Source organism: Methylobacterium frigidaeris, assembly GCF_022179185.1.
In the GTDB taxonomy this organism is placed as follows: domain Bacteria; phylum Pseudomonadota; class Alphaproteobacteria; order Rhizobiales; family Beijerinckiaceae; genus Methylobacterium; species Methylobacterium frigidaeris.
On the sequence record NZ_BPQJ01000025.1, the window covers coordinates 1 to 55,757 of the forward strand.

The window sequence follows — 55,757 nt, forward strand, 5'->3', positions numbered from 1 at the left end:
GCCCGGCGAGCACAGAAAACGACTTCTTCTACTTCCGCCGGCCGCATCTCGGCGCAACGGCCTGGGGCGTTCTCGCCGCTACGGGCTGGAACCCCTTCACCGGGCGCAAGCCGGAGTAACCCCCACGATGTTTGAAGCACCCCAGGACGTCTCGGCGATCCTCGTCACCGATCTCGGCATCCTTATCGGCCTCCTCGTCATGGCGGGGCTGCTCGACCGGGCGAGCGCGGCCGCCCGCACCCTGTTCGGCGGGACCCTCGCGGTCTTCATCCTCTGCTACACGGCCTGGCGCTGGCACGACACGCTGCCGCGTTTCGAGCTCAGCCCGGAGCGGATCTGGCCCTACGTCTTCTTCCTCTTCGAGACGATCGCCATCGTCTACACGCTGATGTCCACGGTCATCCTGCTCCGGTTCAAAGACCGGTCGCAGGAGGCCGACCGGGAGGAGGCACGCCACAGCGCGAACGGCGACTGGCCGGCCGTAGACATCTTCATTTGCACCTACAACGAACCCCAGGAGGTGGTTGAGAAATCGATCATCCCGGCCCTGGCGGTAGACTACCCCAACGCGACCGTCTGGGTCTGCGACGATACCCGCCGAGACTGGCTGCGGGCCTACTGCGACGAAGTCGGCGCCCGCTACATCACGCGGCCCGACAACAAGGGTGCCAAGGCCGGCAACCTCAACAACGCGCTGGCCCTGACGGCACGGCACACGAACGCGCCGATCATCCTCGTCCTCGACGCGGATTTCGCCGTGGCGCCCAACATCCTGCGGCGCACCGTCGGCCTGTTCCACGACGAGCGGGCGGCCGTGGTGCAGACACCCCAATTCTTCTTCAACGCCGACCCGATTCAGCACAACCTCATGGCGGCAGAATCTTGGGTCGACGACCAGCGCATCTTCTTCGACGTGTTCCAGCCGGCCAAGGATGCCTGGGGCTGCGCGTTCTGCGTCGGCACATCGTTCCTCGTCCGGCGTGACCGGGTCACCGAGATGGGCGGCTTCCCGCACGACGCCATCTGCGAGGACATCAACCTCACCTACTCGCTCATGCGCCACGGCTACCAGACGCACTGGCTCAACGAGCGCCTCAGCGCCGGCCTCTCGGCCGAGGGACTGCCGGAATACATCACCCAACGCACCCGCTGGTGCCTCGGCACGATGCAGGTGGCGCTGCTCAAGGATGGGCCGTTCCGCTCCCCGCACTACACCCTGATGCAGCGCATGCACTACCTGCACGGGGTCATGAACTGGCTGTGCAAGCCCTTCATCGTGCTGATGCTGATCGCACCGTCGATCTATTGGTTCTTCGGCATGCCGGCCTTCCACGCCGATTACCTATCGTTCCTGCGCTACGGCGTGCCGGCGCTCCTGGCGCTGTGGATTTACAGCGGCTGGGTGTCGGGCAAGCGGACCTTGCCGCTGTTCATGGAGGTGACACACATTATGACAGCGCTGCCGATCACCCTCACGCTGGCCTCGGCAGCCGTCCGGCCCTTCGGTCGACCCTTCAAGGTCACGGACAAGGGCGGCGACCGCTCGATCTCCACCGTGCGCTGGCGGATGGCGGCCGGCTTCGGCGGCATCGCCCTCCTGTCGGCTGCAGCGATCCTGTGGTCGTTCGTGTCGCCCGAAGCCGCGACAGAGATTTCGCCGCTCGACTACTTCAACCTAGTCTGGGCCGGGATCGCGATGCTGCTCACCTTCGTGGCCTTCCTGGTGTGTTTCGAGCGTCCCCGCGGCGCCGAGATGTTCCACGTCGAGGAGCCCACCCGCGTGCGCTCCGCCGGTATCGCTTACAACGCCATGCTGGCGCGCCTCGGCATGCAGACCGCTCTACTACGAGTCGATGCGGATCAAACCGGCTCGGTCGGAGATTCGATCGACGTTCTGATCGAGGGTATCGGCTGGGTCGCGGCTCGACTCACCGGCGTCAGTGAGGGCGCACAATCGCTCGAGCTCGCGCCGGACCGGCTGCAGCGGCACTCCTTGATCCTTCGCTTGTTCACTCAGGCGGCGGACCCGATCGCCCGCACTGCCAACCTCCAGGTGGCGCTGCGCGGCCTCGCGGCACGATGTTTTCGGGCGGCTTGACGCTCTATTGCATGCGATCGTGCCCGAACGAGACGCGCCAGACTTTGAGCGCACCCTGCGACACGTCCTTCCAGCTTCGGGTCAAAACCGCTCTCATGACGCGACAGGTTAGATCTCGAACACGAACTCGGGTCAGGAATGAGCGAAGTCCTAGGAAATCTGACCCTCCTCGTGAGGGATGTCATCTGTGCTCATGACAACCCAGGCCCGGTCCTTGGCGGTGCCGTCCTTGGCGTGTCTGAAGCGCTCGGGATCGCGAGCCTTCCTCGTCGTTCGTTGACCTGGAAGCTCAGGTCACGGTGCTCTGGATGAAACCGCAATTCTGACCTGCCGTTTCGCTTGCAAGTGCGGCCAGGGCTCCATTTCCGATCCGAATTGATCAGCGCTCACATGCCATCCTTCGTTGTCCAGAAGCCTACAGCCCACTCAGAGATGCAAAATCGGGAGCGACTTCATGCTGCCGTGCTGACTCAAGTCGAGCTGATGCTCGATAACTTCCTCTGCGGTAAGTTCTCGCATCACGGTCGCGCTTGCACCCGGGCCAGCGGCCTCAGAGGCGAGGAGCTCGGCGTCCATCTCATCATGGGCGACCACTAGCACGGGCGCGATCTTAGGTTCCGATACGTGGTCTTGCGCGACAGTGACTTGCACTCCGAATGCCTTGTTCATGTGGCTACGCCTTTAACCCAATCGGAGGCGACGCCCCCGCGGACTGCCGTGATCCGTGTCCGGCTCATGCCCTATGCGCACCGGAAGTTCCCCACCCTCCCCTAGGCGCAACGGAATCGCGTCCGATGCGCGAGGGACATTCCAGCCTCTCGCGACGCACAACGGTGATTGTGCACCGCGGAACCTGCTGCGCGACCCGAGCTTGCCCCTTGGCTGCCATGGAGGTCCGATGCCCGCCGTGAACACGCTGATGACCGATGCGCTCCGTTGGCTCTCATGGGTGCCGTGGTGGGCGCAGAGCCTGATCCTTATCGCCGCCTGCTGCGCTGTCGTGCTGCCGCTGCACCGCTTCGCCTCCCAGGTCCTAAAGCGCGCCGTGGCGAACCGGAGCCTGTTCTGGCGCTCCCTGGTCGCGCGCACCCACGGCCCGACCCGCCTCGCGCTGCTCATCGTCGCCCTCTCAACCGCCTCGGCCACGGCCCCGGTGTCCTGGGAGGTGCGGATCGCCGTCAACCAGATCCTCCTCGTCGCCTTCGTGGCGCTGATCGGCTGGGCCTGCGCCGTCGCGCTCCACATCGCGACCGTAATCTACCTGCGCCGGTTCAAGCTCGACGCCGAGGACAACCTTCTCGCCCGCAAGCACTTCACGCAGATGCGTCTGCTCGAGCGCGCCGGCATCACCCTCGTGGCGCTGGTCACCGTCTCGATCGCCCTGATGACCTTCGAGCCGGTTCGGCAATATGGTGTGAGCTTGCTAGCCTCCGCCGGCGCGGCAGGCCTGATTCTCGGCTTGGCGATGCAGCCGGTCCTCTCGAACCTGGTGGCGGGCATCCAGATCGCGATCACGCAGCCGATCCGGATCGAGGATGCCGTCATCGTCGAGAACGAGTGGGGATGGGTCGAGGAGATCAACTCGACCTACGTCGTGGTGCGGCTGTGGGATTGGCGACGCCTGATCCTGCCGCTCACCTACTTCATCCAGAAGCCGTTCCAGAACTGGACCCGTGACGGTGCGTCCCTGATCGGCAGCGTGTTCCTCTTCGTCGACCACACGGCGCCGATCGACGCGATGCGCCAGAAGCTCAGCGAGATCGCTGCGCAGTCGCCCCTGTGGGACCGCAACGTCGTCAACCTGCAGGTCTCCGACGCGAAGGAGAATGTGATCGAGATCCGCATGCTGGTCAGCGCCCGGAACGCTCCGCAAGCCTGGGATCTGCGCTGCGAGGTGCGCGAGAAGATAATCACCTTCCTGCAGACCGAGCATCCGGGCGCCTTGCCGCGGCACCGCACGGAGTGGGTCCAGCCAGGCGCAGTGCAGCCGGCGACGGATAGGCTCGGTCGTCGGCAGGCCGCCTGATCGGCGAAGAGGCGATCAGCGCCTGTGACCGCTCGTGCAAAATACGATTGTCGACTTCGTCGAACTCCGGCTTAACGTCCTACACCCATGACATGGGCTCAATCGGCTTGGGACAACGGTAGGACAAGCACGAAGTCGATGTCCCCTCTACGTCCGCTCGGCGGCAATACGAACTATCTCCGCTCGCGCCCGATGTCCCCTCGATGTCCCATGAATGTCACCTGCTTGTCCCGCTTCGACCTAGTAAAACGCCAATGCGAACTGATTTTGGGTTTTTGTCCTCTTATATAGCAGGGAGCCTAACTTCTCGCGCTGAGTGCAGAACACGTTGAGATAGCTGGACGAGAGAGATAAAAACTACCTTAGGAGCCCGGCTTACATTGCTCTCACGCACCCGGCATCCGCGTCCTTGTCGAACCAGATGTGGGTGCATCGGAACTTGGGCCGTGATGAGCTGCCAACGCATCTTCTTCGATCTGCACCCCGGTTGATCCGGTGAGGTTTAGAATTAGCTGTCCGATGCAACGACAGCCAACCGCCCCAGCGTTGGCTGCTAGGGGCTGCAGCCTGACTGCCGAAGATTTCAGGTGAGGGGGTGCATCTCTAGCACTGAAACGTGATGCGGCAAGGCAACGATCTCGTGCTCATTGCGGCCCTCTAAATATGTGCACACGTCGGCTTTGTTGACTTGTGCACGGACTAGAATCGGTCCGTCAGGCCCGCTCCAGCGGCGTGCGAACCATTCAGCCTTCTTGCGGCTTAGAGTCCAGCTCATACCCCGCACTGCGTCGAAATTAGATACTCCACGCCACACCTTAATTGCATTAGGCAAGCGCCGCAGAGTGCTCCGCTCCACAGGAGTCATAGCAGTCCATTTCTGCGAACAAGCATGTGACCAAATCTGATGCCAAGTATCAGCTTGCCCATAGACGTTCTCGGAATCTGCCCAGACTTCACGCACAAGCTCCCATAGCGCTGCCAAATCATATTCGTTAAACCTGATGCATTCTATCAAAGCCTCGGTTCGATAGAATCTCTCGTGAAGAAACACATATGTAAACCAACCTCGCTCATTTATGGCACTTTGTTTTTGCTCTTTTTTCTGTCTTAGAGCCGCATTAACCAACTGAATCATATTGGCAAACTCAAAGTCGGGTGGCAATTTTGCATTCAGAGAGGGCATACAGACAAGTGGGTGCCGTAGCGAAGGGCCGATGACCGGGTTAGTGTAGAGGAATGGCCGGAGTTCTGGATCAAGTTCCGAAAAATCTTCCTGATCGATCACGTGTTGTCCCTTGCACTTGTTAGACTCCCTCAAGATAGCCTAAACCTAGGAGAGTCACACGGTATCTTCGGCAGATTGTTTTTTGGTGTTTTTTAACGTGCTATATCCTACCGGTCGGCTCGTGCGTAACCCGCCTCACGCAGCTTTTAAGGCGAAAGTGGGAGGCAGGCACAGACCGGCACGCAAATTTCATTCAATAGTATCCTCGCCAGCCCCATCAAAATAAGTAACTTGATAGATTTTCATCACATAAATCCAGATTGTGTTTAGATCTTCGCGCATTCTTGATACGCACTTAGCCCCAACCTGAAACTGCCAACGCGAGCCTCAGCTGCCAGCCGGCGCAGATCTATACGGATGTTGCGGCAAAGTCAAAAAATTTTATAAGAATTTTTTAGTAAGTCAGTGCTGACTTATCAAGGAAGTAAATGGCTTTTTATTCTTAAGCTACATCGTTATTACAAGTTATATTTAGGTAAATACTTGAGAAAATGCCATGAATATATCTTTTGTATCAAAAAATCGATATTGAACAAGGTGCACATGTCCCTGGCGCATTGTCTTATGCATCTGCTGACGCGTTTTGTTGGTCAGCCTGTGCGGAGGGTTCCGCCCAAGCGCGCCGGAGCTCAAGAGAGTTGATGAGCTGGCCACAAGGATAACCACAACGAGCCTAGAACCCCTTGCAGGCCCTTCGTTGGCATCCTTCGATGCGGTGCTCACGCACGAGGGACATCAGGAATACTATGGCGACGATCAGAAAGCTTCGGGGGCGATGGCAAGCCTCCGTCAGGCGCAAGGGCATGCAGCCACGCTCGAAGAGCTTCGACTCGAAATCAGAGGCAGAGCGCTGGGCGCGCACCCTCGAAGCCGAGCTCGACCGATCCGGTGCCCTCCCTGATACACGCCCGGCCGAGAGAACGACCCTCGCTCAGATCCTCGAGCGCTATCGCGACGAGATCTCGCCTACGAAGCGCAGCCACGTCACCGAGGTCGCGCGCATCAACGGGATCCTTCGGCGACCGATCTGCCACCGGACCTTGACCTTACTCTCAACCGCTGACGTCGCCGCGTATCGCGATGAGCGCCTTAAGATCGTGGCGCCCGCGACCGTCATCCGGGAGATGAACACGATCTCGCACGCGATCGACACGGCGCGTCGCGAGTGGAACATCCACCTCGCCCAGAACCCCTGCAAGCTCGTCCGGCGTCCTGTCCCTCCTCGGGGCCGCACACGGCGTCTGGAGGGCAATGAGGAGCAGATCCTGCTCGCGGCAGCTGATGCCGGTCGCACGCCCTACCTGCGTCCGCTGATCGTGCTCGCCATCGAGACCGGGATGCGACGCGGCGAGATCCTGTCGCTGCGCTGGGAGCACATCGACCTCGAGCAGCGGGTCGCGCACTTGCCGATGACGAAGAACGGCAACAGCCGCGACGTGCCGTTGTCGACCCGTGCCGTGGAGACGCTCAGAGCGCTCAGGACGGGCGAGAGCGAGACCGTGTTCTCCCTGGCCCCGAATACGGTGCGGCTTGCCTGGGACCGCCTGACGCGCCGTGTGGGGCTCAAGGATCTGCACCTGCACGACCTACGGCACGAGGCGGTGTCGCGGCTGTTCGAGAAGGGCTTCAACGTCGCCGAGGTCGCAACGATCTCCGGGCACCGGGAGCTTCGCATGCTCCAGCGCTACACCCACCTGCGGGCCGCGGATCTCGCGAGCCGGCTGGGATAAGAAGACGACGCGGAAGGTCGACAAGTCAGGGACTGCTGCCTTCGGGTGTCGGCTCTTCCAGGGCGCCCCCCAGAGCCGGAACATTTCAGCGTCGAGCACGAAGCATCGACACCCGGTGCATCCCGAGCCGGAGCCTCTCGACCTCCGCACCGTCATTCACTCCCGGGGTAGCCAAGTTCGACACCATCGTCCCGAACCGGAGATCTACATCCCACGTCCCGCAACGATGTAACGCTCTCCATAAATATAAATACCCTTTGAAGATCTACATGCTTATGGAGCGCGTTACATCCCGCTCTCAGGCACCCTCCGGAGTTCCCGAACGGGTGCCTCAAGTGCCAACACATGGGGAGGACCCGAAACCAGGCGCGGCCTTACGCTGCCACTTCGGTGTCGTCACGCTCCTCTAAGCCTCCGGCTCATGCAAGACGCCTCCTCTCGCGCAGCCGCCGCACGCGTTCCCTACCCAGCTCCCGAACGTGTGCACGACGAGGGTCAACTGAGCCATGCCGCGCTACGACATCGGCGAGCGTGCGCTCAGACGCCTTCTGGCACTGCGAGGCAAGTGGGCACCGGCAGCATGGCTCCGCGTTCGTGTCCAAGGGCGCCGGGAGACCGAAACACGCCGGAACGAGCTGGGCATCGGGCACGAGGTCGACGCGAGCGGTCGTCACGAAACTCGCCCGCTCACGTGCCATGGTGACGTGCTCCTCGCCGAAGATCTCCTCGGCGATATGGACAGGCAGCACGCGAAGCGCGTCGATGGCGCCGCCGAGGGCGAGGATTGCATTCGACCTCTTCCGGACCGTCTGAGCAACGTGCTGCTGGTGTGCGATCTGGTCTGGCAGCGCGCAGAAATTCTCCAGGCGATAGTGCGGGAGCTCGGACAACCAAACACGCCCGGTCATCTCCTCATCGTGCCTCTTCTGCACTGCCCGAATACAGTCCTCCGAGCGCATGTGGCCCGGACGCAAAAGACGCTTCTGCTTCGCCCGCCGCAGCGCCGTCTCCATGCTGACCATGCAGTAGATGAAGTAGTCGACGCCGAGCCAGTCGGCATGTGCCCGTGCGTTCCAGAATTCGGTAAACTCCTTGCGGTCATGCCAGAGACCGCCAGACGCGATAGCGCGCTTCTTGTCTGCGGTCTCGGCGTCGAAGCTCTGCCTCCAATGCACACGATAGGCGCGCTGATAATCCTCAACGAACTTGAGGGTGGCCTCGATCGGAGAGAGGAAGCGGTAGTCGAACCACTTGGTCTTTGCCAGCTTGCGCTCGTCCTGCCAGCGCTCTGGGTTCAGATACGCTGCCGCCTTGACGACGAGCTGAGCGCGCTCTTCTAAAACGATCGGATCGAGGATGCCGATAACGCGCGCGGGGTTGCATTCAGATGAGGAGGTCATCTGTGGGGTCCTTCCAGGTCTGAGTTCGGGTTCGCAGCGCTGTCGTGATCGTTATAGCGGTCGGCAGTCGGCGCTTCTCACGAGAGGCGCAGATTCTCGATCCCAAAACGCCAAGCTGTTAGGAGGCCCGCTGGCAGGGGCTCTTCGCGACCCCTACTCACCCAGCCCTCAATGAGACCAAGCCGCTCAGCGACGCTCCTGAGCGATCCTGGTGCCGTGCGATGTGGAAGTCCTAGGTCGGATCGAGACGCGCGTGGGCTGTGCCTTATGTGCTCACCGCCCTCCCGGCTGCATCCTTGGCGACATGGTGTCCTTAGCGATCCAGATACCCCGGGGACGCACTCGCGCCTCTCCCACTGGGAGACTCACCGGCGGGCACCGTTCGCGGCAGCTAGGTGTGTAGCACCCGATCCCCCGGAACCGCTCAGCGACGCTCCTAGCGCATCCTGGGCATGCTCCAGATCTTGACCGAGCAGGGCTGGCGTTCGGGGCCGTGATCGGCGATGCCATGGACGATCAGGAGCACACCCATGCCGCTGACGATCTCCGTGTTCTCCGACGTGATCTGCCCGTGGTGCTACGTCGGCAAGCGCCGGCTCGAGCGCGCCCTCGACCAGCTCGGGCAGCGCCAGACCACCACGATCGAGTGGCTGCCCTTCGAGCTCAACCCCGGCATGCCGGCCGACGGCATGGCGCGCGCCGACTACCGCGCTCGCAAGTTCGGGCCCGAGCGCGCCGCAGAGCTCGACGCGCAGATGGCCGCGCTCGGGCGGCAGGAGGGCATCGGCTTTAATTTCGAGCGGATGACCCGCACGCCGAGCACGCGGCGCGCCCACATGCTGATCGCAGCCGCGTCGCAGCACGGACGGGCCGATCCGGTCGTGGACGCCTTATTCCGCGCCTATTTCGAGGATGGCCGGGATGTCGGCGATCCCGACGTCCTGCGCGAGATCGGCGTCGCGTCGGGGCTCGATCGAGCCGTCGTCGACGACGCGCTCGGCAGCGAGCAGCTGAGGGCGCTCGTCGAGTCCACGGAGCGGCAGGCCGGCGAGATGCAAGTCTCGGGCGTGCCGTTCTTCATCGTCGACCGCAAGTGGGCGGTCTCGGGCGCGCAGCCGACGGAGCAGTGGGTCGCGGCGCTGAGCGCGGCCTGAGATCCTGCAACGGGTTCCCGCGCGGCGACTGCCTGGACGCGCTGGCCGCGATCAGCGGTCGCACAAACCCGGGGACGATCGATCGCAGGTCGGGTGTCGCCGGACAGCCGGTTTCGTGGTTGGATCGCGCCGGCATCGGCGAGGGCAGCGCTCGCATCGGCTCGGGGCCGGCTCATGATGCGGCGTGATCTGATCACGGGTCTCGCTCCCGCGTCGCTCCTCGTCCTCTTCCGCGGGGACGCCCGGGGGCAGCCCCGCGACCGCCCGGCGACGATCGGCTGCCTGGTCACCGGCTCGGTCGCGTCGCACGGGTCGTATATCCGCACGTTCCGGAAGGGCCTCAGGGACCTCGGTTACGCCGAGGGGCGGGACCACGTGCTGCATCTGCGCTGGAGCGAGGGCCGGCTGGAGCGCCTTCCGGCGCTCGCTGCCGAACTCGCCGGGCTCGGGCTCGACGTCGCCATGACCGCGACGGTGGCCGCCGCCCTGGCCTGCAGCCAGGCCATGCCGCAGGTGCCGATCGTCTTGGCGACGATCGTCGACCCGATCGGGTCGGGCCTCGCCCAGAGCCTGGCGCGGCCGGGCGGCAACGTCACCGGCATGTCCCTCGTCAGCTTCAGCACGCTCTTGGGCAAGCAGGTCGCGCTCGCGCGCGAGCTGCTTGCGGGCGCGGACTCGTTCGGCATCCTGATCAACACCATCTAGACACGCCAAGTAGAAAGTGCATTTTTGGCAAGGGAGATTTGTCTTGACTCAATTTCGCCAGTTCTCCAGTCAGCTTGCAAGTGAACATCGTTGTTGATTTTCAGCCGTGACAATGCTATTTTCGGGCGCTTGACATTCCATCCCTTGTTGCCAATCTTTCCATTTGTTCCTTTTTGGAGTAAGGTCATATTTCCTATTCTATATGGATAAGATGATAAATCGTCATTTGTGAATGCTGGCCAGTCTGACTTTTTTGCATTCTTTGGGAGAATATGCTCAAAATTTACTTGCTCGACATCGTCACTTGGAACAAACTCTGGCTCTGGCTCTGGCTCTGGCTCTGGCTCTGGCTCTGGCTCTGGCTCTGGCTCTGGATCGGATTGCAGCGTTTTTTCGAGACAGAGTAATATATATCTTGCGAATCTGTTGTTCCCAGTTGAGAAAGATCCGAACGCGCGTTCAAATGCTGAATCTGTTGGGACAATAGGGCGCAACTTTGCTATGAGAGACGCACAATCAATTACTTCCTTTTTTCTGATTGCCACGGCAGCTTCACAAAGGTAGCGTTCAGCTTGACCACCACCTATTCCCCCAGTGATTAACCCACGCACAGATATCGCTACAAAGGCTCGAAGAGATTTCTCAATTTCCTCTTTCGAGAATAGCTGTAGCATTGCTAACAATGTTGGGCGACTCTGCTGAAGGTTAAATTGGTTGAGAGAGGCAAGATATGTTTTACTTTGTTTTGAATAATTAGACCAAAACTCATTTTCAGTGGATAGAATGGCGCCGTATGTTTTGGCTCCATCCTCAAGTTGCTTGGCAAATCGTGTTGCATCTTGCTTATTGGTGATGTCATTTTTTATTGATCTATATAGATCCCGTTCGCGAGTGGCCCCGTGCGTCGAACTCCATAGGTGTCTAAGGAAGATGAGAAACTCTTTCTCTTCTTGATATTCATTTAAAATCGACTGAGAAGCCTGCCAGCGATCTTGAACGATATCAAGATCTGACGACGCGCGACTAAAGAGAAAATTCTTTAGCAAATCAGCAATTGTTAAATCAGCGCCCCTATCATTAAGTGTCTCAAATATTGTAAATGCGTCTGCCTCAGTAGGGGCGCGAACTGTAATTACTCGAGCTTGTTTATTCAAAAACTTGTATATGGAAGCAAATGCTTTTGGCCAATCGGCGGGCTTCTCACTGATTATGCTTTCTAGTTTATTAATAAAGTATTCAAAAGCTTCCTCGATTTTGATGTGAGAGTCTACTTCTGATGTTTTCTTTTTACCGCATATTATCAAATCACTGTAAAAAGGATGGTCTTTGGCATTTAAGCGTATGCGTGGCTTTTCTTCGTAATCTTCAAGATCTCTGGGAGCAATCACATCATTGTAAGCACTGCTTGAACGAATATCGCCCTGCTTATGGTATTGATCTCTTAATGCCGCCAATAAAATTGTGGTTGTGGCTAGACGTTGCTGTCCATCTATGACTGAGATTGGCTGATTACTGTTTTCTGATGAGAACACAAGAGTCCCTAAAAAATAATGATCGCCTGCCTCGATTGCTTTTGAAATATCGTTCCAAAAATCTTCGATTTGATTTATATACCAGGAATATGACCTTTGATATATAGGAACTTTGTAAAAATTTGACTGGAGAACAGAAAGTAGAGACGTTGGATTAAACTGAAATTCACTCAAGATCATTACTCCGGTAGATATATTGCATTTTTTATTGTAACGTTCTGCTTCTACTCTAGCCCAAAAACTGGCGCCATCCAGGGCGAGCGCGAAGAGCTTGCATCTAGCCGATAGCAGCATCCAGGCGGCCCTGAAGCTCTGCTTGAAGCCCGGTCGCCTCTATGGCCTGGACCGTAGCGGTCAGTAGCTGCGCTGTCAGATCGGCGACGCGATCGCGCTCTCGATTGACTACCCGGTCGTGCTTCACCAAGACGCACCGCAGGACGGTAACCTCGCCTTCGAGGGCAGCGCGAGCGACATCGACTGTCGACACATGGACGTTCATTCTCGCGCCTGAACAGCCGGGTCGACGCCCGCTGGGCCCGCTGCGGCATCGGGTGTCGCGGCGGCGATCGCGCCCGCCGTGTCGAAGAACTCCTCGTAGCCAATCGCCTTTCCGTCGCGAAACCGCCAGACGTCGACCTTCCGGGTTTCGGCGATCTTCCCGGTCGCCCGGTTGCGCCACGCAACGTCTCCGAGCACGACGACCCGGTCGCCTTGCGCGAGGTATTCGCCCATGTGTGCGTGGACCATCTCCCAGTCTCTCAGCAGGTCGTCCAAGTATGCCTTGATCTCGCCCTTCGACGTTCGCCGTGCTGTAAACGATAACTCCGGTGCGCCGTCGGTCAACGATCTTAGTTTAGCATCGTCAGCCATCAGCTCCATCCAGCATTGAGGATTCGCCGCCTTGCTGCTGGACCACTCGGCATAGGCGCTTCTCAATAGAGAGACATTCACGTCTTCCTCGTTCATCGACGTTCCTCCGCATGCTCGGCGTCCTGCGCCGTTAGCCAGCTTCTCTGGCGTGTTCGGCATTCTGACGATGGTAGCACGTTGGAACAGAGCGGCCTCTTGTCCGACCGGCTCTCACGGTAGGCGCGGGACTACAGCCACTATCCTGTCACCCGTTCCGTCAAGGCGAGGGTCGCAACGCGACGAGGCGGCGAAGAGCGCATCTACGCAACGGCTTCCGAACCTGGCGCGGGCGAACGCGCATACCCCCTCTCGACCCGTCAAGGCGACTGCCATCGGCGCGCCCTGAAGGTGGTCTCGTCGCCGTTCCAGAAGGCAATCTCGCCGTGGATCGTGTCGACGCCCTTGCATTCGGCCCAGCCCTCGCCGGAGACCTCATCACCCTCGTCCGAGCCCTGGAACCGGAAGCCGACATCGGTCTGACTGTAGGCGCAGTCGAGAGCCGCGACGACCGCTCCGAAGCGGAACTCGCCGGCTCCGTTCGGCTCGAAAGCGATGAAGGCCGGCTCGACGAGGTCGAGAAAGTCGTTGTCCCAGGTGCCAGTCTCGGTGATGCGCCAGCGGCCTTGAAGCCGCTCCCGGATGCTGCTCATGCGACCTACTTCCTGTCGGGTGGAGGGATGATCATGACCGGCGAGAATTCGATGTCACGAGACGCGATCCTCTCCCAGTATCGACCGATCCGGCGCGCGATCCAGACCGTCCTCGCACAGGCCTTGGATGCCTGCAAGAAGCCTGACCTTGACCGAGCCGCCAAGCATCTCGGCCTCGTGGACGACGCGCTGCTCGAGGACGATACGGTCTTCGAGATGCTCTGCGACGTGGCGCTGTTCGAGCCCAACCAGCGCGGCCGGCGCGTCTTCGACAGCTTCCTCCACGATCGCCTCGCCGCCCTCGACTCGACCGAGCATGACGTCGCCCGCCGGATGGGTGATGCATTCGCGTCGATTTTCCGGGTGGCCGAGCGGCACGCGCAGGCCGGCCTCTGGCTCGAGGACCTGATGGCGGCCGGACGCCGTCTCTGGCTCGTCGACGAGGGCCTCGAAGCCTCCGCATCCGAGGGGCTGGTGATCGGCATGCGGCTGTTCGAGGCCGGGCCGTTCCATGCCGGCTTCGGCATCATCGTCGAGCCGCGGGACGATTTGGTCGCGTTCTGCACGGGGGCCGCCGCTCGCGGCGACCGCCTGCCGATTCGCCACTCGCTGGCGGCCGCGCTCTACGCCGACGACATCCAGGCGCGAAGCCTGACCGTCGTCGAGGTGATGGACATACCTGAGGCTGTTGTCGAAGCTCTGATGCGAGAGGCCGGCGTTCCCCAAGGCGCGCCCGTGGCACGGCCTCGCCGTGGCCGCAGACGGCCGAAGTGAGGCACGACCGGCGCACCAGCGGCACGCGGCGTCAGCCGTGCCGCACGCCGTCCGCATTCGCGGCGCGATCCCCAGCCCGTCGGACGCGGCCTCCCCTCCCCCGGCGCACCCGACACGATTCGACCGCGTGACCTTTGCCGTCGGAGCCTTCGCCCGGATCCCCTTGAGCGGACGCGCGATCCCTTTCCCTGTTGCGCTCCGGGCTGAGCCGGGCTACAGAGGCTTCGCGGTCAGCACCCGTAGCTCAGCTGGATAGAGCGTTGCCCTCCGAAGGCAAAGGTCACACGTTCGAATCGTGTCGGGTGCGCCAACAATCTCAACAACTTAGCTGATCTGCGGCCCTGGCTCTAAACCGGTCGCGGAAGCGCTGCGGAAGCAGCGAGCACCACACCGCGCCTTGGTGTGGTTGAAAGACGCATGCTGCCTCGCCTCCGAGAATGGGCGCCCCGTCTCAGCGGCCGGGCAGACCTTCGAGAGGACGACCCGCACGATGCCGATTAAGGCGCTCAACGACCGCAAGAAGCTTTCGTCCGACTTCAACGAGGCCAACGACGCCTTCATCGACGCGGTGCTCGGCGCGCTCCAGGCCGGCGAGATTCCGCTCGATCTCGCCCGCGCCTACCTCGCCCATCCCGTCGCCATGATGCACGCGAGCGGCGCGCAGGCGGTGGCCGACTATTTCGAGCGGATCCTGGCGCAAAAGCCCAAGATCGACTGGACTCCGTGTGCCTGAGGAGGTGCGGCATTAGGAGCCTCCGCCTGGTCTGCTGCTCGGGTAGGTCTCCGCGCTCGGTAAGGCGGAGGTTTCGTGCTGCGTGGGGCAGGACCAACGCGGCGTACTGGCCATCTCCGATATTTGTCTGGCCACGACCATAATAGGAGTGCAGGACTTCAAAATGCGCACCTAGATAGCGTTTGGCACATTGATGCTAGCAAAAGATGCGCTAATATTATTTCTAGACTCGATTGCGAGACGTCATAACATGCTCAACAAGAAAACAGTTATCGTAATTGGTGCGGGGTCCGGATATGATATTGGCATGCCAATGGGGACCAAATTAGCAGAGAGTATTGCTTCAACCACTGAAATACCTATTCACCAAAATAAGCGGAGCCCTAACAATCCAATATATTCAGAGATGCTGCGGAAGCATGCGCGCACTGTGGGTTCTGTACACCTAAATCACGAAATCGTAGAGTACGATAGAGCCTCCAACACAATAAGCACCGGCATCAATCTGTCCAATTCGATTGATGATTTTGTGAATATTCACCAATCCGACGACCGCATCATCAAGGCTGCGAAGATAGCAATTTCATTTAATATACTAAAAGCAGAGCGTGGCTGCGCTTTATACAATGAAAGACAAGGTAGAAGATATGTGGATTTTAAAAAAACTATGACCTCGTGGTATAGGCGAATGTTCATACAGTTAACTCATGGTGTTCAAAAGGACGATATAGAACGATCCTTTCAAAATATGACTTTTATTAATTTCAACTATGACAGATGCCTTGAATTCTATCTCATACATGCGCTTATGGCCGTTTTTGCGTGCGACGAGGCCACAGCGAATAAAGTAGTCAGCAAAGCCAATATTTATCATCCGTATGGTCAGGTTGGCTATCTTCCCGGAATGGACGCTTTCGGGACCGTCGTACAGTTTGGAGGCGGCGACAATGATGACTACGATGCCCTTAGAGTTTCTGATGAACTAATAACTTATACTGAAACGATATCAGATACCAGTTTGCAACAAGTCATGAAGATGGCTGTAGAAGACGCGGAGCAAATAATATTTCTTGGATTTGGTTTTCATGCACAGAACATGCAGATACTCACGCCAGACCAGGGGAAAATAACACGCTTCAAGAATGTCTTCGTCACCGGAATAGGCCTTTCCGAGAGCAATTCTGGATTTGTAAAAAACGGTCTCATAAGCATGTCATCACCTCGCGATGCAGTTATTAATACTGCTAATCATGTAAAAATGGAAAGAGATCTAGATTGCGCGCGCCTATTGGGCGACTACGATCTTGCAATACGGTTCTAGATGAGAGGTGAAAATCTAGCGCCGCACGGACGGTACATGGAATTTCGGCGGGAGGTTGGATTACCGTATTATGTGAGATCGCGCAGGTTACGACATGCGCCACGTCCTCCCCGCGCACGGGCCCAGACGCGTAGGAAATCCGAAAGCAATTCGCCCAGGAGTGTGATCGGCTCTCCGAGCGGGTCAGGCAGCGGTGGACAATGCGGCTCACGAAAGGCCGCATCCGGCAAGATGGCGAGGTTTTCTGCTGTCCGCATGCCGGCTGGCACACTTCGCCGCAGGGCCGTACCTACACGAACCGCTTGCGCCGCCCCCGTTCGCGTCACTACGTTTACCCATGCGCATCGAATACGGCGAGCCGAAGCGGCAACGGAACCTGCAGAAGCACGGGTTCGACTTCGCCGACTTCGAGCGCTGCTTCGACCGCGACAGCGCCGTGCGGATCGCCACGAGCCCGAGCAGCACGGGCCGGGCGCGATACCTGCTCATCGGCCGCTGGAACGACGAGTTGGTGGTGCTTGCCGTCATCTCGCCGCTCGGGAGCGAGGCGCTATCGCTCGTGAGCCTGCGCCGGGCGAGCCGGCTGGAAAGGGACACCTATGACCGCTACCGCGAAGGCTGGTCGCCCGTCGATTACGACTTCTGACGAGGATTGGGACCTGGACGGTGATATCCCCGAGTTGACCGCCGAGGAGCTTGCCACGATGCGGCCGGCGAGCGAGGCGCTGCCGCCGGAGGTGTTCGAGGCCCTGCCGAGTCGCGGCGGACGCCCGAAGGCAGAGAAGCGCAAGCAGCTGGTCACCCTCCGCCTGGACCCGGAGGTGGTCGAGGCGTTCAAGGCGACCGGGCCGGGCTGGCAGACCAGGATGAACACCATCCTGGCGCTCGCCGTCCGGCCGCTGTCGCGGAACCTCGATGAGGCGGAGGCAGCGGAGCGGCGACAGAAGCGTTCGATCATGAACCTGCGCCCGCGGCGTCGGGACCAGCTCTGAAGCTATCACGTCTCCCCGCCACTGTGGCCGATCCGCACTCGCCAGCGCCGTGTGACACGGGCACTCCCGGTTGTATCATCGGGAGGAAGTCATGGGCGTCCTGTTCGCAGTGCTGGGTTTGGTGACCTTCGTGGCAGGTCTTGCCTTCACCAGCACAATTCGCAGCGATATTCAAATACAAATCGTGGTCACGCTGCTCGTCGGCGGTATCATCATGAGCGGCATCGGTATAGCTCTATCACGGCTTAAGAAGATCGCCCGAGCCGTGATCCCGGAGGCGCCGCCCGCCCCAAAGCGTGACCCCTACGCCTGAGCGGGCTCGCTGTCCCCCAACTCGGCGGTGATCCGGGTGTAGATCCCCTCCGGAGTGACCACGGTCACCTGGCAGAAGCCACCCACCCCGCTCCCGGGCAGAGCCTGCTGCGCGGCGATGATCCTGTTGCCGTCAACGAGGGCTTCGAAGGGCTCGCGGCGATCGAACAGGCGCATCGCGGCGAGTTTGCCCTTCAGCGTGCCGTCGTCGGGCATCAGCAGCCCGTCGAGCGAGGCTGCCTTGAACGGCGCCAAGCCGTAGCGCTCATGATCGGTCACCAGCCAGCACTCCGGGCCGGGGCGCGTTTCCGGCCAGCCGGTCAGAACCACGTCATGTCCCGAGAGGAGCGGCAGGGCCTTCGACACACCGGCCGCGGCGTCGGCCAGATCCTGCCCCAGGTTCGCGGCTGCATCCTCGAACGAGGTCCGCCGGCCGGTGATGATGCCGTACATCGTGGTCAGCATCAGCCAGTCGCCGCGCACCGCCAGCGCCGCGTTGAGGTGCGGGAGCGGCAGCACCTTCGGCGCCGAATGCACCACCTGCCCGCCGTAGCGGCGCTCGCCGTCCGTGACGACGAAAGCGGCGGTGGGGCGCAGGATGACGTTGACGGCAGTCATGGGGAGCGTCCGGAGCGAGGGCGATAGCGGCGGAGAGAGTGCAGGACGAGGCGATGCCGTAACCGACGACGCTGCCGACCGTCAGGCCGGGGATGATGACAGTACTGGTGATCTCCGCACCTAGGACCGCGGTCGCGACGGCCGTTCCGATTTCGACAGGCATCAGGCAAGACTCCAACTTATAATGGCGGGGAAGCGGACAACAGCCACGCCTTGAAGCGATTTTATTGCCCAGCCGTATTCGGTGAGAACCGCGCAGGTGGGCCCGATGCACGGATGCGCGATGATCCCGACATCCCCCGGCACCGGCTCGCAGGTGGTGGCAAAACCCGCCGCCGCCATCTGCCGGCGGGCGACGGCCTCCATGCCGCCCAGGCGTCGGGCGAGGCGTAGAGCGCCGCGCTCTGTGGCGTAGCGCCCGCGCAGAGCTGCGGCCGGGTCGATGCCAGTCCGGGCCCGCACCCAGCCCGCCATGAACAGCGAGCAATCGAGCGAGCCCCAGGCGAAGGGCTGACCGGCCGCCTCGCGCAGGTAGCGCACGAGGGTGGGGCTCATTTCCTGATCGGGGTTCGACATGCCACCTCTCTCGCGAGGAGCACGCCCGGCGGCCGGTGTGCTTGTTTCTGCCGGGGATATTTTGCCGGCCGCGCCCTCCTCAGGACACAAGGGCCGCCGGCTCTCGCTGTTGTTCCGGACACCTGCGAGTGGTCCGCGGGGCCGACCATCAGCGCCGACCCACACCCCGCCCGAACAGGGCGCCGACGATCTCCCGCGCGGCCTGCAATTCCTCGGGGTCGTCGATGATCGCCTGGACCCGGCGGTACTGAAGTTCGTCCTCAACGGCCCGCCGGAAGCCGGCGGCATCGGCCGCGATAACAGCCTCGTCGTCGCCGAAGGTGCGCACCTCGGCGGCATGGTGAGCGGCGGCCTCCCGGACGATGCGGTCACTCTCGACCGGCGCGAGGGGGAAGGCGGCATCCGCCACGGTGCGGACCGCGCCGCGCCGGGCGGCGCCGGGGAACAGGTGGATCTCTCGCATGGCCTCACCTCATCCTGAGCCGCTGAGCGTGGCGGCGCCGGCGCATCTCCATGCTCGTCGCATCCATCCCGCCGGCCGGTGCGGGCGCCGCGACGGGACCACCGCCACCGCCGAAGCGGCGCAGGGTCTCCTGCATCGTGGCGACACGGTCGACCATGCCGAGCCGGGCCGCCTCTCGAGCGCCCATCGTGCGTCCCTTGCCGTACTCCGCCCGGACCCGGGCCGGGGTGACACCGCGCCCGCGGGCCACCGCGCGCACGAAGTCCCCATAGACCTCGTTGACCCGCTTCTGCATGTAGGCGCGGGCCTCCTCGCCCAGAGGCTCCAGCGGGTTGCCCTCGACCTTGAACTCGCCGGCCGAGACAAGGGTCTTCCGGATGCCGGCCTTCTCCATCATGGCGGACATGTCGCTGTGCGAGCCGTAGACGCCGATCGACCCGACCTCGCCGCCGGGGGTGGCAACGATCTCGCTGGCCGAGCTGATGATCCAGTACGCGGCGGAGGCGGCGAGGCTGTTGACCTGCGCCACGATGGGTTTCCGGCCCCGGGCAGCGAAGATCTCGTCGGCCAATTCTTGAGTGCCGAAGCATCCACCGCCCGGGCTGTCGACGTCGAAGACGATCGCCTTCACGTTGGGGTCCGCCATGGCGCGGCGGAACGCGGCGCCGACCCGATCCGTGGATGTGCCGCCCGGGCCGCTGATGTCGGCCAGCATGTTCATGCGCTGCGAGATGATGCCAACGATCGGGATCACCGCGACCACGCCCGAGGACGCGGCCGGCTCGCCGGTGCGGCCCGGACCGATGCGGGCCTGGATCTCCTCCCGGGAGAACCGTGCACCGTCGGCGCGCAGCGCCAGGAAAGCTTGGATCTCCGCCAGCTTCTCCGGCATCAGCGCCCAGGGCTGCGAGGCCGCGGCGGCGAGGATGTGGTCGATTCCCGTGCTCATGCCTCGCCCACCTTCACCAGCGTGCGATTGTCGGGCAGCGCCTCGACCAGGGCGACCAGTCGCTCACGAACCTTGGACTGATCTGGCTCGGCCTTCATCGCCTCGGCCTCGTTGCGGGCCGCGAGGATCGCGATGCGTCGAGCGAGGGCACGTTCGAGAAGATCTCGTACACCGGCGCGTAGCCCCGGCCCTGTACGTAGCCGGCCAACCGGCGATCTTCCTGGATGGGCGTCGCCAGGTTCTCGCGAAACAGCTCCATCAGGTCGGACACGAACTCTGCAATGATCGGCTCGGCGGCAGTCTCGATGCGCCGGACCTGGCGTTGCAGGCCGTAGGCGAAGTCATGCGCCCGGCGGGTGTGCTCGCCCTGCGCCGCTGCATAGGCGCGCATCGCGTCTTGGTAGCCCGGGGTCAGGCGCTCGAGGTGGCGCCGGGCCCGCTCCTCCGCGGCGGCCAGCGCCGGAAGCTCGGCGTCACGCTCCGCCTCGATGCGGGCGATCTCGGCACCGGCCTCGCTGCGCTGCTTGGCGCGGCGCTCGGCGGCGGCCTCGGGCGTCTCTTCGACCTCACGCGCACCGCCCAGACCGAGCAGGCGCGAGATGAGGCCGCGGGCGGCAGGATGGGGGCTGGCGGTGTCGCTGTGGTGCTGCATGTCGACATGCTGCCGGGCAGCCGTGCGCATCTCCACCCGGGGTGTGCGCTCAGCAACGGCCGGAGCGTGAGCCGACGAGGATGCGCTGGATGTGGCTGGTGCTCGGCACCTCGTCGCAGGCTCGCAGGGCGTCGAACAGCATCTCGCGTGCGGTCCCGATGTACCGTGCCGGGGGCGAGGTCTCTACCCGGTCGAGGCGCCATGCCGACGCCGCGTAGGTGAGGAGCGCGGAGCGGATCGCGGCGGCCTGACGGGCTGGTGGCTCCCCAGCGTGGAAGGCGGCGGCGAGGGCTCTCAGCGCCGCGTCCCGGGCGTCCAGGGCCTCGGCACGCCACCAGGAACCGTGACCCGGGACACGGGCGACGCCGAAGGTGCCGTCCAGGGTCGCACCGGCAGGGGCGCCCTCGAGGTACGCCCGCAGCCGGCTCGCCAGCACCGCCCTGTCGGCCTCGCTCTCGCGGCCGGCAGCGATGCGGCGGAGCAGGGCGAGGTCAGCCCGCGGGTTCATAGCTCGCGACCTCCGCCCGCATCGCCTCGTGGTAACTGGTCTCCGCGTCTCGCCGCCATGCAGCGGCTTCCTCCCGCGACATGCCGGCTGCCATCCGCCCCATGGCCGCGGCGCTGATGGCGCGGTGAGCCCGGGTTACGATCCGTGCGAGGCGCGCCTCCTTCGCCTCTACCGTGTCGAGCTTCAGCGCAGTTGCCTTGATCTCGGCAATGGCATGGCCGGCGATGTCACGGCCGAAGTGGTAGGCGTCACCCGCGGTATCCATCAGCGCCGCGCCGCCTTCGCGCGCTCGACCTCCGCGGCACTGGCCGGGTCGCGCCGCGGCAACTCTCGGCCTCCGGGCTCCAGCGAGTGCTGCAGGACGGTCCCGTAGTGCCGCGGGTCGATCCAGTGCAGGCTGCCGAGGCCTGCGGCCATGGCGCGGACCTCGACGATGTTGACCGCCGGCCGTAGCTCTCGGCTCTCCGCCGCCAGCTGCCACAGCGCCTCGATGCGGGCCTTCGCGAACAGGCGCGCCTCCGGCGGGTGCGTCGGGTCACCCAGGTACCGGGCGAGCGCAGCCGGGTCGGACAAGCCGAAGACGCGATCGATCGCAGGCTTCACCATCGCCTCGATTCGGTCGCGCGGCTGGAAGGCGTGGATGCCGACGCCGCGGTACGTCTCCACGATCGGGATGCGGTCGTCCGTCAATTCGGCCTCCCGTGCGCCATCAGCGCCAGGGCACGGCGGGTGAGCTCGTCGCCCGGGCCGTCCTCGGCCTCGTCGTCGACCAGCGTGGGCGACGGGAGGGCTGGCGCTCCGGCGCCGGTGGCGATCAGCAGCTTGAGGGCCTGGACCCGGGCCGTGGCGGGTGCCTTCTCGTCGATCGCGATGCCCGCCAGGATGCGGCGGGGCTCGACGAGGGTCGGGTCAACGCCGAGGGCGAGGACGCGACGGCGCTCGACTTCCTCCCGGCTCGGCCGGCCGCCGCGCGACCTGTCAGGCGGAGATGTGTCGGGTTTCGGCAGGGTTTTCTTCGGTGCCTTCATCGTCCTGTTCCTGTCCAATCCTCCTCGGTGCACGGCGCTGCGACCGCGATCACCAGACCTCGTCTCGGAAATTTTCAACGGCGCGCGCGGGTGTGGTGCGAATGGAAGCACAACCGCTCTTCAGCCGACAGCTCTGCAGACTTTCGACCCCCCCCGGGGGGCCTGATCACGCATCGGGCACTCGCATCGGCTCATCGCTCCTCCTCCGGCTCAGGCGTAGCCGCCAGTTCCTCGTTGAGCCGGTAGATCACCTCCTGCATCCGCAGCACCTCGTCGGAGGCTCGCTCGGCGTGATGGGCCTGCAGGCGGTACCGGTTGCTCGCCTCTCGGCACGCGGCCACCACCTCGGCGATCTCGGGCATGAACGTGGCCTCCCTGCGCACCCGCTGGCAGCCGGCGACCACGGCCGCGGGCGGGAAGCCCATGTCGGTCAGGTCGTAGGTCAGTGCCTCGATGTAGGCCTGAGGGTTCGGCGGCAGGCGGGTGCGGGCGTCGAGCATCAGCGCGATCGCGGTCTGCACCACGGCCCGGTCAGGCGGGGCCTGTATGGCCCCCGAGAGGGCTTCCGCGGCCATGGCGAGTTCGTGGGGCGCAGGGAAGCGAGCGACCGCGTCCCGGAGCACCTTCAGCGCGTACCGCTTGGCCTCGTAGACCTGGCGGGGCGAATCGCTGGGCCGGGTCGCCGGGATGGCCGGGAAGCGGATGTGCTCGGCCCGGTCGCCAACCCGAGCCGACCAGCCCTCGGCCTCGAGGTAGGGCGCCAGGCTCGGCAGCTTGCCGCGGGGCCGGGTGCGGGCGGGCAGGTTGTCACTCATCGTCGGCGATCCTCTCGGCGACGTAGGCGAGCGCGCTGAACCCGCCGCTGCGGCCGGCGCCGTTCAGGCCGCCGGGGCGGACAGGCGCGGGCTCGTCGGCCCAGCAGCCGCCGTTGAGCCAGGTGGTCGGCATCTTCGTGAACTGCGGGTCTTGGCCGCCCCGGGCCTCGGCGTAGCGCTCGGCGCCGGCCTGGAGCTCGTCGGCCGTGGCGGTGCCCTTCCCGACGATTCGATCATAGGCCTTCCGGGCGGCGATCTTCCCCTCCCGCCGCGGGTAGGTCGACCACCACCGATCGAAGGCGGAGTTGGACGAGAGAGATTCACGTGTTCCTTTCACGTGTTCTCTTTTCATGTGTTTGGGTGCACCGCCGTGCACTCCGGGGGGTGCACCGTCATGCACTCCGGGGGTGCACGCTGGTGCACCGGGGGGAGTGCACGGCGGTGCACCGGGGGGAGTGCACGGCGGTGCACCCGGGGGGAGTGCATCATCGTGCACCGGGGGGTGCTCCCGAACCCGTTCGAAGTTGAGCCGGAAGCCGTTCGTCACGAACCCCTTCGCGGCCGCCGAGTCGCCACCCTTCACGCGAGCGACGGCCAGCCATCCGGCGGCCTCGAGTTCCTGGACGGCGTAGATCACCGCGCGCCGCTTGAGGCCGATACCGTCGGCGATCGTGGAATATGCGGGGCTGCACTGCCCCGTCCGTCTGGCCGTTGTAGTGGCCCAGCAGGCGCGCCCCGACGAGCCGTGCAGTCGCGGACAGGCGGCTGTCCGACACCATCGCCTGCAGCAGCTGCCATCTCTGGAGGAGCGAGGCGCGCGCCACTGCTCACCTCCCTGCCGGCACGATGACGTCGAGCAGGTGCAGCTCGAACGCGATGCGCATCGCCCGGTGCGCCTCCTCGACAGTGCAGCCCGGCCAGGTGCTCAGCGCCCAGGCGATCGTCTCCTCGGGGCCGGAGGTCTTGGGGCCGTGCTCGAGGACGACCTGCGCGATGATCGGGGCGAGGTCGGCCCTCGCCTGCACCGGGCGGGATCGGGCCCTCATTGCACGCTCCCGACATCGGCCGAGGCCATCGCGTTCGCAATCGCGTGCATACGGCCCAAGAACGCTTGGCCGGCCGCGGTGCGAACCACCCGCTCCAGATGATCTGAGTAGATTCCAGATGCAACGCAGAGTTCTTGCGTAGCATCACCGAGGCGGTCGGCCAGGGCTTTAAGTCTCTCCTCGATCAGGCTTTCCGCCTGCTCCGGGTTGGCCGCGTAGCAGGGTAGACAGAGGTTCGCGCAGAAATCAGCGTCAGCTATTGCCAACTCCCGACTGAACTCAAGAAGGATCTCGACCGGCTGACAGGCAGCATCCTGGAGCTTCGCCAAAATGCGGTCCTGGAGTTCGAGAAGGCGTTGCTCGTTCATCGCGAGGCCTCCGAGGTCGAGCGCACCACCGCGCCGAGGCGCGTCACTGCCCACTCGTCGAGGAGGTCGACGGGGTAGAGCGGGACGCGCCCGGCCTTCTGGAAGGGCGGCCCGCCGCCGACGCAGGCGAGCTTCGCGAGCGTCGCCGGCGCCGGCTCAATCCCATGCTCATCGAGCAGGTACTGGCTAGCCTCCCAACGGCGAAGGCGAGGCTTGCTGGGGCCAGGACGCGGGCAAAGCTCCGCCGTTCCCCCCGAAGGGGATTTCTGAACTTGTGTCATTGTTCAGTCCCTATGAAGAGGAGCCGTGATCCGGCTCAGTGCTTTACGGACTTACGTCTTGTTCTGCGCGCGCCACATCAAGCGCTTCGAGTTGGGCGAGCGTGCCGTTCACAATCTCGCCGATGGGGAAGACCACCGCAGGCTCGGCATGGATGCCGTGCCGTGCATATAGCTCCCTATCTTCGGTGCTCAGTGGCTGGCGAAGCGCGTCGGAAGAATACCGAGCTGCCCCAGTCAACATCTCCGCCATTCTCGATTTTGTAAGCCGCCAGTAGACGGCAGCCGAGATCGGCTCCGAGAAAGGATCGCACTTGCGGCCGCCCAGCCTCTGTAGGGGGTTCCTTGCCGAAACCTCGATGACAGAGTTCCGCACCGCCTCATGACCGGTAAGGAACAGATACTCGTCCCATCCGAAACCTTCCTGCTCAACGAGAACAGCAGCCGCAGCTTCTGCGATCTCCTTTGAAACAGACAGGTCTATCGACAGATCGGACAGCCGCCGCATAATGGCCAGCTTTACGACATCATTTTCTGAATAGAGCCTCTTCCGACCCGTCCCGGGGTTCTGCTCCGCGAGTTCTATCGCTCGACGGTTGATCCACGTCTGGAGCACCGTTGGCTTGAGGCCGGTGATGCGCAGGACGTCCGGTTGCGTGTAACGGGGGGCGAGCGGATCTACGTTCATGACACATGAAATAGCAGCGCCATCTCACGTCGACAAGATGGCACTGCCATTTTCCACATGCGAAGATCCCTTTCGGCGTCGGGCGGAGGGATTGCTATCGGCGCGCTCACCTCTCGCCCGGCAGCCTGTCGTCGCACGCGATTGGGGTCGCGCCGTCCGCGGACGCGGGCCCTCCCCTATCGGCGTCGAGCAGCACCAGGATCTGATCCACAACGTCGAGGGCGAGCCCGGCCAAGCGTTCGAACTGCTCGCGCGGGATCCGCTCGGCGGGGACGGGGCGGCCGGCAGGGAAGCGGATGATGTTGCTCATGCGCAGGCTTCCTTGCCGGCGAGGTCCCAGATCAGCGATCGGATCAGCAAGTCGCCGGTGTCGAGTTTGTCCTTGCGATGGGCGTTGCACGGCCATTCGTTCTTGAGGACGCGCGCCTTGCCCACCAAGCCCTCGCGCGTCGTGGCCGGCGACCAGGCGCTTGCCGAGGAGCGGCTTGATGTGGCGCTCGATCCGGCCGCGATCGACGTAGAGGGTCGAGTCCTTCTTGGCTTGGCCGCCCTTGCCCATGATGAGCCCGGCTTCGGCCGCGGTCACGTAGGCGGTGCAGAGGTCGGCGACGGTCATCGCCGCCCGGCGGGTGACGCGCTCCTCGGCCGGGTCCTCACCTCGCGCGACCTGGCCGAGCAGCGCCTTCGCCTCCCGGCGCGCCTCGTCGGCGGTGAGAGCGCCGTGGAGGCCGATCGTGACGCGCCGGCTACGCCCGCCCGCCCGGTACTGGATCAGGTAGCTGCGCCGGCCGGAGGCGAAGATCCGGACGCCGAAGCCCGGCAGCTCGTCGCACCAGAGGAAGTAGTCCCGACCGTTCGGCTCGGCCGCCTCGACGGCTCGTTTCGTGATCTTCGCCACCACCAACCCTCGCGCCTGCGGAAGCACCGCGGAAGCACGGGCTGGAAAAATGGCCCCCTCCGCGGGAATGAAGGGAAAAGCGGATCGGAGCGTTTTCGCAAGGCGGTCGAGGGATTTAGCGATGACGAGAAAAGAAGCGCCAACACGCGAAAGGACCGATCCACAGCCCTCCGAAGGCAAAGGTCACACGTTCGAATCGTGTCGGGTGCGCCAACATTCTGCCGGGCTACAGGTAAGGTTCGAACCCGGGCGCATTGCAGGCGCCTGATCTTCCTCCGTTCCCGCGGACACAGGGGTTAGCCTGCGTTCCGCTCGGCCTGCTCGGGCGTGATGTAGCCGAGAGCCGAGTGGAGGCGCTGTCGATTGTAGTATCCCTCGATGTAAGCGAACAGGTCGCGCCTGGCCTCATCCCGGGTCGCCCATCGTCGCTTGTGGACATGTTCGACCTTGAGGGTGTGGAAGAAGCTCTCTATCGGAGCATTGTCGTAGCAGCAGCCGGCGCGGCTCATGGAGGGTTATCGCCTGGATATCGGCGAGTTGCCTGCGGTAAGCCTCCGCTGCGTACTGGCTGCCGCGATCCGAGTGACAGATGAGCCCGGCAGAAGGCCGCTGCCGTTGGGTGGCCATCATCAGAGCGGCCGACGTCAGTTCAGTCCGCATGTGGTCGCGCATCGACCAGCCGACGATCTCGCGGATGGCGAGATCGAGGACGGCGGCCAGGTAGAGCTACCCTTCTGCCGTGGGCAGGTAGGTGATGTCTGCCAGCCAGACCTGGTTGGGTAACTCGACCGAGAACTGCTGCTTGAGGAGGTTGGAAGCAATCGGCAGGTCGTGTCGGCTGTCGGTCGTGCAGGGCCGGAACCGCCGCCCCGCCAGGGCCCGGATGCCATGACGGCGCATCAGGCGCTCCACCCGCCCGCGGCTGGCTGTGCGGCCCTCTGCGCGCAGGGCGGCATGTACCCGAGGCGAACCATATCGCCTCTGATGTCGGGTGTGGATCCGCGGCACATCCTTAAGGAGCTGCCGGTTGGAGGCTGATCGGGCGCTCTCAGAACGTGATCGCCAGCCGTAGTAGCCGCTGGGGGACACTCCGAGCACGCGGCACATGAGACGCACCGGCCAGGTGCGGGCATGCTGCTCGATGAAGGCGACTGTCATTTGGACATCTCCGCGAAGATGCCGATCGCTTTTTTTAGCACGTCGCGCTCCATGCGCGTCCGGTCGAGTTCGCGGCGCAGGCGGACGATCTCGGCGGCCTGGTCGGACGGCGAGGCAGCCGGGCTCGTAGGAGTGGAGCCCGGCAAGCCTGCGGGTCGCTGTTACGGGGAGTCCTCCATCAGCACAGTTCGCCATTGGCGCAGCATGGAGGGCTGGATCCCGAGTTCCGCGGCAATTTGCATCTGAGACCGGCCGCTGCTCTCGAGCAGGGCGACCGCCTCGCGTTTGAACTCAGGGGTGAACTCGCGTCGTGTCTTTGCCATCAAACACCTTCCCCGCCCGCAACGAGCGTATCAGAGGTGTCCGCGAAACCGAGGGAGGATCACCCGAGCGCTTCCACGCCGAGAAGCACGCCCTGGTCGGCAACCTGCGCCGCGCTGCTCGCCCGGGCCCAGGCCACCCTCGCGGCGGCCGCTCCGCCCGCGGCACGCGGAAACATCCGCGTCGGCCGGGTGCGGATAGGCAGGCGCGTGGTGCCGGTCGAGGCCCGCCGCCGGCGGGTTCGAGGCCTGCACTAACGCATAATCAGGAGTATCGGTTTGTGGCTTTGCGCCACAATCCTGATATCCGACAGAACTCAATCAGGTCAGAGGTTTGATGGCGTCGGCCGGCTGCGTGCGCGCACCAAGGCCGCCGCCGCGGCGCAGGCCGGGACCAGCATACGGGCGGTGGCCTATGCCCGGGTCTCGACCGAGGAGCAGGCGACCAGCGGCTACGGCCTCAAGGGGCAGGACAAGGCGATCCGCGCCTTCGCCCTGTCGCAGGGCTACGAACTGGTCGCGGTCATCGCCGATCCGGGCGTCTCGGGTGCCACGCCGCCCTCCGAACGGCCGGGCTTCGGCGAGGTTCTGGCGCTCGCCGAGGCGCGGGCCTTCGCGGTGCTGCTGGTCTACCGCTTCGATCGGCTCGCCCGCGAGATCCGCTACGCGGTCACCATCGTATCCGAGCTGGCCGATCCCTTGGACCGGGCGGATGTCATTGCCTGTCTGCGATCGCCATCGGCGTCCGGCGCGACGCGTTGACCGCCGCGGACCCGGTTTCGCTCGGCCGTCCGTGTGGGAATGGCCCATCGGCCGGGTCGGCGATGCGGACCCTGTCGCGGTGGATGATGACGATCACCCGGACGAGCCGACACGCGAGCGGATGTCTCGGCCGATCGATGTCGAGGCTGCCTCAGCGCGGCGGGCGGTCGAGGCCGAGATGGTGGCGCAGCATCGGGCCGCGATAATCACGGCGAAACAGACCACGCTCCTGCAGCAGCGGTACCACGAGGTCGACGAAGTCGGTGAAGCCGTCATGGAAGTAGGGCGGCATCACGTTGAAGCCGTCGGCGGCGCCGGTCTCGAACCAGTGCTGGAGCGTGTCGGCGACGGTCTCGGCCGAGCCGCACAGCACCCAGTGGCCGCGGGCCGCGGCGGTGAGGTTGTAGAGATCGCGCAGGGTCATGCCGTCGCGGCGGGCCTTCGACAGCATCACCCGGGCGAAGCTGTGGTAGCTGTCCGGCAGGGCGACGTCCGGAACCGGCCCGTCGAGGTCGTAAGCCGACATATCCTGCCCGAGCCGGTCGGAGAGCAGCGCGAGGGCGTTCTCGTTGCCGACGAAGCCCTGGAGCTGGGCGAGCTTGTCGAACGCCTCCCGCTCGGTGCGGCCGACCACCGGCATGACGCCGGGCAGAACGCTCACCTCCTCCGGGCGCCGGCCATGGGCCGGCAGCCGAGCCTTCAGGCTCGCGTAGGCGGCGCGGGCCTCGTCGAGGTCCTGCACCACGGAGAAGACCACGTCGGCGGTGCGGGCGGCGAGGTCCTGGCCGGCCTCCGAGCCGCCGGCCTGCAGCACCACCGGCCTCCCCTGCGGGCTGCGGCCGATGTTGAGCGGGCCCTTGACCTTGAAGAACGGGCCCTCGTGGCCGAGGGCGCGGAGCTTGCCCGGATCGATGTAGAGACCGCTGTCCCGGTCGGCGACGATCGCGTCGTCGGCCCAGCCGTCCCACAGGCCGGCCACGACGTCGAGGAACTCGCCGGCCCGCTCGTACCGCCGCGCGTGGTCCGGGTGGACCGTGCCGAAATTGGCCGCGGTCGCCGGGCTCGCGGTGGTGACAGCGTTCCAGGCGGCGCGCCCGCCGCTGATGTGGTCGAGGGAGGCGAAGGCGCGGGCGACCGTGAACGGATCGCTGTAGGTGGTCGAAACCGTGGCGCCGAGGCCGATATGGCGGGTCAGCGGCGCCAAAGCCGCGAGCAGCGTCAGGGGCTCGAGGCGCAGGGTGTAGGACGGGTGCGCGGCCGGATCGGCGTAGAGGTTGTCGCCGATGAAGATCAGGTCGAAGCAGCCGCGCTCGGCGGTGCGGGCGATCTCGGCGATCGCCGAGAAGTCCTGGAAGCTGTCGACGGCGCCGGGCATGCGCCAGCCGGCGACGTGGCTGCCGGTGCCGAGGAGGAACAGGCCGAGATGCATCTGCCGGGTCATGTCGCCTTCCAGAACAGGAGCCGGCGCTCGGCGAGCCCGACGAGGCCGAAGAACAGGAGGCTCGCCGCCGAGGCGACGACGATCGCCGACCAGACCTGCACGAAGTCGATCTGCAGCACCGCCTGGTAGATCACCCAGCCGAGGCCCCCATAGGCGCCCAGCATCTCGGTGACGATCGCCACGATGATGCTGCGCACCGTCGAGACACGAAGCCCTGCGAGGATCAGCGGCAAAGCCGTCGGCAGCCGCAGGCGCCACAGGAGGGCGAGGCGCCCGGCGCCGAAGCTGCGCATCAGGTCGATGCTGCGGCGGTCGACCCGGTCGAGGCCGGCGAGCGTCGAGAGGAACAGGGTGAAGCTGACGGCGAGCGCCACCATCACCACCTTCGAGGCGATGCCGATGCCGAACCAGAGCAGGATCAGGGGCGAGTAGGCCACCACCGGCACGGAATTGACCGCCGTCACTGCGGTCACGACGAAGCCTCGCGCCCGCGGCAGGAGCGTCAGCGCCACCGCGAGCCCGATGCCGACGAGCGCTCCGAGCGCGTAGCCGAGGAACGCCTCGGCCAGGGTGTAGGAGGCGGCCTCGGCGAGCATCGCGCGCTTGGCCCAGACGCCGAGGAGCACGTCGCTCATCGCCGGCAGCACGTAGGCCGGCAGGGCGAAGCCGCGGGCGATCCCCTCCCACAGCCCGATCAGCAGCAGCGCGCCGAGGATGCCGCGCTGCACGGCGAGAGATTTCCGCACCGTCACTGCTCGGCCCCCCAGAAGACGAGACGGCGCTCGAGGAGCGCGACCGCCGAGTAGAAGCCGGTGCCGAGCAGCGCCGAGACCAGGAGCGCGGCCCAGATCGCCACCACGTTCTCGTTGTACATCGCCTGCAGGAGCAGCACGCCGAGGCCGGTCGTGTCGCCGAACCACTCGCCCACGATGGCGCCGACGAGGCTGAGCGAGGCGGCGAGCCGGAGCGCCACGAAGGTCTGCGGCAGGGCGCTCGGCAGCTGCAGGCGCAGGAGGATCTGGCGCGGCGAGGCGCCGAAGCTGCGCATCAGGGCGATCTGGCGCGGATCGACCGATTCGAGGCCGATGAGCGCGTTCACGGTGACCGGGAAGAAGGTGAGGTAGAAGGCGATGACCGCCTTGGCGATCAGCGTGTTGCCGAACCACAACACCACCAGTGCCCCGAAGGCGATGACGGGGATCGTCTGCGACACGACGAAGAGCGGGAAGACCATCTCGCGCAAGGCACGCAGCCGCAGGAACGCGACGGCGACCGCCACCCCGAAGGCGCCGCCGGCGACGAACCCGATCAGGGTCTCGGCGAGCGTGCGCAGGAAGCCGGCGGCATAGGCGCCCGGGCTCGCCGCGATCGCCGCCAGCACCGAAGAGAGCCGCGGCAGGTAGAATGGCCGGATGCCGAGGAGGAGCACCAGCCCCTCCCAGGCCAGAGCCACGGCGAGGAGCGCGGCGACCCGCCCGGCGACCCGGCGGGCGAAGAGGCCGGCGCGCGGCCCGGCCGCCGGCGTGGAGGCCGCGAGGGCGGGGGCGGCGCTCACAGCTGGCGGTCCGCGGAGGACAGGGCGTCGAGAGAGCGCGAGTCGAAGGCGGCCTTGAGGTCGACGGGCTTTCCGATGACCTTGGCCTGGAGCAGCAGGTCGTGCGCCTTGGCGATCGCCTCCGGGTCGATCGCGAACAGCCCCTTCTCCTTGGCGGCGCCGGTGGTCATCAGGCGCTTGACCTCGGTGAGCATGAACTCCTGGTGCGCCCGGTCGAGCGTCGGGGCGATCGCCATCACGGTGTCGAGGGCGGCCTTGGGGTCGGCGAAGGCGTCGCGCCAGCCCCGGATCGAGGCGCGCAGGAAGCCCTTCACCAGCTCGGGCTTCTCCTTGAGCGTCGACTCGGACACGATCAGGGTGTCGCGCGGGAAGGTGACGCCGTAATCCTCGGCGACGAAGGTGCGCAGGGTCTCCTTACCCATCCGGCTCTGGATGGCGTAGAGTTCGTTGTAATAGGTCGCGGTGGCGACATCGACGGCGCCGTCGACGAAGGGGGTGACGCTGACCTGCTGCGGCTGGATCTTCACCTCGTCGGGCTTGATGCCCTCCTTGGCCAGGATGGCGTTGAGGACGTGGTTGGCCCCGGTGAACCAAGTCGTGACGGTACGGCCCTTGACGTCGTGGAGCGCCTTCACCGGCCCGTCCTTGCGGGTGACGAAGACGAACGGGGTGATCTGGTGCGAGACGCCGATGCAGACCACCGGCAGGCCCTTGTCGCGGGCGGCGAAAACACTGTCGCTGCCGCCCGAGAGGCCGAACGTGTCGGCGCCGGTGGCGACGAGGTTCTCGGCGAGCAGGTTCGGCCCGCCCGGGTTGATCGTCAGGTCGAGCCCTTCCGCCTTGTAGTAGCCCTTCTGGACGGCGACGTAGAACCCGGCGAACTGTGCCTGCGGCAGCCATTTCAGGCGCAACGAGGCCTTCACGGGCTCGGCGGCGGCGGCGGGGCCGGCGAGGGCAGGACCGGCGAGGGTCAGGGCGGCGAGGGCGGCGAGGAGGTGGCGGCGCTTGAGCATCGGGGGCTTTCGCAGTCAGTGGCGGTAGGACGGGTCGGTGCGGTCGAGCCGGCGCATCAGTGCCGGCCATTCGCGCTCGCCGGGGATCAGGATGTCCCCCTGCAGTTCCCAGAACTGGCGGGCGGCGCGCTCGCAGACCTCGTGCGGCGGGATCACCAGGGCGGCGCCGGCGGCGGCCGCCGCCTGCATGTCGAGCTGGATGCGCGCGGCGCGCTCGAAGTAGTAGAGCAGCATGAACGCCTCGCCGGGCGTGCGGCCGACGGTCAGGATGCCGTGGTTGCGCATCAGCATGACCTTGTGGGGGCCGAGATCGCGCACGAGGCGCGCCTGCTCGTCGAGGTCGATCGCCACGCCCTCGTAATCGTGAAAAGCCTGCCGGTCGTAGAACCGCATCGCGAACTGGCTCAGCGGCAGGAGGCCCTTCTCCTGGCCCGAGACCGCGACGCTGGCATCCGAGTGGGTGTGCAGCACGCAGGCCGCGTCGTGGCCGGTCTTGTGGATCGCCGCGTGGATCACGAAGGCGGCGAGGTTCACGGTATGCGTCGTGTCGTCGAGGATGTTGCCCTCGATGTCGATCTTGACGAGGCTGGAGGCGGTGATCTCGTCGAAGAGCAGGCCGTAGGGATTGATCAGGAACTCGTTCTCGCGCCCCGGGACCCGGGCCGAGATGTGGTTGTAGATCAGGTCGTCCATGCCGAGCTGCGCCACCATGCGGTAGCAGGCGGCCAGCGCCACGCGGGCCTGCCATTCGGCGGGATCGCAGCGGCGCGCCGTCTCGATCGGGGCAGCACTCATCGGATCTTCTCCTCGGCGATCTGGAACGACTTCAGGCTCTCCTCCTCGATCGCCTCGAGGAGGGTGCGCTTGAGCCGGATGAATTCGGGGGCGGTGACGAGGTCGGGCCGGCGCGGCCGCGGCAGGTCGATGCGCTGCTCGAGCTTCACCGCGCCCGGGCGGGCGGTCATCACCAGCACCCGGTCGCCGAGGAAGATCGCCTCGTCGACGTCGTGGGTGATGAACAGGATCGTGCGCCGGTGGCGCTGCCAGACGTCGAGGAGCCAACGCTGCATCAGCGTGCGGGTGAGCGCGTCTAGCGCCCCGAACGGCTCGTCGAGCAGCATCAGGTCGCGCTCGAACAGGAAGGTGCGCATCAGGGCCACCCGCTGGCGCATGCCGCCGGAAAGCTGGTGCGGGTACTGCGCCTCGAAGCCGGCAAGGCCGAACTCGGGCAGCATCCGCAGCGCCTCGGCCCGGGCCTCCTTTCGCGGCCGGCCCTCGATCTCGAGGGCCAGGATCGCGTTGTCGATCACCGTGCGCCAGGGGAGCAGCAGGTCGCGCTGGGGCATGAACGAGACCCGGCCGAGCAGGTCGGCGGCGTGGCAGCTGCGGCCCTCGAAGCGCAGGGCCCCGCCGGGATCGGGTTCTTCCAGCCCGGCCACGATGTTGAACAGGGTGCTCTTGCCGCAGCCGCTCGGGCCGACGACGGTGACGAACTCGCCGCGCCCGACCCGGGCCGACAGGCCCGACAGGGCCTTGACCGGCCCGAAGGTCTTGTCGACGCCCTTGAGCTCGATCAGCGGCTCCGGCGCCGGGGCGGGAGCGTCGTCCTGGTGTCGCAGCATGGCCCGCAAGAGACGTCCTTTCGGGTTCTTGTATAACGAGGGCCGCCTCTGGCATGCCTGAGAGCTGGCGGCGATGCACGGACCGTTGCAACGGATGTGCCAGCATGCCTCGGACAGGGGCGCGAGTTGCGGCATCGCCCTTGCCACATCGGCCCCGGAGAACGGCCGAGCGGTGACGACGAAGAGCGAGGCAGGCGCGATGGTGAGTTATACGTATACAAAAATGAGCCCCACAGATGCATAAGGCGGCAGCGAGCGCACAAAACGACGTCATCCGGCTGGAGGAGAAGCGCCCGGCCGCCCTCCCTCCCCCCGGAGTGACCCTGGCGGAGGGGCTGCGCCAGCAGCTCGAGGCGGCGATCGCCGCCGGCCATCTCGAACCGGGCAGCCGCCTCGACGAGCAGGAGATCGCCCTGCGCTACGGCGTGTCGCGAACGCCTGTGCGCGAGGCGTTCCGGCTGCTGGCGGCGAGCCAGCTCGTCGAGCTGCGCGGCCGTCAGGGCGCGGTGGTGCGCACCATCGGCCCCCACGCCCTGATCGAGATGTTCCAGGTGATGGCGGAGCTCGAGGGCCTGTGCGCGCGTCTCGCCGCGCGGCGCGTCCCGCCGACTTGGCGGGGGACGATCGAGCCGATCCATCAGCGGCTTATCGGTCTCGTCGACGGGCGCGACGCCGACGCCTTCTACGACGTGAACCAGGAATTCCACGAGGCGATCTACGAGGCCGCCCGCAACGGCTTCCTGGCCGACCAGACCCGGCGCCTGCGCAACCAGGTCGCCGCCTATCGCCGCCGCGTCACGCGGATGCCGAACCGGATGAGCGACACCATCCGCGAGCACGAGGCGATCATGCAGGCGATCCTCGCCCACGACCCGGAAGGTGCCCACCGGGCGATGCGCGACCACGTCGCCCTGCTCGGCGACAACCTGCTCGACTTCCTGGCGGCGTTCGAGTGAGCGCCGGCTTGGTATGCAAATTGCTGCACTGTGCATACCTGCCGACCGCCAGGAGTGTCCCGTGCAGCTCGACCTCACCGACAAGACCGCCCTGATCACCGGCGCCTCGAAGGGCATCGGCCTCGCCGTCGCCCGGACCTTCGCCGCCGAGGGCTGCCACCTCCACCTCGCCGCCCGCAACGGCGCGGCGATGGAGGAAGCCAAGCGCGCGCTGGAGGCCGAGTACGGCGTCCGTGTCACCGTCCATGCCCTCGACCTGTCGAGCACCGCCGCGATGGAGGAACTCGCCGCCGCTGCCGGCGACATCGACATCCTGATCAACAATGCCGGCGACATCCCGGCCGGCTCGCTCGAGATCCTGGAGGATGCCGACTGGCGCCGGGGCTTCGACCTCAAGGTGTTCGGCTACATCACCCTGTCTCGCCTGTACTATCCGCGCCTGAAGGGCCGCGGCGGCGTGATCGTCAACGTCATCGGCAATTCCGGCGAGAACTGGGACGCGAGCTACATCGCGGGCTCGACCGGCAACGCCGCGCTGATGTCCTTCACCAAGGCGCTCGGCGGCCGCAGCCTCGATCACGGCGTGCGGGTGGTCGCGGTCAATCCCGGCCCCGTCGCCACCGACCGCATGCTCAAGATCATGAAGCGCAAGGCGATCGACATGCTGGGCGACGAGGCGCGCTGGCAGGAATTGTTCGACAAGTACCCGGGCAAGCGCCCCGCCACCTCGGAGGAGGTCGCCGACCTCTGCGCCTTCCTGGCCTCGCCCAGGGCCGGCTACATCACCGGCACGGTCGTCACCATCGACGGCGGCATCGCCTCCCGCGGCTCGGTGATCTGATGGCCTCCCCCGCCCTCACCCGCAACCGCTACTTCGACGCGCTCTCGGCGACGCCGGACCTGATCTGGCTCGGCCAGAACACCAACCACATCGCGCCGCATCCGGCCGTGCGCGCGGCGATGATCCGGGCGGTCGAGGAGGGCGCCTTCAACGCCTACGCGCCACCTCTCGGCTTCGAGAGCTTGCGATCCGCGATCACCGCCGATCTCGGCACGCCGGGCGCCGAGGCGTTGGTGACCGAGGGCGGCGTGAATGCGCTCGCGATGATCTGCCGCGCCCGCTGCCGGCCCGGCACCACCTTCGTCACCACCGACCCGACCTGGAAGTGGCCGTGCCTGTTCGCCGAGCAGGCCGGCGCGACGGTGATCGAGATCCCGATCTACGATCCCGCCTGCCACTACCGGCTCACCCCCGAGGCCCTGCGCGCCCACGTCGACGAGCGCACCGCGATCATCTACCTCGTCGATCCCAACAACCCGCTCGGCATCCGCTACACGAGGGACGAGATCGAGGCCTTCGCGGCGATCGCGCGGGATTGCGGCGCGCTCCTCGTCCACGACTGCACCTATCGCGACTTCGCCGAGGGACACCACCCGGCGCTCCTCGCCGACCCCGAGAATACGGTCGTCTCCTTGAGCTTCTCGAAGTGGCTCGGCCTCGCGGGGCTGCGCATCGGTGCGCTCGTCGCCTCGCCCGCCCTGTTCGAGGAGATGGCCGCGCGCACGACCAGCGTGCTCGGCGCCAGCGTGATCGCGCAGCGCGCCGCCGAGGCCGGCCTCGCGGTCAAGGCCGAATGGATGGCGGAGGTCCGCGGCGTCGACCGGGCCAACAAGGCGATGATCGCGGAAGCCGCGGGTCGGGTCGCGGGGCTGGCGCTGCCGGTCTTCCCCTCGCACGGCAACTTCCTGGTGCTCGAGACCATCGGCGCCGGGATCCGGCCCGAGGCTTTGGTCGAGTGCTACCGCCGCCGCGGGATCATGATCCGTCAGGGCACCTATCACACGGCTCGCTTCGGCGACCGCTTCGTCAAGGTCTCGACCTCGGTGCCGACGCCGTGGGTGGAGCGGTTCTGCGCCCTGCTTCCGAGTCTGGCGGAGGAAGCGCGCACGCTGAACGACCTGCCTCCGCAATTCTGAATTCTCCCTCCCCTGTCCCGGGCGCGTGGAGCGTCAGCGGAATGCGGTCCGGGAGCCAGCAGAGAACTTCGCGAAGCGTCCGTATGCCTGCAACGATGCAGCACACAGAGCCGCTTCGCGGCGAGTCCTTGCGCCGGCTTCCGGATCTCCTTCCACTCCGGTTCAGTCGTCCGGGAAAGAGGACCGACACAGGACGGTCAATCATGAAGATCACGACCAGGGACGGCGTGGCGCTCCACGTCGAGGAAGCCGGGGAAGGTACCCCGATCCTGTTCATCCACGAATTCGGCGGCAACCACGCGAGTTGGGAGCCGCAGCTCCAGTATTTCAGCCGCCGCCACCGCTGCATCACCTACGCGGCGCGGGGCTACCCGCCGTCCGACGTGCCGGAGAGCCTCGACGCCTATTCCCAGGCCATCGCCGCCGACGACGCGGTCGCGGTGCTCGACGGGCTCGGGCTCGACAAGGCGCACATCGTCGGCCTGTCGATGGGCGGGTTCTGCACCGTCCATGTCGGCCTGCGATACCCGGAACGCGCCCTGTCGCTGACGGTCGCGGGGGCCGGCTACGGCTGCGAGAAGGAGTTCGAGGAGTACTTTCGCGGGGTCTCCCTCGAAGTCGCCGACAACTTCGAGCGCAAGGGCGCCCAGGAATTCTCGAAGATCTACGCGCTGGGCGCGAGCCGGGTGCAGTTCCAGAACAAGGATCCCCGCGGCTGGCAGGTCTTCGCCGACCGGCTCGCCACCCACTCGGACAAGGGGGCGGCGATGACCATGCGCGGCGTCCAGGCCCGCCGGCCGTCCTTCTACGACCTCGCGGACGAATTGAAGCGGATGGCGGTGCCGACCCTGGTGGTGGTCGGCGACGAGGACGACCACTGCCTGCAGCCCGGAATCTTCCTGAAGAAGACGATCCCCGCCTGCGGACTCTCGGTGTTCCCGAAGACCGGCCACACCCTGAACCTCGAGGAGCCGGCCGCCTTCAACGCGCTGCTGGCCGAGTTCATCGCCCAGGTCGAGGCCGGGCGCTGGCTGCCCCGCGATCCGCGGGCGCTGCCGGGCCAGATCATGCGGACGAGCTAGGCCATGTCCACCCCCGATCCCGACCGGCTCTGGCACCGGCTGATGGCGCTCGCCGAGATCGGCGCCATTCCGGAAGGCGGCGTCGACCGTCAGGCCCTGACGGAGGGCGAGGCCGAGGCGTGGCGCCGCGTCGTCGGCTGGGGCCGCGAGGCCGGGCTGCAACCCGCGACCGATGCCGCCGCCAACCTCTTTCTCGTCCTGCCCGGCCGCGACCGCGCGGCTCCGCCGGTCCTGCTCGGCAGCCACCTCGACACCCAGCCGACCGGCGGGCGCTTCGACGGGGCAGCCGGGGTGCTCGCCGCCCTCGACGCCGTCGCCGGTCTGGCCGCGAGCGGCCGGGTGCCGGCGCGCGACTGCGTCGTCGTCGCCTGGATGAACGAGGAGGGCAGCCGCTTCGCCCCCGGCATGATGGGGTCGGAGGCGTTCTGCGGCGTGCGCGACCTCGCGGCGATCCGGGCGGTGCGTGACGCCGACGGGATCGCCGCCGGCGACGCCCTCGACCGCTTCCTCGCCGGTTTTCCCGATCTGCCGCGCCGGCCTCTCGGCGGGCCGGTCGGGGCTTACCTCGAGCTCCACATCGAGCAGGGACCCTTGCTCGAGGCGGCGGGCATCGCCATCGGGATCGTCACCGGCATCCAGGGCAAGAAGACCTATTCGGTGCGCCTCTCCGGCGCGGAGGGCCATGCCGGCACCCTGGCGATGGCGGAGCGCCGCGACGCGGTGGCGGCCTTCGCCCGCTGCGCCTCGGCCCTCCACCGCGAGGTCGGCGGCCTCGACCCGGCGATCAAGTTCACCATCGGCCGGGTGCAGGTGGTGCCGAACGCCCCCTCGGTGGTGGCGCGGGAGGTCCGGTTCAGCATCGACCTGCGCCACCCCGACAACGCGGTGCTCGACGCGGCCGGCGCCCGGATCGCGCCCCTGTGCCGGGCCGAGGCCGGTCCGTGCGCCGCCACGGTGACGCCCCTCGTCGACGCGCCCTCGAACGCCTTCGATCCAGGCCTGCGGGATCGGATCGGGCGGGCGGCGGCGGAAATCGGTGTTCCGGCGATGCCGCTCCTCTCGGCCGCCGGCCACGATGCCCGCCACCTCGCCGGCCTGTGCCCGAGCGCGATGATCTTCATCCCCTGCCGGGCCGGAATCAGCCACGCCCCGGCCGAGTGGGCCGAGCCGGCCCACATCGCCGCCGGCGCGGCGGTCCTGGCCCGGGTCCTCGACGACCTCGCCTTCGCCGACACCCTGCCCCTCCCGCCACGAGATCACCGATGACGGAGACCTTCGCCCCGGACGACGGCCCCACACCGATCGCGACGACGCCGATCGACATGGCGGACCTGCCGGTCCAGCTGCCGCGGAACCCGGCCGCCCCGGCCGAGGCGCGGGCGCGGTACTTCAATTCCGGCAACGCCTTCAACATCAAGCTGCCGCCGGTGCCCGGCCGGGTGTTCAGGGACGAGGCCGCCCGGGCGCTCGCCCCCGACGCGCCGACGGGATTCCTGGCTTGCGACCAGTCCGACGCCATGGCCAGCCCCTTCCCGGCCACCACCCCCTTGATGCTCGCCCGCTACGCCACGATCGCGGCGGGCGAGCGCCTCGCCTGCGATCTCGCGGCGACCGGCTCGGTCTGGTTCGTCATCGCCGGCACCGGCGAGACGCAGGCCGGAGCCGAGACCCTGCGCTGGGGGCCCGGCGACGTGATGTTGCTGCCCGGATGCGCGATCACGCATGTGGCGGAGAGCCGAGCGGTCCTGTGGAGCGTCAGCAACGAGCCGCAGCTCGCCCACGATGCGTCGCGCCCGCCCGCCGTCCCGGTCGCCGCCGTGCACTATCCGGCGGCCGAGATCGAGCGCCAGCTCGCCGTGATCGCGGCGTCCGGCACCAACGCCGCGACCTCGGGCCTCGCGCTGATCTTCTCCTCCGACGGGCTCGAGGCGAGCCGCAACATCCTGCCGACCCTCACCCTGTCCCTGAACACCCTGCCGCCCGGCACGCATCAGCGGGCGCACCGCCACAACTCGGCGGCGGTGACCCTGGCCGTCGCGGGCGAACGCTGCTTCTCCACCGTCGATGATGCCCGCTGCGACTGGACCCCGTGGGCGACCCTGGTGACGCCGCCGGGCGCGCCGCACTCGCACCACAACGAGGGCGGCAACCGGGCCCGCTTCCTGATCGTGCAGGATGGCGGCCTGCACTACCACGCCCGCACCATGGGCTTCGCCTTCCTGGAGTGAGCGGCTCCCCGGGGTGAGCGGCTCTTGGCCGGCGACTGGGGGAGCCGCTTGCGCTCGCTGCCGGATCGGCGGAGTTCCGCCGACCCGTCGGCCCGATCGGCAGCTTTCCGCCGGAAAGGTCGAGCTAGCACCGATCTAAGTATCTGCTAACAAATAGATTTATTATTTCTCTGCCGTGGCACCCCGATTGCCATGGCCCTCCTGCGGCCCGTCGACGCCGTCCGCAGGAGGCCGAAGGCTCCCGGACGGTCGCACGGGGCGATCGCGCCCGCATTCCGCGGGACGATTCAAGCTCAGGGAGAACGTCCATGAACACGGCTGCACCCGCGGTGATCGGGGAGATTCCGGCGCCCACCGAGGCGACGGAGCGGCAGAAGATCAAGGCCATCGTCGCCGCCTCGTCCGGCAACCTGGTCGAATGGTACGACTTCTACGCCTACGCCTTCACGTCGATCTACTTCGCCTCGGCGTTCTTCCCGAGCAGCAGCCCGACCGGCCAGCTGCTCGCCACCGCCGGCATCTTCGCGGTCGGCTTCTTCATGCGGCCGCTCGGCGGCTGGATCTTCGGCCGCATCGCCGACCGGCGCGGCCGCAAGTCGTCGATGGTGTTCTCGGTGCTGCTGATGTGCGCCGGCTCGCTGATGATCGGCATCCTGCCGACTTACGACACGATCGGCGTGCTCGCCCCGGTGCTGCTCCTCGTCGCCCGCCTCGCGCAAGGCCTCTCCGTCGGCGGCGAGTACGGCACGGCGGCGACCTACATGAGCGAGATCGCCGGCAAGGGCCGCCGCGGCTTCCTGTCGTCGTTCCAGTACGTCACCCTGATTGGCGGCCAGCTCCTCGCGGTGCTGGTCGTGTTCGCGCTCCAGCACGTCCTCACCGGTGAGGAGATGCGGGCCTGGGGCTGGCGCATCCCGTTCCTGATCGGCGCCGCGGCCGCCATCGTGGCGATGATGCTGCGCGGCTCTCTGAAGGAATCCGCCTCGCACGAGACCATGCAGAGCAAGGAGGCCGGCTCGGTGCGGGCGCTGATGCAGCACAAGCGCGCCCTGCTGATCACCCTCGCCTTCACCATGGGCGGCTCGCTCTACTTCTACACGATGACGACCTACATGCAGAAGTTCCTGGTCAACACGGTGAAGCTCGACCTCAAGACGGTCTCGACCGTGATGACCCTGGCGCTCGTCGTGTTCATGCTGCTGCAGCCGGTCTTCGGCGCCCTCTCCGACCGGATCGGGCGACGCAACAACATGATCCTGTTCAGCGGGATGGCCATGCTCGGCGCGGTGCCGCTGCTCTCCTCGCTCTCGCTGGTGACGAGCCCGTGGGCCGCCTTCGGGCTGATCCTGACGGGTCTCGTGATCGCCACCTTCTACACCTCGATCAGCGGCGTGGTGAAGGCCGAGCTGTTTCCGGCGGAGGTGCGGGCGCTCGGCGTCGGCCTGCCCTACGCCATCGCCAACGCCCTGTTCGGCGGCACGGCGGAATACGTGGCACTCTCGTTCAAGACTTACGGCAACGAGAGCCTGTTCTACTGGTACGTCGCCGCCATGGCGGCCGTGGCTTTCGCCGCCTCGCTGTGGATGCCCGACACCCGCAAGTACGGCTACCTCGACGGCAACGGCCGGATGAGCGGCTGACGCCCGGATCCGGCCGGGACCCCGCGCGGGTCCCGGCCCGGTCGCGAGGCACGGATGCGGACCGTCGGTCCCCGCTTGCGGAGATCGTCCGTCCGAGGCAAGGCCGAGGGACTGGATCCGCGTTCCCCCGCAGCAAGGCGTCCGGCATGACCCAAGCCCATCCATGAGCAAAGCCCGTCCCGCCGACCTGTCGGCGCCGCGGCGGGCGTTCCCCGGCGGGGTCGGCGCCTGGCGGTGGGCCCTTGCGGCGGCGGTGCTGACGCTCACGCTCGCCGCCTTCCTGCTGACCCTGCAGGCCGGGCACGATCAGGTGCGGCGCGCGTCGCGCCAGCGCCTCGTGATCGCCGAGGCGGTCCTGCGCGCCGCGATCGACCGCTACCAGTACCTGCCGACCGTGCTCGCCCTCGACACGCAGGTCCAGGACCTCCTCGCCGATCCCGACGCGCCCGGCGCGATCACGGCGGTCAACGCCAAGTTCGAGGCCATCGCCCGGGCCTCGAAGGTCGCCGCGATCTACCTCATGGACGGGCAGGGCCTCACGCGGAGCGCAAGCAACTGGAACCAGCCGCTCAGCTTCGTCGGGTCGTCCTACGCCTACCGGCCCTACTTTCGCGATGCCCTCGCGACGGGCGCCTCGCGCTATTTCGGCGTCGGCACCACCACCCAGCAGCCGGGCCTGTTCATCGGCAAAGCAGTCCCCTCCCCGAACGGACCCACCGCAGGCGTCGTGGTGGTCAAGGTCGACCTGGAGGACCTCCAGGGCGAGTGGCGGCGGGCCGGCGAGCAGATCCTCGTCTCCGACGCGGCCGGAATCGTCTTCCTGGCGAGCGAGCCCGGCTGGAAGTACCGCCCGTTCCGGCGCCTGGCCGCGGCCGACACGAGCCGCATCCGCGCGGCGCAGCAATACGGCGACAGCGACCTGCGACCCCTCCTGGAGGATGGCCGGGTCGATCTCGGCGAAACGATCCGACTTCCCGCGGGAGGCCGGACCGCGAGCGGGCTCGTCGAGCCGATCGCGATGCCGGATCTCGGCTGGACGCTCTGGTACGTCGCGCCGACCGGGCCCGCCTTGCGCCAGGCGATCCTGGTGGCCGCCGCCACTGGGATCGCCGGCCTCGCGCTCGCCTTCGCGCTCGTCGCGGCGAGCCAGAGGCGGCAGCGGTTGCGCAGCGAGCAATCCATGCGGATCGCCCTCGAGCGCCGGGTGGCGGAGCGGACCCACGATCTCAGCGATGCCAATGCGCGCCTGCGCGCCGAGATCAGCGAGCGCGAGCGCGCGACCGCCGCGTTGCGGGCGACCCAGGACGAGCTGATCCATGCCGGCCGGCTCGCGGCCCTCGGCCAGATCTCGACGGCGATCAACCATGAGATCAACCAGCCGCTCGCCGCCCTGCGCACCTTCCTCGCCAGCACCACGGTCTTCCTGGAGCGCGGCGACGAATCGACCGTGCGCCGCAACCTGCAGCGCATGACCGAGGTCACCCAGCGCATCGCCGAGATCATCCGCCATCTCAAGGATTTCGCCCGCAAGACCGGTCCCGGTCACAGCGAGCCGGTGCGGCTCGCCGCCACGGCCGAGGCCGCCCTCGACCTGCTGCGGGTGCGGCTGCGGGCGGAGGACGTCACGGTGACCTGCGCGATTCCCGCCGACGCCCTGGTGCGGGCCGAGCCGGTGCGCCTCGAGCAGGTGCTGCTGAACCTGATGGTCAACGCCCTCGACGCGATGCGCGGCGCCTCCGAACGCCGGCTCGATTTGACCGCGAGGCGGGAACCGGCATCCTGCTGGCAGCTCGTCGTCGCGGATAGCGGGAGCGGGATTTCCCCGGAGCACATGCCACAGATCTTCGACCCCTTCTTCACCACCAAGCCCGCCGGCGAGGGGCTCGGGCTCGGCCTGTCCCTGTCCTCGCTGATCGTGCGGGATCTCGGGGGCAGCCTGACCGCCGGGAACGGCGCCCGCGGCGCCGTGCTGACCCTCGTCCTGCCCGCGGCGGAGGCCTGAATGGTGGCACGGGTGACCCGCGTTCTGTTCGTCGACGACGAGGAGACGGTGCGCGAGGCGCTGCATCAGTGGCTGACGCTCGCCGACTACGCGGTCGCGACCTTCGAGGCGCCGGAGGCCGCGCTCGCCGAGATCGACGAGCGCTTTCCCGGGATCCTCGTCACCGACCTGCGCATGCCGCGGATGGACGGCCTGACGGTGCTGGAGCGGGCGCTCCAGCTCGACCCGGACCTGCCGGTCCTCCTCGTCACCGGCCACGGCGACGTGCCGATGGCGGTGGAGGCGATGCGGCGCGGCGCCTACGACTTCATCGAGAAGCCCTTCGCGCCCGAGCACCTCGTCGAGGCGATCCGCCGCGCCTGCGAGAAGCGCGACCTCACCTTGCGGATCCGCCGGCTCAGCGCGAGGACGGACGCGCACGCCATCGAGAGCCGCCTGATCGGGACATCGCGGGCGATGGAGACCCTGCGACGCGAGGTGCTCGACCTCGCCGCGACCCCGGTCAACGTGGTCATCAACGGCGAGACCGGCTCCGGCAAGGAACTGGTGGCGCAGTGCCTGCACGCCTTCTCATCCCGGCGCGACGGCCGCTTCGTCGCCGTCAATTGCGGCGCCATCCCCGACACGATGGTGGAGAGCGAGCTGTTCGGCTACGAGGCCGGCGCTTTCACGGGCGCGCTCAAGCGCCGGATCGGCAAGCTGGAATACGCCCATCGCGGCACGCTCTTCCTCGACGAGATCGAGGCGATGCCGCTCCCCGGCCAGGTGAAGCTCCTGCGCGTCCTGCAGGAGCACCGGGTCGAGCGGCTCGGCGCGAACGAGGCGGTGGCGGCCGACCTGCGCACCCTCTGTGCCAGCAAGGTCGACCTGCGCGCACAGGCCGAGGCCGGTCTCTTCCGGGCCGATCTCTACTACCGTCTCGGCGTCGCCTGCTTGCGCATCCCACCGTTGCGCGAGCGGCGCGAGGACATCCCGCTCCTGTTCGAGCACTTCGCCGCCCGGGCCGCCGAGGAGCATGGCCGCGCGATGCGGCCCTTGAGCGCCCGGCACGTCCAGGATCTCGTCGAGCAGCCCTGGCCCGGCAACGTGCGCGAGTTGCGCAACGCGGCCGAGCGCTACGCCTTCGGCCTCGACCGGCTCGGCGCGGCCCCCGACCCGGTGGAGGCCGGGCCGCAGCCGCTGGCCGTACGCATCGAGACCTACGAGCGGGGACTGATCGAGCAGGCCCTGCAGCAGACGCAAGGCAACATCGCGGAGACGATGCGACTCCTGGACCTGCCGCGCCGCACCCTCAACGAGAAGATGCAGCGTTACGGCCTCAGCCGCGGCGACTTCATCGGCTAGTGCATCGACCGACCGCGTTGCAGCCGTTGTCCCGGATCGAGGATGCGCGAGAGGTTGCCGAGGTTGACCGTCGCCAGCAGGCGGCCTTCGGGCTCCAGTGCCAGGACTGCGGACGGATCGACGGGTGGGATGAGCAGCGTCTCCGAGGGGGCGCCACCGTGCGGATGCCGAGGTCCGAGGCGACGCGTTCGAGGCGGCGTCCGGAAGACCGCGGTCGTCTCCGTGCCTTCGGTCCTCCGTCATGTACCATCAGGCCGCGGATACCGCCCGCATCGATGCGGAACCGCGTCGGATGCGCCGCAGGATCATCGGATCACGCCCCCGGCCGCCAGCCCCTCGACCTCCGGGCTCGTCTTGGACCGCTCCGGGTTTGCGGGAGGCTCCCCCGTCCGAAGGGATGGCGCCGTGAGGAAGCGAACGGCTCCGCTTCGCCCCGAGCACCGCGACCGGGCCGCTCGGTCAGACGAGCCGGCAGGCGCTGCCCTGCAGGGACCGGAACGCTTCGTCGCCCGGCACGGTCGCGACGAGCGAGTACTGGTCCCAGTCACCGGCGGACTCGGAGGGCCGCTTGACCCTGGCGAGGTACATGTCGTGCAGCATCAGCCCGTCCTTCCTCACCCGGCCGTTCCGAACGTAGAAATCGTCGACGGGCAGCGCCCGCATCGTCTCCATGACGCGGTCGGCGTCCCGGGTGCCGGCTTCCTGCACGGCCTTCAGGTAATGCGTCGCCTGGCTGTAGGCCGAGGCCTGCAGCATGGTCGGCATGCGCCCGACCAGGGTGCGGAAGCGCTGCGACCAAGCGCGGGATTCCGCCGTCCGGTCCCAGTAGAAGGCGGTCGCGAGCAGCGTTCCTTGCGCGATCGGCAACCCGATGCTGCGCACGTCGGTGTCCATCAGCACCATCGCGGCGACGCGCTGGCCCTCGCGCTGCAGCCCGAACTCCGTGGCCTGCTTGATGCAGTTGACGGCATCGGCGCCGCCATTGGCGAGGGTGACGACCTTCGCCCCCGAGGCCTGCGCCTGGAGCAGGTAGGAGGAGAAATCGGGCGTGCCGAGGGGGGCGCGGACGACGCCCAGCACCTTGGCGCCGGCGCCCTGCACCACCTGGGTCATGTCGTTCACGAGCGCGGCCCCGAAGGCGTAGTCCGCCGCGATGAAGAACCAGCTGTCGCCGCCGTCCCGGACGATGGCCGGGCCGATCGTTCTCGCCATCGCGTGCGAGTCGTAGGTCCATTGCGTGGTGTAGGGCGAGCAGAACTTGCCGGTGATGTCGGACGAGCCCGGGCTGGTGGCGAGCACGATCTTCTTGCGCTCGGCCGAGAGCTGCATGATCGCGAGCGCGATGGCGGTCGAGGGCAGGTCGATGATCGCGTCGACGTCCTCCTGGTCGTACCAGCGCCGGGCGATGGCGGAGGAGACGTCGGGCTTGAGCTGGCAATCGGCGGAGACGAGCTTCGCCTTCTGGCCGAGGCAGGGTCCGAAATCGTCGATCGCCATCTGGACGGACTTCACCAGCGCCGGGCCGCTGATATCCGCGTAGGCCGAGGACAGGTCGCTGAGCGCGCCGATCGTGACCGGGCCGGCGGCGGCCCGGGCGCCGCGGCCGGACAGGCCCAGGAGGGCGGGCGCGGCGAGGCCGCCCAGCATCGTGCGCCGGGTGAGACAGGCGTTCGTCATGGTTTCCTCCTGCGGAGGCCCGGGACTTGTCCCGCCCGGTGCCCCGATGGCGAACGGCATCACGAGGGGACACCGAACAGACCTCCGGCGGATCCAGCCGCATCCGCAGCGGCGGCATGCCCTACCAGGGTCGTCCGTACACCACCACGCCGTCTCATCCTCTGACTTACCCGCAAGTATGGAACATACTCTGGGGAATTTTCAAGCATCCTTCGAGAGCGATCAGGGGATCGTACCTTCGAGATCCGGCTCGGCCGCCGCGGCGCATGGCGCCGGTCTCACGCTCTCGGCGCCAGTCCCCGGGTGAGGAAATCGACCATCTCGGCCGCAACCTCGGCCGGCCGGCGCGTCCCTCGCGGGTCGTACCAGCGCGCCGGCCAGTTGAGCGCCCCGGCGAGCGTGAAGGCGGCGATCCAGGGATCGCCCTGGGTGATGGACCCGTCCTCCATGCCCTCGGCGATCAGGTCGCGCATGGCCTGGTCGATCCGCTTCTTCAGGGCCCGGAAGGATCGCGCGCTCTCCGGCGACAGAGCCTCGTCGCCGGTGCGGATCACGCAGCGCCCGAAATCCCCCATGTTGATCTCGGCGTAGCGGCGCAGGAACACGCGCAGGCGCTCGAGACCGGTCCCGGACGCCGCGCGCGATTCCTCGACCGCCTCCAGCAGTTGCTCGAGGCCGAAGGTCACGCATTCGAGCAGGATCTGATCCTTGTTGCCGAGGTAGTGATAGACGGTCGGCTTCGTGATCCCGAGGCTCGTCGCGACATCGTCGAGCGAGGTCGCGTGAAACCCACGCTCGTTGAACATCCGAACCGCCGCCAGGAGGACGGCCTGCCGCTTCGCCTCGCGCTCGCGGCGCCGCGCGGTCGCGCTCTTGAAGGGAGAGGATGAGTTCGCCAACAGCCGCATGTCCCGGAAAATCCTTGCAGGCCCCAGTGGACACGGATGCGGGCTGGGTGCAATATACCCACGAGAATAATATATCCTGTATGGTAGCAAACGCTCACACGGCTCGTCATCTGGCGCGCTGGTGCTGCGGGATGTCCATCACGTCTCCGATGCGGTCAGGCCAGTCCTGTGCCGTCGCGACGGACGCCTTTCCCGACAGTGTTCGCCCGCACGACCGTGGGTTCGTCGTCAGTAAAGTACCAACAAACAAGCGGTCGAGCGGACCTGCACCGTGCCGGTCCGTTCCAAGACCAGCCGTTCCCGCGTCGAGGTTGCCTCGATGTCGAGGATTCGTGACAGGGGAGGATACATGCGGATCCACGATGTGGGCGCCGTCGTGACGGGGGGTGCCTCGGGGCTCGGCGGCGCGACCGCCGCGCGCCTCGCCGCAGCGGGCGCCAAGGTGACGATCATCGACCGCAACGCCGATCTGGGCCAACGACACGCCGAGGCGATCGGCGGCCGCTTCGTCGCCGCCGACGTGACCGACGAGCAGGCGATCGCCGCAGCCCTCGACGAGGCCGAGGGGCTGCACGGCAAGGCCCGCATCCTCGTCAACTGCGCCGGGATCGGCCCACCGGCCAAGGTCATCGGCCGGGACGGCGACGTGCTCCCCCTCGCCGATTTCCGCCGCATCATCGACGTCAACCTGATCGGCACCTTCAACACCCTGTCGCAATTCGCCGGCCGGCTCCATCGGGCGGAGCCGCTGGGTGAGGAGCGCGGCGTCATCATCAACACCGCGAGCGTCGCCGCCTTCGACGGGCAGATCGGGCAGGCCGCCTACGCGGCCTCGAAGAGCGCCATCGTCGGCATGGCCCTGCCGCTCGCCCGCGAGTTCGCCCGCTACGGGATCCGCGTGATGACGATCGCTCCCGGCATCTTCCTGACGCCGCTGCTCGCGATCCTGCCCGAGGAGGTGCAGGTCTCGCTGGGCCACCAGGTGCCGTTCCCGAGCCGCCTCGGCCAGCCGGACGAGTTCGCGCAGCTCGTCGAGGGCATCGTCTCGAACCCGATGCTCAACGGCGAGGTGATCCGCCTCGACGGCGCCATCCGGATGACCGCGAAATGAGCGCCGTCCCCTCCTCCGCACCCGGCGGACCCTCGGCCGAGGCCGCTGTCATCGCCGGGCGGGTCGAGCGCTTCGTGCGCGAGGTCGTGGCGCCCTACGAGAAGGATCCGCGGCGCGACCACCACGATTGCCCGACCGACGCCCTCGTCGCCGAGCTGCGCGACAAGGCTCGCGAGGCGGGTGTCCTCACCCCGCATATCCGGCCGGACGGCAGCTTCCTCACCCACCGCGAGACGGCCGCGGTATTGATGCGCTCCGGTCTCTCGCCGCTCGGGCCGCTCGCCTGCAACACCGCGGCGCCCGACGAGGGCAACATGTTCCTGCTCGCCAAGGTGGGCAGCCCCGGGATCCGCGAGCGCTTCCTCGCACCGCTGATCGCGGGGCGCGGCCGCTCGGCCTTCTTCATGACCGAGCCGGCGGCGGAGAATGGTGCCGGCTCGGACCCCTCGATGATGATCACCACCTGCCGGCCGGACGGCAACCATTGGGTGATCGACGGCCGCAAGGCCTTCATCACCGGAGCGGCGGGGGCCTCGATCGGCGTCGTGATGGCGAAGGCCGAGGAGGGCGCCTGCCTGTTCCTCGTCGACCTGCCCGATCCGGCGATCCGGATCGAGCGGGTGCCCAATACCCTCGACAGCGCGATGCCGGGCGGGCACGCCGTGGTGACGATCGAGGGGCTGCGGGTTCCCGCCGACCAGATGCTCGGGAGCCCCGGCGAGGGCTTCCGATACGCGCAGGTCCGCCTCGCCTCGGCGCGGCTGACCCACTGCATGCGCTGGACCGGCGCCTGCCTGCGCGCCAACGAGATCGCGACCGATTACGCCAACCGGCGCCGCGCCTTCGGCAAGCCGCTGATCGAGCACGAGGGCGTCGGCTTCATGCTGGCCGAGAACCTCATCGACCTCAAGCAGGCCGAGCTGATGATCGACTGGTGCGCCGACGTCCTGGATGGCGGCGCCCCCGGCATCGCCGAGAGCTCGATGGCCAAGGTCGCGGTCAGCGAGGGGCTGATGCGCATCGCCGACCGCTGCGTGCAGGTGATGGGCGGCAGCGGCGTGACCCAGGACACCATCGTCGAGCAGGTCTTCCGCGAGGTGCGCGCCTTCCGGATCTACGACGGGCCGACCGAGGTGCACAAATGGTCGCTCGCCAAGACAATCCGGCGCGACTGGAAGGCTCGGACCGACGGGGATGCGCGGGCATGACCGACCCCGTCCTCGTGACGATCGAGGGTGCGGTCGCGACCCTCAGCCTGAATCGGCCGGGCCTCGGCAACACGATCGACGTGTCCCTCGCGCAAGGCCTCCTCGCGGCGGCGATCCGCTGCGACCAGGACCCGGCGATCCGCTGCGTCGTCCTCACCGGCAAGGGGCGCCTGTTCTGCGGCGGCGGCGATCTCGGGGCGCTGGCGGGCGCGGGCGAGGCGATGCCGGGCTTCCTCAGCGAACTCGCCGGCACCCTGCACATGGCGGTCTCGCGGCTGATGCGGATGGAGAAGCCTCTGCTGGTGCTGGTCAACGGGCCGGCGGCTGGAGCCGGCCTGAGCCTCGCCATCGCGGGCGACGTGGTCCTGGCGGCCGGTTCCGCCCACTTCACCGCGGCCTATGGCGGCGTGGGCCTGAGCCCGGATGGCGGGATGTCCTGGCTCCTGCCCCGCCTCGTGGGCCTGCGCCGGGCGCAGGAGATCATCCTGACGAACCGCCGCATCGGCGCCGAAGAGGCCGAGCGGATCGGCCTGGTGACGCGGACCGTCGAGGACGCGGCCCTCGCGAGCGAGGGCGCGGAGGTCGCCGCCGGGCTCGCCACATCCGCGACGCGGGCCCTCGGCCTCGCGCGCGGCCTCCTCGCCGACAGTCTCAGTTCCGGCCTCGAGACCCAGCTCGAGCGCGAGGCCCGCGCCATCGCCGAGGCCGGCCGGACGCCCGACGGCCGCGAGGGCATCGCCGCCTTCCTCGCCCGGCGCAAACCCGACTTCACCGGCAGGAGATGAGCATGGCCGAGGCTTACATCGTCGAGGCGGTCCGCACCGCCGGGGGCCGGCGCAACGGCAAGCTCGCCGGCTGGCATCCGGCCGACATGGGCGGCGCCGTCCTCGACGCGGTGGTGGCGCGGACCGGAATCGATCCGGCAGCGATCGAGGACGTGATCCTGGGCTGCGTCACCCAAGCCGGCGAGCAGGGCTTCGCCTTCGCGCGCAACGCCGTCCTCGCCTCGTCCCTGCCCGAGACGGTGCCGGCGGTGACGATCGACCGCCAGTGCGGCAGCTCGCAGCAGGCTGTGCAGTTCGCCGCGCAAGCCGTGATGTCGGGTACCCAGGACGTCGTGATCGCTGCCGGCGCCGAGAGCATGTCGCGGGTGCCGATGTTCTCCAACATCGCGCTGCACGAGAAGGCCGGGATCGGCACCGGCCCGGTGAGCGGCCGCATCCGCGAGCGCTACGGCGTCACGGCCTTCAGCCAGTTCTCCGGCGCCGAGGCGCTGGCGCGAAAGTACGGACTCCCGCGCGACACGCTCGACCGCTTCGCGCTCGAGAGCCACCGCCGGGCGGCAGCCGCGACGGAGGCCGGGGCGTTCGAGCGCGAGATCGTCCCGCTGGAGGTCGCCGACGGGCTCCACCGGACCGACGAGGGCATCCGCCATGATGCGACGCTCGAGGGCATCGCCTCGGTGAAGCTCCTGCAGGAGGGCGGCGTGATCTCGGCGGCGAATGCGAGCCAGATCTGCGACGGCGCCTCGGCGGCCCTCGTGGCGAGCGAGGCGGCGCTGAAGCGACACGGGCTGACGCCGCTGGCACGGATCGTCACCATGGCGGTAACGGCGGGCGATCCCGTGATCATGCTGGAGGAGCCGATCACCGCCACGCGGCGCGCCCTCGACAAGGCCGGAATGCGCATCGGCGACATCGACCTCTACGAGGTCAACGAGGCCTTCGCGTCGGTCCCTCTCGCCTGGCTGCGGGCGCTCGACGCCGATCCGGACCGGCTCAACGTCAATGGCGGCGCGATCGCGCTCGGCCATCCGCTCGGGGCCTCGGGCACCAAGCTCCTGGCGACGCTGATCCACGCGCTCAAGGCTCGCGGCCTGCGCTACGGCCTGCAGACCATGTGCGAGGGCGGCGGCATCGCCAACGTCACCATCGTGGAGGCTTTGTGATGCGGGCTCGCCCCTACGAGTTCATCACCGTCGCCCACGAGGGCCGGCTGACCCTGCTGACGATCGACCGGCCCGCGGCCTTCAACGCCCTGAACGCGGCGGCTCACGAGGAGATGGCGGCGGCCTTCGACGCCTTCGCGGCCGACGACGACCAGTGGGTCGCCATTGTCACGGGCGCCGGCAAGGCGTTCTGTGCCGGGCACGACCTCAAGCAGCAGGCGGCCGGCGGCGGCCTCGTGACGCCGTCCACGGGCTTCGGCGGCCTGACGGCGCGGTTCGACCTGACGAAGCCGGTCATCGCGGCGGTCAACGGCGTCGCCATGGGGGGCGGCTTCGAGCTGGCGCTCGCCTGCGACGTCGTCGTGGCGTCGTCCACGGCGGTCTTCGCGCTCCCCGAGCCGAAGGTCGGCCTCGCGGCGCTCGCCGGCGGCATGCAGCGCCTGCCTCGGGCGATCGGGACGAAGCGGGCGATGGCCCTGATGCTCACCGGCCGCCAGGTCCCGGCCCGGGAGGGCCTCGATCTCGGCTTCGTCACCGAGGTGGTCGAGGGCGATCCGCTGCCGGCCGCCCGCGCCTTCGCCGCCGAGATCCTGGCCTGCAGCCCGATGTCGGTCCGGGCCACCAAGGAGGCGGTGCTGCGGGGCCTGGACGTGCCGCTCGAGCAAGCCCTGGGCGAGCAGTGGGATTACCCGGCGATGCGGCGGATGCTGGCCTCGGAGGACGCAGTGGAGGGTCCGGCAGCCTTCGCGGCGAAGCGTCCGCCGGTTTGGGCGGGGCGGTGAGGTCGTCGCGACGGCGGGGCGGGCTCGTCTCCAGGGGCGCGGGAAGGAGTGCGAGAGACAGTTCGCCGTGATCGATAGACTGATCCCACCCGCAACCTCAGGATGAGGCTGCGGGTGGAATAGAAGAAAAATTTTAAATTGGGCTTTTTCGATGGAAAAAGACCCCGAAGATCGTCGCTGTACGCAGGACGACGCCGACCAGTTCTCCGATCGCGCAGGATGAGCAACGTCCCGCAGAGGACAGCCCGATCGGACCGAGAAAACAGATTGACGGGATGGACGACGCTTTGAGGGGGTAGGATATGAAACGGATCATCGCATCGACGGTCGTCGGTCTGCTCGCACTGGCAATGCCGAGTCCCGGGCAAGCCGAGATCTCCGACGGGGTGGTCAAGGTCGTGGTGCTCAACGACCAGTCGTCGGCCTACAGCGACACGGCCGGCAAGGGCTCGGCGGTCGCCGCCCAGCTCGCGATCGACGATGCCGGTGGTCGGGCCGGGGCTGCGCCGGTCGTGCTCCTCTCGGCCGACCATCAGCAGAAGGTCGATATCGGCGCCGGCCTCGCCCGCCGCATGCTCGACGTGGATCGCGCCGACGCGTTCTTCGACATCTCGAACTCGGCCGTCTCGTTCGCGGTCCAGGAGGTCACGCGCGCGGCCCGCAAGGTCGTGGTCCATGTCGGCAGCGGCAATGCCGACCTCGTCGGCAAGGCCTGCTCGCCCTCGGCGGCGCTCTGGCTCTACGACACCTACGCGCTGGCCCGGGGCCTGGCGCGCGCGCTCTACGACGACACGCACCGGAGCTGGTTCCTGCTGACCGCCGATTACGCCTTCGGCCACGCGATGCAGCGCGACCTGACCGCCACCCTGCAGCAGCAGGGCGGCAAGGTGGCGGGCTCGGTCCGGCACCCCCTGGGCCAAGCCGATTTCAGCTCGTTCCTGGTCCAGGCCGGCGGCACCGACATGCAGGTCCTGGCGCTGCTCAATGCCGGGGCCGACACCACCAACGCCATCAAGCAGGCATCGGAGTTCGGCCTGATCCGGGAGGGGGTGAAGCTCGCCGTCCCGATCTTCACCCTCGTCAACGTCAAGGCGATCGGCAACACGCTCGCCCAAGGCACGACCTTCCTGGCCGGCTACTACTGGGACCACGACGAGGCGAGCCGCGCCTTCGCGAAGCGCTTCGCCGCCAGGCACGGCAAGCCGCCGACCCACGCGCAGGCGGCCGTCTACAGCGCGGTGCGGCATTACCTCAAGGCCGTCGACGCGACCGGCTCCGACGACGGCGTCGTCGTCATGGACCGGATGAAGGCGATGCCGGTCGAGGACTTCATGACCCCGGGCGCGGTCTTGCGCCCGGACGGCCGGCTCGCGCGCGACATGCTGCTCGTCGAGGTCAAGGCGCCCAGGGACGTGCGCGGGGAGTGGGACCTGATGACCGTCCGCACCACGGTCAAGAGCGCCGACATGCTCCGTCCCCTGGCGGAGAGCGAGTGCCCGCTCGTTTTGAAGCCCTGAGAGAGAACGGACCGAGAGCAGCGCAGGGCGGACCGGCACCGGCCCGCCTCCCCCCACACCTTGCCCGGCCGCCCCCGCGCCGCCCGAGGAGTGACGATGCTGAGACGCCGCCTGTTCGAACCCGAGCACGAGGAGTTCCGCCGCACGGTCCGCCGCTGGGCCGAGGCGGAGGTCTACCCGCACGCGACGCTGTTTCGCGAGCAGGGCATGGTCTCCCGCGAGGTCTGGCGCAGTGCGGGCGCGCAAGGTTTCCTGGCGATGTTCGCCGATCCCGCCCATGGCGGCCTCGGTCTCGACGACTTCCGCTTCGACATGGTGCTGACGGAGGAACTCGCGGCGCGCGAGAACGGCCTTTACATCCCGCTGCATAACCGCATCGTCGCGCCGTACATCCACCGCTTCGGCACCCCGGCGCAAGCCGACCGGTTCATGCCGGGCATCGTCTCGGGCGAGACGATCCTCGCCATCGCGATGACGGAGCCGGATGCCGGCTCCGACCTGTCGGGCCTGCGCAGCCGGGCGGAGGATCGCGGCGACCACTGGCTCCTCAACGGGTCCAAGACCTACATCTCCAACGGCATCCTGGCCGGGCTGGTGGTGGTCGCCGCCCGGACGGGGCCCGGCCGGCACGAGATCGGCCTGTTCCTGGTCGAGGGCGACCGGCCCGGCTTCACCCGCGGCCGGCGCCTGGAGAAGATCGGCCTGAAGTCGCAGGACACCGCCGAGCTGCACTTCACGGACGTGCGCCTGCCGAAGGAGAACCTGCTCGGCCCACCAGCGGGCGGCTACAAGCTGATGATGCACAACCTCGCCGAGGAGCGGCTGGTCGGCGCCGTCCAGTTCCTCGCCCGCGCGCAGCGCGCCTTCGCCATCACCCTCGACTACGTCAAGGAGCGCCGTGTCTTCGGCCGTCCGGTCGGCACCTTCCAGAATACGCGCTTCACCCTGGCCGACCTGCGCACGCGCCTCGACGCCGCGCAGGCCTTCGTCGATGCCTG

The 55,757-nt window shown here is 66.9% G+C and carries 55 protein-coding genes, 1 tRNA gene and 2 pseudogenes (1 of these 58 running past the window's edge); 29 read left to right on the plus strand and 29 right to left on the minus strand.

Features of this window, described 5'->3' with window-relative positions; translation table 11 throughout:
- Positions 1-127: 127 nt before the first annotated feature.
- On the plus strand, positions 128-2,098 hold the full coding sequence (locus tag MFF64_RS22870; RefSeq protein WP_099900195.1) for a glycosyltransferase family 2 protein: 1,971 nt from the start codon (positions 128-130) through the stop codon (positions 2,096-2,098).
- A gap of 426 nt (positions 2,099-2,524) precedes the next feature.
- On the opposite strand, the gene MFF64_RS22875 is transcribed toward MFF64_RS22870, so the two are convergent.
- The gene (locus MFF64_RS22875) at positions 2,525-2,767 is read right to left on the minus strand and encodes a hypothetical protein (RefSeq protein ID WP_238192499.1); all 243 of its coding nucleotides are present in this window, start codon (positions 2,765-2,767) and stop codon (positions 2,525-2,527) included.
- Positions 2,768-2,996: 229 nt separating this feature from the next.
- Here MFF64_RS22875 and MFF64_RS22880 point away from each other — a divergent pair, with 229 nt between their 5' ends.
- Positions 2,997-4,124, plus strand: coding sequence for a mechanosensitive ion channel family protein (locus tag MFF64_RS22880; protein ID WP_238192500.1), 1,128 nt, complete (start codon positions 2,997-2,999; stop codon positions 4,122-4,124).
- A gap of 583 nt (positions 4,125-4,707) precedes the next feature.
- On the opposite strand, the gene MFF64_RS22885 is transcribed toward MFF64_RS22880, so the two are convergent.
- On the minus strand, positions 4,708-5,409 hold the full coding sequence (locus tag MFF64_RS22885) for a hypothetical protein (RefSeq protein WP_238192501.1): 702 nt from the start codon (positions 5,407-5,409) through the stop codon (positions 4,708-4,710).
- Positions 5,410-6,155: 746 nt separating this feature from the next.
- On the opposite strand from MFF64_RS22885, the gene MFF64_RS22890 reads away from it, so the two are divergent.
- A complete protein-coding gene (locus MFF64_RS22890; RefSeq protein WP_238192502.1) occupies positions 6,156-7,139 on the plus strand; it encodes an integrase in 984 nt (327 codons plus the stop codon).
- Positions 7,140-7,558: 419 nt separating this feature from the next.
- On the opposite strand, the gene MFF64_RS22895 is transcribed toward MFF64_RS22890, so the two are convergent.
- Complete coding sequence (locus tag MFF64_RS22895) at positions 7,559-8,539, minus strand: hypothetical protein (protein WP_238192503.1); 981 nt, start codon at positions 8,537-8,539, stop codon at positions 7,559-7,561.
- A 530-nt stretch (positions 8,540-9,069) separates the two neighbouring features.
- On the opposite strand from MFF64_RS22895, the gene MFF64_RS22900 reads away from it, so the two are divergent.
- Positions 9,070-9,693 (plus strand): DsbA family oxidoreductase, encoded by a 624-nt coding sequence (locus MFF64_RS22900; RefSeq protein WP_238192504.1) that lies wholly within the window; start codon positions 9,070-9,072, stop codon positions 9,691-9,693.
- A gap of 174 nt (positions 9,694-9,867) precedes the next feature.
- Positions 9,868-10,398 (plus strand): ABC transporter substrate binding protein, encoded by a 531-nt coding sequence (locus tag MFF64_RS22905; protein ID WP_238192505.1) that lies wholly within the window; start codon positions 9,868-9,870, stop codon positions 10,396-10,398.
- Here MFF64_RS22905 and MFF64_RS22910 read toward each other — a convergent pair.
- Both MFF64_RS22910 and MFF64_RS22915 read right to left on the minus strand, forming a co-directional pair.
- Positions 10,395-12,104, minus strand: coding sequence for a DUF262 domain-containing protein (locus MFF64_RS22910; protein ID WP_238192506.1), 1,710 nt, complete (start codon positions 12,102-12,104; stop codon positions 10,395-10,397). The two genes, MFF64_RS22905 and MFF64_RS22910, sit on opposite strands and share 4 nt — an antisense overlap.
- Before the next feature lie 321 nt (positions 12,105-12,425).
- Entirely contained in the window at positions 12,426-12,896 is a 471-nt protein-coding gene (locus MFF64_RS22915) for a nuclear transport factor 2 family protein (RefSeq protein WP_238192507.1), read from the minus strand.
- A gap of 326 nt (positions 12,897-13,222) precedes the next feature.
- Between MFF64_RS22915 and MFF64_RS22920 the strand changes: the two genes are divergently transcribed.
- The 7 genes from MFF64_RS22920 (at position 13,223) to MFF64_RS22950 (ending at position 17,622) form a co-directional block, all read left to right on the plus strand.
- Positions 13,223-14,263 carry a DUF7986 domain-containing protein gene (locus tag MFF64_RS22920; protein WP_238192508.1) on the plus strand — a complete coding sequence of 347 codons (1,041 nt, stop codon included), beginning with the start codon at positions 13,223-13,225 and terminating at the stop codon, positions 14,261-14,263.
- A 233-nt stretch (positions 14,264-14,496) separates the two neighbouring features.
- Positions 14,497-14,573: transfer RNA gene (locus MFF64_RS22925), tRNA-Arg, on the plus strand.
- 180 nt (positions 14,574-14,753) lie between these two features.
- Positions 14,754-14,996: a hypothetical protein gene (locus MFF64_RS22930; RefSeq protein WP_099903010.1), complete on the plus strand. Its 243-nt coding sequence runs from the start codon at positions 14,754-14,756 to the stop codon at positions 14,994-14,996.
- 250 nt (positions 14,997-15,246) lie between these two features.
- Entirely contained in the window at positions 15,247-16,317 is a 1,071-nt protein-coding gene (locus MFF64_RS22935) for a hypothetical protein (RefSeq protein ID WP_238192509.1), read from the plus strand.
- A gap of 337 nt (positions 16,318-16,654) precedes the next feature.
- Positions 16,655-16,963 carry a BrnT family toxin gene (locus MFF64_RS22940; protein WP_238192510.1) on the plus strand — a complete coding sequence of 103 codons (309 nt, stop codon included), beginning with the start codon at positions 16,655-16,657 and terminating at the stop codon, positions 16,961-16,963.
- Entirely contained in the window at positions 16,917-17,309 is a 393-nt protein-coding gene (locus MFF64_RS22945; protein WP_238192511.1) for a BrnA antitoxin family protein, read from the plus strand. Before MFF64_RS22940 ends, MFF64_RS22945 begins: the two co-directional genes overlap by 47 nt.
- Before the next feature lie 91 nt (positions 17,310-17,400).
- A complete protein-coding gene (locus tag MFF64_RS22950) occupies positions 17,401-17,622 on the plus strand; it encodes a hypothetical protein (RefSeq protein ID WP_238192512.1) in 222 nt (73 codons plus the stop codon).
- Here the strand turns inward: MFF64_RS22950 and MFF64_RS22955 are convergent.
- From MFF64_RS22955 to MFF64_RS23030, 16 genes and pseudogenes are all read right to left on the minus strand, one after another.
- Positions 17,613-18,239 carry a hypothetical protein gene (locus tag MFF64_RS22955; protein ID WP_238192513.1) on the minus strand — a complete coding sequence of 209 codons (627 nt, stop codon included), beginning with the start codon at positions 18,237-18,239 and terminating at the stop codon, positions 17,613-17,615. The two genes, MFF64_RS22950 and MFF64_RS22955, sit on opposite strands and share 10 nt — an antisense overlap.
- A gap of 162 nt (positions 18,240-18,401) precedes the next feature.
- The gene (locus MFF64_RS22960) at positions 18,402-18,794 is read right to left on the minus strand and encodes a DUF6950 family protein (RefSeq protein ID WP_238192514.1); all 393 of its coding nucleotides are present in this window, start codon (positions 18,792-18,794) and stop codon (positions 18,402-18,404) included.
- A 169-nt stretch (positions 18,795-18,963) separates the two neighbouring features.
- Complete coding sequence (locus tag MFF64_RS22965) at positions 18,964-19,278, minus strand: DUF6074 family protein (RefSeq protein WP_238192515.1); 315 nt, start codon at positions 19,276-19,278, stop codon at positions 18,964-18,966.
- Positions 19,279-19,282: 4 nt separating this feature from the next.
- Positions 19,283-20,227 carry a S49 family peptidase gene (locus MFF64_RS22970; protein WP_238192516.1) on the minus strand — a complete coding sequence of 315 codons (945 nt, stop codon included), beginning with the start codon at positions 20,225-20,227 and terminating at the stop codon, positions 19,283-19,285.
- A 94-nt stretch (positions 20,228-20,321) separates the two neighbouring features.
- Entirely contained in the window at positions 20,322-20,879 is a 558-nt protein-coding gene (locus MFF64_RS22975) for a hypothetical protein (RefSeq protein ID WP_238192517.1), read from the minus strand.
- Between the two features lie 49 nt (positions 20,880-20,928).
- A complete protein-coding gene (locus MFF64_RS22980) occupies positions 20,929-21,387 on the minus strand; it encodes a hypothetical protein (protein WP_238192518.1) in 459 nt (152 codons plus the stop codon).
- Positions 21,371-21,652: a hypothetical protein gene (locus MFF64_RS22985; protein WP_238192519.1), complete on the minus strand. Its 282-nt coding sequence runs from the start codon at positions 21,650-21,652 to the stop codon at positions 21,371-21,373. Before MFF64_RS22985 ends, MFF64_RS22980 begins: the two co-directional genes overlap by 17 nt.
- Entirely contained in the window at positions 21,652-22,077 is a 426-nt protein-coding gene (locus MFF64_RS22990; RefSeq protein WP_238192520.1) for a hypothetical protein, read from the minus strand. Before MFF64_RS22990 ends, MFF64_RS22985 begins: the two co-directional genes overlap by 1 nt.
- Positions 22,074-22,415 (minus strand): hypothetical protein, encoded by a 342-nt coding sequence (locus MFF64_RS22995; RefSeq protein ID WP_238192521.1) that lies wholly within the window; start codon positions 22,413-22,415, stop codon positions 22,074-22,076. Before MFF64_RS22995 ends, MFF64_RS22990 begins: the two co-directional genes overlap by 4 nt.
- Positions 22,416-22,606: 191 nt before the next feature.
- The gene (locus MFF64_RS23000) at positions 22,607-23,230 is read right to left on the minus strand and encodes a hypothetical protein (RefSeq protein WP_238192522.1); all 624 of its coding nucleotides are present in this window, start codon (positions 23,228-23,230) and stop codon (positions 22,607-22,609) included.
- Complete coding sequence (locus MFF64_RS23005; RefSeq protein WP_238192523.1) at positions 23,223-23,567, minus strand: LvrA C-terminal domain-related protein; 345 nt, start codon at positions 23,565-23,567, stop codon at positions 23,223-23,225. Before MFF64_RS23005 ends, MFF64_RS23000 begins: the two co-directional genes overlap by 8 nt.
- A gap of 490 nt (positions 23,568-24,057) precedes the next feature.
- Positions 24,058-24,276, minus strand: coding sequence for a hypothetical protein (locus MFF64_RS23010; RefSeq protein ID WP_238192524.1), 219 nt, complete (start codon positions 24,274-24,276; stop codon positions 24,058-24,060).
- Entirely contained in the window at positions 24,273-24,644 is a 372-nt protein-coding gene (locus tag MFF64_RS23015) for a hypothetical protein (protein WP_099900480.1), read from the minus strand. Before MFF64_RS23015 ends, MFF64_RS23010 begins: the two co-directional genes overlap by 4 nt.
- Positions 24,645-24,968: 324 nt before the next feature.
- Positions 24,969-25,610 carry a MerR family transcriptional regulator gene (locus tag MFF64_RS23020; RefSeq protein WP_238192525.1) on the minus strand — a complete coding sequence of 214 codons (642 nt, stop codon included), beginning with the start codon at positions 25,608-25,610 and terminating at the stop codon, positions 24,969-24,971.
- A gap of 460 nt (positions 25,611-26,070) precedes the next feature.
- A pseudogene (locus tag MFF64_RS39025) lies at positions 26,071-26,508 on the minus strand (Arm DNA-binding domain-containing protein); the annotation flags it as partial.
- A 296-nt stretch (positions 26,509-26,804) separates the two neighbouring features.
- A pseudogene (locus tag MFF64_RS23030) lies at positions 26,805-27,989 on the minus strand (IS3 family transposase).
- 405 nt (positions 27,990-28,394) lie between these two features.
- On the opposite strand from MFF64_RS23030, the gene MFF64_RS23035 reads away from it, so the two are divergent.
- A complete protein-coding gene (locus tag MFF64_RS23035) occupies positions 28,395-28,748 on the plus strand; it encodes a recombinase family protein (protein ID WP_238192526.1) in 354 nt (117 codons plus the stop codon).
- A gap of 151 nt (positions 28,749-28,899) precedes the next feature.
- Here MFF64_RS23035 and MFF64_RS23040 read toward each other — a convergent pair whose 3' ends face one another.
- Genes MFF64_RS23040 through MFF64_RS23065 form a run of 6 tightly spaced genes read right to left on the minus strand, consistent with a single transcriptional unit; the run spans position 28,900 to position 34,379 of the window.
- Positions 28,900-30,189, minus strand: a complete 1,290-nt coding sequence (locus tag MFF64_RS23040) for an LLM class flavin-dependent oxidoreductase (RefSeq protein ID WP_238192527.1) — start codon at positions 30,187-30,189, stop codon at positions 28,900-28,902.
- Positions 30,186-30,935 carry an ABC transporter permease gene (locus MFF64_RS23045; protein ID WP_238192528.1) on the minus strand — a complete coding sequence of 250 codons (750 nt, stop codon included), beginning with the start codon at positions 30,933-30,935 and terminating at the stop codon, positions 30,186-30,188. The genes MFF64_RS23040 and MFF64_RS23045 overlap by 4 nt, the downstream gene beginning before the upstream one ends.
- A gap of 2 nt (positions 30,936-30,937) precedes the next feature.
- A complete protein-coding gene (locus MFF64_RS23050) occupies positions 30,938-31,744 on the minus strand; it encodes an ABC transporter permease (RefSeq protein ID WP_238192529.1) in 807 nt (268 codons plus the stop codon).
- Positions 31,741-32,757, minus strand: coding sequence for an ABC transporter substrate-binding protein (locus MFF64_RS23055; protein WP_238192530.1), 1,017 nt, complete (start codon positions 32,755-32,757; stop codon positions 31,741-31,743). The genes MFF64_RS23050 and MFF64_RS23055 overlap by 4 nt, the downstream gene beginning before the upstream one ends.
- Before the next feature lie 15 nt (positions 32,758-32,772).
- On the minus strand, positions 32,773-33,552 hold the full coding sequence (locus tag MFF64_RS23060) for a class II aldolase/adducin family protein (protein ID WP_238192531.1): 780 nt from the start codon (positions 33,550-33,552) through the stop codon (positions 32,773-32,775).
- Positions 33,549-34,379: an ABC transporter ATP-binding protein gene (locus MFF64_RS23065; RefSeq protein WP_099906145.1), complete on the minus strand. Its 831-nt coding sequence runs from the start codon at positions 34,377-34,379 to the stop codon at positions 33,549-33,551. The genes MFF64_RS23060 and MFF64_RS23065 overlap by 4 nt, the downstream gene beginning before the upstream one ends.
- 236 nt (positions 34,380-34,615) lie before the next feature.
- On the opposite strand from MFF64_RS23065, the gene MFF64_RS23070 reads away from it, so the two are divergent.
- The 9 genes from MFF64_RS23070 (at position 34,616) to MFF64_RS23110 (ending at position 45,608) form a co-directional block, all read left to right on the plus strand.
- Positions 34,616-35,335 (plus strand): GntR family transcriptional regulator, encoded by a 720-nt coding sequence (locus MFF64_RS23070; protein ID WP_099906143.1) that lies wholly within the window; start codon positions 34,616-34,618, stop codon positions 35,333-35,335.
- Positions 35,336-35,396: 61 nt separating this feature from the next.
- Entirely contained in the window at positions 35,397-36,176 is a 780-nt protein-coding gene (locus MFF64_RS23075) for an SDR family oxidoreductase (protein ID WP_099906141.1), read from the plus strand.
- The gene (locus MFF64_RS23080) at positions 36,176-37,312 is read left to right on the plus strand and encodes a pyridoxal phosphate-dependent aminotransferase (protein WP_099906139.1); all 1,137 of its coding nucleotides are present in this window, start codon (positions 36,176-36,178) and stop codon (positions 37,310-37,312) included. Before MFF64_RS23075 ends, MFF64_RS23080 begins: the two co-directional genes overlap by 1 nt.
- Positions 37,313-37,515: 203 nt before the next feature.
- Positions 37,516-38,394 carry an alpha/beta fold hydrolase gene (locus MFF64_RS23085; protein WP_099906137.1) on the plus strand — a complete coding sequence of 293 codons (879 nt, stop codon included), beginning with the start codon at positions 37,516-37,518 and terminating at the stop codon, positions 38,392-38,394.
- A gap of 3 nt (positions 38,395-38,397) precedes the next feature.
- Entirely contained in the window at positions 38,398-39,660 is a 1,263-nt protein-coding gene (locus MFF64_RS23090; RefSeq protein WP_099906136.1) for a Zn-dependent hydrolase, read from the plus strand.
- Positions 39,657-40,622: a cupin domain-containing protein gene (locus tag MFF64_RS23095; RefSeq protein ID WP_238192532.1), complete on the plus strand. Its 966-nt coding sequence runs from the start codon at positions 39,657-39,659 to the stop codon at positions 40,620-40,622. Before MFF64_RS23090 ends, MFF64_RS23095 begins: the two co-directional genes overlap by 4 nt.
- A 308-nt stretch (positions 40,623-40,930) precedes the next feature.
- Positions 40,931-42,262 (plus strand): MFS family transporter, encoded by a 1,332-nt coding sequence (locus MFF64_RS23100; protein ID WP_099905261.1) that lies wholly within the window; start codon positions 40,931-40,933, stop codon positions 42,260-42,262.
- A gap of 163 nt (positions 42,263-42,425) precedes the next feature.
- A complete protein-coding gene (locus tag MFF64_RS23105; protein ID WP_099905263.1) occupies positions 42,426-44,264 on the plus strand; it encodes a sensor histidine kinase in 1,839 nt (612 codons plus the stop codon).
- A complete protein-coding gene (locus MFF64_RS23110) occupies positions 44,265-45,608 on the plus strand; it encodes a sigma-54-dependent transcriptional regulator (RefSeq protein ID WP_099905265.1) in 1,344 nt (447 codons plus the stop codon).
- A gap of 459 nt (positions 45,609-46,067) precedes the next feature.
- On the opposite strand, the gene MFF64_RS23115 is transcribed toward MFF64_RS23110, so the two are convergent.
- Complete coding sequence (locus tag MFF64_RS23115) at positions 46,068-47,285, minus strand: ABC transporter substrate-binding protein (protein ID WP_238192533.1); 1,218 nt, start codon at positions 47,283-47,285, stop codon at positions 46,068-46,070.
- A gap of 278 nt (positions 47,286-47,563) precedes the next feature.
- Entirely contained in the window at positions 47,564-48,193 is a 630-nt protein-coding gene (locus MFF64_RS23120) for a TetR/AcrR family transcriptional regulator (protein ID WP_238192534.1), read from the minus strand.
- Between the two features lie 349 nt (positions 48,194-48,542).
- Between MFF64_RS23120 and MFF64_RS23125 the strand changes: the two genes are divergently transcribed.
- The 7 genes from MFF64_RS23125 to MFF64_RS23155 all read left to right on the plus strand — a co-directional run.
- Positions 48,543-49,304 (plus strand): SDR family NAD(P)-dependent oxidoreductase, encoded by a 762-nt coding sequence (locus MFF64_RS23125; protein ID WP_099900855.1) that lies wholly within the window; start codon positions 48,543-48,545, stop codon positions 49,302-49,304.
- Positions 49,301-50,512 carry an acyl-CoA dehydrogenase family protein gene (locus tag MFF64_RS23130; protein WP_238192535.1) on the plus strand — a complete coding sequence of 404 codons (1,212 nt, stop codon included), beginning with the start codon at positions 49,301-49,303 and terminating at the stop codon, positions 50,510-50,512. The genes MFF64_RS23125 and MFF64_RS23130 overlap by 4 nt, the downstream gene beginning before the upstream one ends.
- A complete protein-coding gene (locus tag MFF64_RS23135; protein WP_238192536.1) occupies positions 50,509-51,297 on the plus strand; it encodes an enoyl-CoA hydratase/isomerase family protein in 789 nt (262 codons plus the stop codon). Before MFF64_RS23130 ends, MFF64_RS23135 begins: the two co-directional genes overlap by 4 nt.
- A 2-nt stretch (positions 51,298-51,299) precedes the next feature.
- On the plus strand, positions 51,300-52,460 hold the full coding sequence (locus MFF64_RS23140; protein WP_099903455.1) for an acetyl-CoA C-acetyltransferase: 1,161 nt from the start codon (positions 51,300-51,302) through the stop codon (positions 52,458-52,460).
- Positions 52,460-53,242 carry an enoyl-CoA hydratase-related protein gene (locus MFF64_RS23145; RefSeq protein WP_099903457.1) on the plus strand — a complete coding sequence of 261 codons (783 nt, stop codon included), beginning with the start codon at positions 52,460-52,462 and terminating at the stop codon, positions 53,240-53,242. The genes MFF64_RS23140 and MFF64_RS23145 overlap by 1 nt, the downstream gene beginning before the upstream one ends.
- A gap of 302 nt (positions 53,243-53,544) precedes the next feature.
- Entirely contained in the window at positions 53,545-54,759 is a 1,215-nt protein-coding gene (locus tag MFF64_RS23150; protein ID WP_238192537.1) for an ABC transporter substrate-binding protein, read from the plus strand.
- A gap of 96 nt (positions 54,760-54,855) precedes the next feature.
- A protein-coding gene (locus MFF64_RS23155; RefSeq protein WP_238192538.1) for an acyl-CoA dehydrogenase family protein crosses the window boundary here: on the plus strand, positions 54,856-55,757 show its 5' portion. Its footprint extends 280 nt past the window's final position; the window shows 902 of its 1,182 coding nt (coding positions 1-902); its start codon is at positions 54,856-54,858; its stop codon lies beyond the right edge, outside the window.

What these genes read in the sequence shown, in the direction of transcription:
- MFF64_RS22870 (WP_099900195.1), top strand. Translation starts at nt 128, where the DNA reads ATGTTTGAAGCACCCCAGGACGTCTCGGCGATCCTCGTCACCGATCTC.
- MFF64_RS22875 (WP_238192499.1), bottom strand. Translation starts at nt 2,767, where the DNA reads ATGAACAAGGCATTCGGAGTGCAAGTCACTGTCGCGCAAGACCACGTA.
- MFF64_RS22880 (WP_238192500.1), top strand. Translation starts at nt 2,997, where the DNA reads ATGCCCGCCGTGAACACGCTGATGACCGATGCGCTCCGTTGGCTCTCA.
- MFF64_RS22890 (WP_238192502.1), top strand. Translation starts at nt 6,156, where the DNA reads ATGGCGACGATCAGAAAGCTTCGGGGGCGATGGCAAGCCTCCGTCAGG.
- MFF64_RS22895 (WP_238192503.1), bottom strand. Translation starts at nt 8,539, where the DNA reads ATGACCTCCTCATCTGAATGCAACCCCGCGCGCGTTATCGGCATCCTC.
- MFF64_RS22900 (WP_238192504.1), top strand. Translation starts at nt 9,070, where the DNA reads ATGCCGCTGACGATCTCCGTGTTCTCCGACGTGATCTGCCCGTGGTGC.
- MFF64_RS22905 (WP_238192505.1), top strand. Translation starts at nt 9,868, where the DNA reads ATGATGCGGCGTGATCTGATCACGGGTCTCGCTCCCGCGTCGCTCCTC.
- MFF64_RS22915 (WP_238192507.1), bottom strand. Translation starts at nt 12,896, where the DNA reads ATGAACGAGGAAGACGTGAATGTCTCTCTATTGAGAAGCGCCTATGCC.
- MFF64_RS22930 (WP_099903010.1), top strand. Translation starts at nt 14,754, where the DNA reads ATGCCGATTAAGGCGCTCAACGACCGCAAGAAGCTTTCGTCCGACTTC.
- MFF64_RS22935 (WP_238192509.1), top strand. Translation starts at nt 15,247, where the DNA reads ATGCTCAACAAGAAAACAGTTATCGTAATTGGTGCGGGGTCCGGATAT.
- MFF64_RS22940 (WP_238192510.1), top strand. Translation starts at nt 16,655, where the DNA reads ATGCGCATCGAATACGGCGAGCCGAAGCGGCAACGGAACCTGCAGAAG.
- MFF64_RS22945 (WP_238192511.1), top strand. Translation starts at nt 16,917, where the DNA reads ATGACCGCTACCGCGAAGGCTGGTCGCCCGTCGATTACGACTTCTGAC.
- MFF64_RS22950 (WP_238192512.1), top strand. Translation starts at nt 17,401, where the DNA reads ATGGGCGTCCTGTTCGCAGTGCTGGGTTTGGTGACCTTCGTGGCAGGT.
- MFF64_RS22955 (WP_238192513.1), bottom strand. Translation starts at nt 18,239, where the DNA reads ATGACTGCCGTCAACGTCATCCTGCGCCCCACCGCCGCTTTCGTCGTC.
- MFF64_RS22960 (WP_238192514.1), bottom strand. Translation starts at nt 18,794, where the DNA reads ATGAGCCCCACCCTCGTGCGCTACCTGCGCGAGGCGGCCGGTCAGCCC.
- MFF64_RS22965 (WP_238192515.1), bottom strand. Translation starts at nt 19,278, where the DNA reads ATGCGAGAGATCCACCTGTTCCCCGGCGCCGCCCGGCGCGGCGCGGTC.
- MFF64_RS22970 (WP_238192516.1), bottom strand. Translation starts at nt 20,227, where the DNA reads ATGAGCACGGGAATCGACCACATCCTCGCCGCCGCGGCCTCGCAGCCC.
- MFF64_RS22975 (WP_238192517.1), bottom strand. Translation starts at nt 20,879, where the DNA reads ATGCAGCACCACAGCGACACCGCCAGCCCCCATCCTGCCGCCCGCGGC.
- MFF64_RS22980 (WP_238192518.1), bottom strand. Translation starts at nt 21,387, where the DNA reads ATGAACCCGCGGGCTGACCTCGCCCTGCTCCGCCGCATCGCTGCCGGC.
- MFF64_RS22985 (WP_238192519.1), bottom strand. Translation starts at nt 21,652, where the DNA reads ATGGATACCGCGGGTGACGCCTACCACTTCGGCCGTGACATCGCCGGC.
- MFF64_RS22995 (WP_238192521.1), bottom strand. Translation starts at nt 22,415, where the DNA reads ATGAAGGCACCGAAGAAAACCCTGCCGAAACCCGACACATCTCCGCCT.
- MFF64_RS23000 (WP_238192522.1), bottom strand. Translation starts at nt 23,230, where the DNA reads ATGAGTGACAACCTGCCCGCCCGCACCCGGCCCCGCGGCAAGCTGCCG.
- MFF64_RS23010 (WP_238192524.1), bottom strand. Translation starts at nt 24,276, where the DNA reads ATGAGGGCCCGATCCCGCCCGGTGCAGGCGAGGGCCGACCTCGCCCCG.
- MFF64_RS23015 (WP_099900480.1), bottom strand. Translation starts at nt 24,644, where the DNA reads ATGAACGAGCAACGCCTTCTCGAACTCCAGGACCGCATTTTGGCGAAG.
- MFF64_RS23020 (WP_238192525.1), bottom strand. Translation starts at nt 25,610, where the DNA reads ATGAACGTAGATCCGCTCGCCCCCCGTTACACGCAACCGGACGTCCTG.
- MFF64_RS23040 (WP_238192527.1), bottom strand. Translation starts at nt 30,189, where the DNA reads ATGACCCGGCAGATGCATCTCGGCCTGTTCCTCCTCGGCACCGGCAGC.
- MFF64_RS23055 (WP_238192530.1), bottom strand. Translation starts at nt 32,757, where the DNA reads ATGCTCAAGCGCCGCCACCTCCTCGCCGCCCTCGCCGCCCTGACCCTC.
- MFF64_RS23060 (WP_238192531.1), bottom strand. Translation starts at nt 33,552, where the DNA reads ATGAGTGCTGCCCCGATCGAGACGGCGCGCCGCTGCGATCCCGCCGAA.
- MFF64_RS23065 (WP_099906145.1), bottom strand. Translation starts at nt 34,379, where the DNA reads ATGCTGCGACACCAGGACGACGCTCCCGCCCCGGCGCCGGAGCCGCTG.
- MFF64_RS23070 (WP_099906143.1), top strand. Translation starts at nt 34,616, where the DNA reads ATGCATAAGGCGGCAGCGAGCGCACAAAACGACGTCATCCGGCTGGAG.
- MFF64_RS23080 (WP_099906139.1), top strand. Translation starts at nt 36,176, where the DNA reads ATGGCCTCCCCCGCCCTCACCCGCAACCGCTACTTCGACGCGCTCTCG.
- MFF64_RS23085 (WP_099906137.1), top strand. Translation starts at nt 37,516, where the DNA reads ATGAAGATCACGACCAGGGACGGCGTGGCGCTCCACGTCGAGGAAGCC.
- MFF64_RS23090 (WP_099906136.1), top strand. Translation starts at nt 38,398, where the DNA reads ATGTCCACCCCCGATCCCGACCGGCTCTGGCACCGGCTGATGGCGCTC.
- MFF64_RS23095 (WP_238192532.1), top strand. Translation starts at nt 39,657, where the DNA reads ATGACGGAGACCTTCGCCCCGGACGACGGCCCCACACCGATCGCGACG.
- MFF64_RS23100 (WP_099905261.1), top strand. Translation starts at nt 40,931, where the DNA reads ATGAACACGGCTGCACCCGCGGTGATCGGGGAGATTCCGGCGCCCACC.
- MFF64_RS23105 (WP_099905263.1), top strand. Translation starts at nt 42,426, where the DNA reads ATGAGCAAAGCCCGTCCCGCCGACCTGTCGGCGCCGCGGCGGGCGTTC.
- MFF64_RS23110 (WP_099905265.1), top strand. Translation starts at nt 44,265, where the DNA reads ATGGTGGCACGGGTGACCCGCGTTCTGTTCGTCGACGACGAGGAGACG.
- MFF64_RS23115 (WP_238192533.1), bottom strand. Translation starts at nt 47,285, where the DNA reads ATGACGAACGCCTGTCTCACCCGGCGCACGATGCTGGGCGGCCTCGCC.
- MFF64_RS23120 (WP_238192534.1), bottom strand. Translation starts at nt 48,193, where the DNA reads ATGCGGCTGTTGGCGAACTCATCCTCTCCCTTCAAGAGCGCGACCGCG.
- MFF64_RS23125 (WP_099900855.1), top strand. Translation starts at nt 48,543, where the DNA reads ATGCGGATCCACGATGTGGGCGCCGTCGTGACGGGGGGTGCCTCGGGG.
- MFF64_RS23130 (WP_238192535.1), top strand. Translation starts at nt 49,301, where the DNA reads ATGAGCGCCGTCCCCTCCTCCGCACCCGGCGGACCCTCGGCCGAGGCC.
- MFF64_RS23135 (WP_238192536.1), top strand. Translation starts at nt 50,509, where the DNA reads ATGACCGACCCCGTCCTCGTGACGATCGAGGGTGCGGTCGCGACCCTC.
- MFF64_RS23140 (WP_099903455.1), top strand. Translation starts at nt 51,300, where the DNA reads ATGGCCGAGGCTTACATCGTCGAGGCGGTCCGCACCGCCGGGGGCCGG.
- MFF64_RS23145 (WP_099903457.1), top strand. Translation starts at nt 52,460, where the DNA reads ATGCGGGCTCGCCCCTACGAGTTCATCACCGTCGCCCACGAGGGCCGG.
- MFF64_RS23150 (WP_238192537.1), top strand. Translation starts at nt 53,545, where the DNA reads ATGAAACGGATCATCGCATCGACGGTCGTCGGTCTGCTCGCACTGGCA.